Source organism: Caulobacter sp. AP07, from assembly GCF_000281955.1.
Classification (GTDB): Bacteria; Pseudomonadota; Alphaproteobacteria; order Caulobacterales; family Caulobacteraceae; genus Caulobacter.
Map to the genome: position 1 here is coordinate 1 of NZ_AKKF01000134.1, position 56277 is coordinate 56277.

51 protein-coding genes, 1 pseudogene and 1 riboswitch are annotated in these 56277 nt (G+C 69.9%); of the genes and pseudogenes, 40 read left to right on the forward strand and 12 right to left on the reverse strand.

Annotated elements, in window-relative coordinates; all coding sequences use genetic code 11:
* The 4 genes from infB to PMI01_RS09420 form a co-directional block, all read left to right on the forward strand.
* Positions 1–2597, forward strand: a 2597-nt coding sequence (gene infB / locus PMI01_RS09405; protein ID WP_007667242.1) for a translation initiation factor IF-2, incomplete at its 5' end; no start/stop codon positions are given.
* A 275-nt stretch (positions 2598–2872) separates the two neighbouring features.
* Entirely contained in the window at positions 2873–3388 is a 516-nt protein-coding gene (locus PMI01_RS09410; RefSeq protein WP_007667245.1) for a DUF2939 domain-containing protein, read from the forward strand.
* Positions 3389–3396: 8 nt separating this feature from the next.
* A complete protein-coding gene (locus PMI01_RS09415; RefSeq protein WP_007667248.1) occupies positions 3397–3945 on the forward strand; it encodes a hypothetical protein in 549 nt (182 codons plus the stop codon).
* Between the two features lie 73 nt (positions 3946–4018).
* Positions 4019–4807 carry a dienelactone hydrolase family protein gene (locus tag PMI01_RS09420; protein ID WP_007667250.1) on the forward strand — a complete coding sequence of 263 codons (789 nt, stop codon included), beginning with the start codon at positions 4019–4021 and terminating at the stop codon, positions 4805–4807.
* Here the strand turns inward: PMI01_RS09420 and PMI01_RS09425 are convergent.
* On the reverse strand, positions 4804–5058 hold the full coding sequence (locus PMI01_RS09425) for a hypothetical protein (protein ID WP_007667253.1): 255 nt from the start codon (positions 5056–5058) through the stop codon (positions 4804–4806). The two genes, PMI01_RS09420 and PMI01_RS09425, sit on opposite strands and share 4 nt — an antisense overlap.
* Positions 5059–5224: 166 nt before the next feature.
* On the opposite strand from PMI01_RS09425, the gene rbfA reads away from it, so the two are divergent.
* The 8 genes from rbfA to PMI01_RS09465 all read left to right on the forward strand — a co-directional run bounded on the left by rbfA (position 5225) and on the right by PMI01_RS09465 (position 12191).
* Complete coding sequence (rbfA, locus tag PMI01_RS09430) at positions 5225–5758, forward strand: 30S ribosome-binding factor RbfA (protein ID WP_007667256.1); 534 nt, start codon at positions 5225–5227, stop codon at positions 5756–5758.
* Between the two features lie 2 nt (positions 5759–5760).
* A complete protein-coding gene (gene truB / locus PMI01_RS09435; RefSeq protein ID WP_007667260.1) occupies positions 5761–6693 on the forward strand; it encodes a tRNA pseudouridine(55) synthase TruB in 933 nt (310 codons plus the stop codon).
* A gap of 14 nt (positions 6694–6707) precedes the next feature.
* Positions 6708–6977, forward strand: coding sequence for a 30S ribosomal protein S15 (rpsO, locus tag PMI01_RS09440; RefSeq protein ID WP_007667263.1), 270 nt, complete (start codon positions 6708–6710; stop codon positions 6975–6977).
* A gap of 244 nt (positions 6978–7221) precedes the next feature.
* Positions 7222–9372 (forward strand): polyribonucleotide nucleotidyltransferase, encoded by a 2151-nt coding sequence (gene pnp, locus PMI01_RS09445; protein WP_007667266.1) that lies wholly within the window; start codon positions 7222–7224, stop codon positions 9370–9372.
* 151 nt (positions 9373–9523) lie between these two features.
* A complete protein-coding gene (locus tag PMI01_RS09450; RefSeq protein ID WP_051989941.1) occupies positions 9524–9802 on the forward strand; it encodes a hypothetical protein in 279 nt (92 codons plus the stop codon).
* Between the two features lie 300 nt (positions 9803–10102).
* Positions 10103–11041 (forward strand): LysR family transcriptional regulator, encoded by a 939-nt coding sequence (locus tag PMI01_RS09455; RefSeq protein WP_007667270.1) that lies wholly within the window; start codon positions 10103–10105, stop codon positions 11039–11041.
* A 147-nt stretch (positions 11042–11188) separates the two neighbouring features.
* On the forward strand, positions 11189–11899 hold the full coding sequence (locus tag PMI01_RS09460; protein ID WP_007667272.1) for an SDR family NAD(P)-dependent oxidoreductase: 711 nt from the start codon (positions 11189–11191) through the stop codon (positions 11897–11899).
* Positions 11900–11954: 55 nt separating this feature from the next.
* Positions 11955–12191: a tautomerase family protein gene (locus tag PMI01_RS09465; RefSeq protein ID WP_007667274.1), complete on the forward strand. Its 237-nt coding sequence runs from the start codon at positions 11955–11957 to the stop codon at positions 12189–12191.
* Between the two features lie 34 nt (positions 12192–12225).
* On the opposite strand, the gene PMI01_RS09470 is transcribed toward PMI01_RS09465, so the two are convergent.
* Positions 12226–12945 (reverse strand): ribonuclease T2, encoded by a 720-nt coding sequence (locus PMI01_RS09470; protein WP_007667275.1) that lies wholly within the window; start codon positions 12943–12945, stop codon positions 12226–12228.
* Position 12946: 1 nt separating this feature from the next.
* Positions 12947–13579, reverse strand: a complete 633-nt coding sequence (locus tag PMI01_RS09475) for a LysE family translocator (RefSeq protein WP_007667277.1) — start codon at positions 13577–13579, stop codon at positions 12947–12949.
* Positions 13580–13600: 21 nt separating this feature from the next.
* A riboswitch (ZMP/ZTP riboswitch) is annotated at positions 13601–13683 on the reverse strand.
* 232 nt (positions 13684–13915) lie between these two features.
* Between PMI01_RS09475 and PMI01_RS09480 the strand changes: the two genes are divergently transcribed.
* The 4 genes from PMI01_RS09480 (at position 13916) to PMI01_RS09495 (ending at position 21742) form a co-directional block, all read left to right on the forward strand.
* Positions 13916–16288, forward strand: a complete 2373-nt coding sequence (locus PMI01_RS09480) for a TonB-dependent receptor (RefSeq protein WP_007667279.1) — start codon at positions 13916–13918, stop codon at positions 16286–16288.
* Between the two features lie 97 nt (positions 16289–16385).
* On the forward strand, positions 16386–17066 hold the full coding sequence (locus PMI01_RS09485) for a Fe2+-dependent dioxygenase (RefSeq protein WP_007667280.1): 681 nt from the start codon (positions 16386–16388) through the stop codon (positions 17064–17066).
* Positions 17067–17182: 116 nt separating this feature from the next.
* A complete protein-coding gene (locus PMI01_RS09490) occupies positions 17183–19879 on the forward strand; it encodes a PAS domain S-box protein (RefSeq protein ID WP_007667282.1) in 2697 nt (898 codons plus the stop codon).
* A 201-nt stretch (positions 19880–20080) separates the two neighbouring features.
* Positions 20081–21742 carry an MFS transporter gene (locus PMI01_RS09495; protein ID WP_007667284.1) on the forward strand — a complete coding sequence of 554 codons (1662 nt, stop codon included), beginning with the start codon at positions 20081–20083 and terminating at the stop codon, positions 21740–21742.
* Positions 21743–21802: 60 nt separating this feature from the next.
* Here the strand turns inward: PMI01_RS09495 and PMI01_RS09500 are convergent, their stop codons facing one another.
* Positions 21803–22699 carry an NAD(P)-dependent oxidoreductase gene (locus PMI01_RS09500; RefSeq protein WP_007667287.1) on the reverse strand — a complete coding sequence of 299 codons (897 nt, stop codon included), beginning with the start codon at positions 22697–22699 and terminating at the stop codon, positions 21803–21805.
* 144 nt (positions 22700–22843) lie between these two features.
* Here PMI01_RS09500 and PMI01_RS09505 point away from each other — a divergent pair, with 144 nt between their 5' ends.
* The 6 genes from PMI01_RS09505 to PMI01_RS09530 all read left to right on the forward strand — a co-directional run bounded on the left by PMI01_RS09505 (position 22844) and on the right by PMI01_RS09530 (position 27627).
* The gene (locus tag PMI01_RS09505; RefSeq protein WP_007667290.1) at positions 22844–23401 is read left to right on the forward strand and encodes a (2Fe-2S)-binding protein; all 558 of its coding nucleotides are present in this window, start codon (positions 22844–22846) and stop codon (positions 23399–23401) included.
* Positions 23398–25584, forward strand: a complete 2187-nt coding sequence (locus PMI01_RS09510) for a xanthine dehydrogenase family protein molybdopterin-binding subunit (RefSeq protein WP_007667293.1) — start codon at positions 23398–23400, stop codon at positions 25582–25584. The genes PMI01_RS09505 and PMI01_RS09510 overlap by 4 nt, the downstream gene beginning before the upstream one ends.
* 110 nt (positions 25585–25694) lie before the next feature.
* Complete coding sequence (locus PMI01_RS27050) at positions 25695–26399, forward strand: response regulator transcription factor (RefSeq protein WP_157223723.1); 705 nt, start codon at positions 25695–25697, stop codon at positions 26397–26399.
* A 73-nt stretch (positions 26400–26472) separates the two neighbouring features.
* Complete coding sequence (locus tag PMI01_RS09520; protein ID WP_007667303.1) at positions 26473–26820, forward strand: hypothetical protein; 348 nt, start codon at positions 26473–26475, stop codon at positions 26818–26820.
* Positions 26817–27035: a hypothetical protein gene (locus PMI01_RS09525; RefSeq protein WP_007667305.1), complete on the forward strand. Its 219-nt coding sequence runs from the start codon at positions 26817–26819 to the stop codon at positions 27033–27035. Before PMI01_RS09520 ends, PMI01_RS09525 begins: the two co-directional genes overlap by 4 nt.
* A gap of 160 nt (positions 27036–27195) precedes the next feature.
* Positions 27196–27627 carry a hypothetical protein gene (locus tag PMI01_RS09530; RefSeq protein ID WP_007667307.1) on the forward strand — a complete coding sequence of 144 codons (432 nt, stop codon included), beginning with the start codon at positions 27196–27198 and terminating at the stop codon, positions 27625–27627.
* A gap of 26 nt (positions 27628–27653) precedes the next feature.
* On the opposite strand, the gene PMI01_RS09535 is transcribed toward PMI01_RS09530, so the two are convergent.
* On the reverse strand, positions 27654–28259 hold the full coding sequence (locus PMI01_RS09535) for a nucleotidyltransferase family protein (RefSeq protein ID WP_007667321.1): 606 nt from the start codon (positions 28257–28259) through the stop codon (positions 27654–27656).
* 28 nt (positions 28260–28287) lie between these two features.
* Here PMI01_RS09535 and moaA point away from each other — a divergent pair, with 28 nt between their 5' ends.
* Genes moaA through moaC form a run of 5 tightly spaced genes read left to right on the forward strand, consistent with a single transcriptional unit; the run spans position 28288 to position 31073 of the window.
* Positions 28288–29334 carry a GTP 3',8-cyclase MoaA gene (moaA, locus tag PMI01_RS09540; RefSeq protein WP_007667323.1) on the forward strand — a complete coding sequence of 349 codons (1047 nt, stop codon included), beginning with the start codon at positions 28288–28290 and terminating at the stop codon, positions 29332–29334.
* A gap of 15 nt (positions 29335–29349) precedes the next feature.
* Complete coding sequence (locus tag PMI01_RS09545; RefSeq protein WP_007667336.1) at positions 29350–29589, forward strand: MoaD/ThiS family protein; 240 nt, start codon at positions 29350–29352, stop codon at positions 29587–29589.
* Positions 29586–30041 carry a molybdenum cofactor biosynthesis protein MoaE gene (locus PMI01_RS09550; RefSeq protein WP_007667337.1) on the forward strand — a complete coding sequence of 152 codons (456 nt, stop codon included), beginning with the start codon at positions 29586–29588 and terminating at the stop codon, positions 30039–30041. The genes PMI01_RS09545 and PMI01_RS09550 overlap by 4 nt, the downstream gene beginning before the upstream one ends.
* A gap of 10 nt (positions 30042–30051) precedes the next feature.
* Positions 30052–30606: a molybdenum cofactor biosynthesis protein B gene (moaB, locus tag PMI01_RS09555; RefSeq protein ID WP_007667339.1), complete on the forward strand. Its 555-nt coding sequence runs from the start codon at positions 30052–30054 to the stop codon at positions 30604–30606.
* Complete coding sequence (moaC, locus tag PMI01_RS09560) at positions 30603–31073, forward strand: cyclic pyranopterin monophosphate synthase MoaC (RefSeq protein ID WP_007667340.1); 471 nt, start codon at positions 30603–30605, stop codon at positions 31071–31073. The genes moaB and moaC overlap by 4 nt, the downstream gene beginning before the upstream one ends.
* Before the next feature lie 84 nt (positions 31074–31157).
* On the opposite strand, the gene PMI01_RS09565 is transcribed toward moaC, so the two are convergent.
* Positions 31158–32159, reverse strand: coding sequence for an XdhC family protein (locus PMI01_RS09565; protein ID WP_007667342.1), 1002 nt, complete (start codon positions 32157–32159; stop codon positions 31158–31160).
* 100 nt (positions 32160–32259) lie between these two features.
* Here PMI01_RS09565 and PMI01_RS09570 point away from each other — a divergent pair, with 100 nt between their 5' ends.
* Together PMI01_RS09570 and PMI01_RS09575 are read left to right on the forward strand one after the other, a co-directional pair.
* Positions 32260–33135, forward strand: coding sequence for a bifunctional regulator KidO (locus PMI01_RS09570; RefSeq protein WP_007667344.1), 876 nt, complete (start codon positions 32260–32262; stop codon positions 33133–33135).
* Between the two features lie 53 nt (positions 33136–33188).
* Complete coding sequence (locus tag PMI01_RS09575) at positions 33189–33893, forward strand: glycosyltransferase family protein (RefSeq protein ID WP_007667346.1); 705 nt, start codon at positions 33189–33191, stop codon at positions 33891–33893.
* 37 nt (positions 33894–33930) lie between these two features.
* Here PMI01_RS09575 and ald read toward each other — a convergent pair whose 3' ends face one another.
* On the reverse strand, positions 33931–35043 hold the full coding sequence (gene ald / locus PMI01_RS09580) for an alanine dehydrogenase (protein WP_007667348.1): 1113 nt from the start codon (positions 35041–35043) through the stop codon (positions 33931–33933).
* A gap of 120 nt (positions 35044–35163) precedes the next feature.
* Between ald and PMI01_RS09585 the strand changes: the two genes are divergently transcribed.
* From PMI01_RS09585 to PMI01_RS09605, 6 genes and pseudogenes are all read left to right on the forward strand, one after another.
* Complete coding sequence (locus tag PMI01_RS09585; RefSeq protein WP_007667354.1) at positions 35164–35637, forward strand: Lrp/AsnC family transcriptional regulator; 474 nt, start codon at positions 35164–35166, stop codon at positions 35635–35637.
* Positions 35638–35760: 123 nt separating this feature from the next.
* Positions 35761–35925: pseudogene (locus PMI01_RS26425) on the forward strand (carbonic anhydrase); the annotation flags it as partial.
* A 118-nt stretch (positions 35926–36043) separates the two neighbouring features.
* Positions 36044–41080 (forward strand): alpha-2-macroglobulin family protein, encoded by a 5037-nt coding sequence (locus PMI01_RS09590; RefSeq protein WP_007667364.1) that lies wholly within the window; start codon positions 36044–36046, stop codon positions 41078–41080.
* A 154-nt stretch (positions 41081–41234) separates the two neighbouring features.
* Positions 41235–43301, forward strand: a complete 2067-nt coding sequence (gene pbpC / locus PMI01_RS09595; protein WP_007667365.1) for a penicillin-binding protein 1C — start codon at positions 41235–41237, stop codon at positions 43299–43301.
* Positions 43302–43589: 288 nt separating this feature from the next.
* Entirely contained in the window at positions 43590–44003 is a 414-nt protein-coding gene (locus PMI01_RS09600; RefSeq protein WP_007667368.1) for an MbcA/ParS/Xre antitoxin family protein, read from the forward strand.
* Complete coding sequence (locus PMI01_RS09605) at positions 44000–44719, forward strand: RES family NAD+ phosphorylase (RefSeq protein ID WP_007667370.1); 720 nt, start codon at positions 44000–44002, stop codon at positions 44717–44719. The genes PMI01_RS09600 and PMI01_RS09605 overlap by 4 nt, the downstream gene beginning before the upstream one ends.
* Positions 44720–44732: 13 nt before the next feature.
* Here PMI01_RS09605 and PMI01_RS09610 read toward each other — a convergent pair whose 3' ends face one another.
* Genes PMI01_RS09610 through PMI01_RS09625 form a run of 4 tightly spaced genes read right to left on the reverse strand, consistent with a single transcriptional unit; the run spans position 44733 to position 47109 of the window.
* Positions 44733–45137: a hypothetical protein gene (locus PMI01_RS09610; RefSeq protein ID WP_007667371.1), complete on the reverse strand. Its 405-nt coding sequence runs from the start codon at positions 45135–45137 to the stop codon at positions 44733–44735.
* Positions 45138–45151: 14 nt separating this feature from the next.
* Positions 45152–45778, reverse strand: a complete 627-nt coding sequence (locus PMI01_RS09615) for a carbonic anhydrase (RefSeq protein ID WP_007667372.1) — start codon at positions 45776–45778, stop codon at positions 45152–45154.
* A complete protein-coding gene (maiA, locus tag PMI01_RS09620; RefSeq protein WP_007667375.1) occupies positions 45771–46412 on the reverse strand; it encodes a maleylacetoacetate isomerase in 642 nt (213 codons plus the stop codon). Before maiA ends, PMI01_RS09615 begins: the two co-directional genes overlap by 8 nt.
* A 10-nt stretch (positions 46413–46422) precedes the next feature.
* Positions 46423–47109: a fumarylacetoacetate hydrolase family protein gene (locus PMI01_RS09625; protein ID WP_007667377.1), complete on the reverse strand. Its 687-nt coding sequence runs from the start codon at positions 47107–47109 to the stop codon at positions 46423–46425.
* A gap of 205 nt (positions 47110–47314) precedes the next feature.
* Here PMI01_RS09625 and PMI01_RS09630 point away from each other — a divergent pair, with 205 nt between their 5' ends.
* Genes PMI01_RS09630 through PMI01_RS09645 form a run of 4 tightly spaced genes read left to right on the forward strand, consistent with a single transcriptional unit; the run spans position 47315 to position 53484 of the window.
* The gene (locus PMI01_RS09630) at positions 47315–48193 is read left to right on the forward strand and encodes an ABC transporter ATP-binding protein (protein ID WP_007667379.1); all 879 of its coding nucleotides are present in this window, start codon (positions 47315–47317) and stop codon (positions 48191–48193) included.
* Between the two features lie 11 nt (positions 48194–48204).
* Positions 48205–51828 carry an ABC transporter permease/M1 family aminopeptidase gene (locus PMI01_RS09635; protein ID WP_007667381.1) on the forward strand — a complete coding sequence of 1208 codons (3624 nt, stop codon included), beginning with the start codon at positions 48205–48207 and terminating at the stop codon, positions 51826–51828.
* A complete protein-coding gene (locus PMI01_RS09640) occupies positions 51825–52250 on the forward strand; it encodes a PaaI family thioesterase (protein WP_007667383.1) in 426 nt (141 codons plus the stop codon). Before PMI01_RS09635 ends, PMI01_RS09640 begins: the two co-directional genes overlap by 4 nt.
* Before the next feature lie 37 nt (positions 52251–52287).
* Positions 52288–53484: a CaiB/BaiF CoA transferase family protein gene (locus PMI01_RS09645; protein WP_007667385.1), complete on the forward strand. Its 1197-nt coding sequence runs from the start codon at positions 52288–52290 to the stop codon at positions 53482–53484.
* 245 nt (positions 53485–53729) lie between these two features.
* On the opposite strand, the gene PMI01_RS09650 is transcribed toward PMI01_RS09645, so the two are convergent.
* The gene (locus tag PMI01_RS09650; protein WP_007667387.1) at positions 53730–55646 is read right to left on the reverse strand and encodes an HWE histidine kinase domain-containing protein; all 1917 of its coding nucleotides are present in this window, start codon (positions 55644–55646) and stop codon (positions 53730–53732) included.
* Positions 55647–55832: 186 nt separating this feature from the next.
* Between PMI01_RS09650 and PMI01_RS09655 the strand changes: the two genes are divergently transcribed.
* Positions 55833–56219, forward strand: coding sequence for a hypothetical protein (locus tag PMI01_RS09655; RefSeq protein WP_007667388.1), 387 nt, complete (start codon positions 55833–55835; stop codon positions 56217–56219).
* Positions 56220–56277: the final 58 nt, after the last annotated feature.

The following is a 56277-nucleotide window of genomic DNA, read 5'->3' on the forward strand; positions in this document are numbered from 1 at the left end:
CGGTCGCGCCGACCCAGGCCGCCGCTCCGGCTCCGGTTTCGGCTCCCGCCGCGCCGCGCGCCGAGGCTCCGCGCCCCGCCGCCCCGGTTCGCGCCGACGCGCCGCGTCCGGCCGCTCCGTCGGCTGGCCAGACCCGCACCTACGAGCCCAGCCGCGACCGTCGCGACGACCGCTCGTCGACCACCACCTATCGCCCGGGTCCCGGCGCCCAGCCGCAAGGCGAGCGTCCCCAGGGCGATCGTCCGCAGCCGGACCGCCCGTTCAACCAGCGCGCCCCGCGTCCGGATGGCCCCTACAACCAACGCACGCCGCGGCCCGACGCCGCGCCGCGCGGTCCGCGCCCCGAGGGCGCCGGCGGCTTCCGCAACGACCGCCCGCAAGGTGATCGTCCGCAAGGCGACCGCCCCCAGGGTGACCGTCCGCAGGGCGATCGTCCGACCCAGACCGTCCGCTATTCGGCCCTGGCCCCGCGCCCGGCGCCCGGCGCCCGTCCGGGTCCCGGGGGGCCGCGCGGCGCCCGTCCGGGCGTCCCGGCCTCGGCTCCGGCCACGCCGGAAATCCAGCGCGCCACGCGCTCGGCCCCCCGCCCCGGCGGCGACGTCGGTCGTCGTCCGGAAGAGGAGGACGATCGCCGCAAGGCCGCCGCCCCCGGCAAGGCCGTCAGCCGCGCCAAGGGCGCGCCGATCCGCCGCGAAGGCCGCCTGACCATCCAGACCGTGGCCGGCGACGGAGACTCCGCCGACCGCATGCGCTCGCTGGCCTCGGTTCGCCGGGCCCGTGAACGTGAAAAAGAAAAGCGCCGCGGCGGCCCCGCCGATGTGGTGAAGGTTAGCCGCGAAGTGATCATCCCCGACGTCATCACCGTGCAGGAGCTGTCCAACCGGATGGCCGTGCGTGGTGTCGAGATCATCAAGTTCCTGATGCGTCAGGGCGTGATGCTGAAGATCAACGACGTCATCGACAACGACACCGCCGAACTGGTGGCGACCGAGTTCGGTCACACCGTGCGCCGCGTGTCGGAAGCCGACGTCGAAGAAGGCTTCATCGGCGGCGAGGATGTCGACGATCACCTGGAGCCCCGGCCCCCGGTCGTCACCGTCATGGGTCACGTCGACCACGGCAAGACCAGCCTGCTGGACGCGCTGCGCAAGGCCGACGTGGCCAGCGGCGAGCACGGCGGTATCACCCAGCACATCGGCGCCTACCAGGTGCGTCTGGAAAATGGCCAGAAGGTCACCTTCCTCGACACCCCGGGCCACGCGGCCTTCTCGCAAATGCGGGCCCGCGGCGCCAACATCACCGACCTGGTGATCCTGGTGGTGGCCGGCGACGACGGCGTCATGCCGCAGACCATCGAGGCCATCAAGCACGCCCGCGCCGCGGAAGTGCCGATCATCGTGGCCGTCAACAAGATGGACAAGCCCGGCGCCGACTCCACGCGGGTCGTCAACGAGCTGCTGCAACACGAGATCGTGGTCGAAAGCCTGGGCGGCGACACCCAGATCGTCGAAGTCTCGGCCAAGACCGGCCAGGGCCTGGACGAACTGATCGAGCGCATCCTGCTGCAGGCCGAGGTCCTCGACCTGAAGGCCAACCCCGACCGCACCGCCGACGGCGTGGTGATCGAGGCCAAGCTCGACAAGGGTCGCGGCGCGGTCTCCACCGTGCTGGTCAAGCGCGGCACGCTGAAGCGCGGCGACATCGTCGTGGCCGGCAGCCAGTTCGGCCGGGTTCGCGCCCTGCTGAACGAGCGCAACGAGCAGTTGACGGAAGCGGGTCCCGCCACCCCGGTCGAGATCCTCGGCCTGGACGGCGTGCCCTCGCCCGGCGACCCCTTCGCGGTCGTCGAGAACGAGGCCCGGGCTCGCGAGCTGACCGAGTACCGCATCCGCCTGAAGCGCGAGAAGTCGATGCATCCGGTCGGCGCGGGCGCCACCAGCATGGCCGACATGATGGCCAAGCTGCAGGACAAGAAGTATCGCGAACTGCCGCTGGTCATCAAAGCCGACGTGCAGGGTTCGGCCGAGGCGATCATCGGGTCGCTGGACGCCATGTCGACCGACGAGGTCCGCGCGCGGATCATCCTGTCGGGCGCCGGGGCGATCAGCGAAAGCGACGTCATGCTGGCCAAGGGCGCCGGCGCGCCGCTCATCGGCTTCAACGTCCGGGCCTCGGCCCAGGCGCGGGCGCTGGCCGAGCGCGAAGGGGTCGAGATCCGCTACTACGCGATCATTTACGACCTGCTGGACGACATCAAAGGCGTGCTCTCGGGCATGCTGGCCCCGATCCAGCGCGAAACCTTCCTCGGCAACGCCGAAGTCCTGCAGGCCTTCGACATCTCCAAGGTCGGCAAGATCGCCGGCTGTAAGGTCACCGAGGGCGTGGTCCGCAAGGGCGCCAAGGTCCGGATCATCCGCAACGACATCGTCGTTCTGGAACTGGGCACCCTGGCGACGCTCAAGCGCTTCAAGGACGAGGTCAACGAGGTCCCGTCCGGTCAGGAGTGCGGCATGATGTTCGCCGGCTTCCAGGACATCAAGGTCGGCGACACCATCGAGTGCTTCACCGTCGAAGAGATCAAGCGCCAGCTGGACTAAGGTCCGCCGGAGCTTTGACGAGACAGGGGCGCGGACCGCGAGGTCCGCGCCCTTTTCTATCCTTCTCCCCTTGCGGGAGAAGGTGGCCCGCGCAGCGGGTCGGATGAGGGGTCGAAAACCCTATCCGATTGATCGATACCCCCAGCCGCGCAAACCTTGGAGGAGTCGGCGCGACCCCTCATCCGTCGGCCTTCGGCCGCCACCTTCTCCCGCAAGGGGAGAAGGGAAGCGCCGCCGGACTGGAATTCGCCCGATTTCCGGCCTACCCCTTTGTCATGCGCATTCGAGCCCTTCTGACCCTGACCCTCGCCGCGGCCTCCTTGAGCGCCTGCGCCACCGTCGATCGCTATGACGCGGCCGGCGACGTCCACGCCTTGCTGGTGGCGATCCGCGACAACGACCACGCCGCCTTCGACGCCCGCGTCGATCGCCGGGCCCTGAAGTACCAGATCGAGAGCCGGATGGTCCGCGAGGCCCGCAAGTCGAACGTCGGCAGCGGCTGGCAGGCGGCCGTCGCCGCCCTGGCCGGTCCGGTCGCCGACGTGGCCGGCGCGGCCCTGATCCAGCCGGAGACCTTCCGGGCCGCCGCCAACTATTACGGCTACACCCCCGACCGGCCGATCCCCAGCCGGGTGGCCATCGCCTCGACCCTGCATCCTGTCGGCGACGGCCAGGTCTGCGCCGCCAAGGGCAAGAACGGCCCGTGCCTGCTGATCTTCACCCAGGAAGGCGGGACCTGGCGGCTGTCGGGCTTCGATCCCGAGGCCGTGAACCTGCAATTCCGCCGGTGAGTCCAGCGATGTGGGGGCGCGCCGTCCTGATCGGCCTCGCGGCGACCGCGATGGCGGCCACCGCCGCCCACGCCGAACGCAGGATCTACTCCTACGACCCGATCTCGCCGGACGCCAAGCGGCTGACGGGCGCCGGACTGACGGTGGTCTTCGACAAGAAACTGACTGGAACCCGGGTGCTCAAGGTGCTGGCCACCGGGGTGCCGGTCCAGGGCCGGCTGGTCGACGGCCGCGAGAAGGACCTGGGTCCCGGCGGCCTGAAGGCGATGAACGGCGTCGACGCCGACGCGGCGCTCTACGAGATCGACCCGAAGTTCGAGCAGGGCAAGATCTACATCCGCGCCTTCTGCCCGGGCGCGACCCGGCTGTGGCTGAGCTTCAGCCGCCTGGCGCTGCAGCGCGACCTGCGGGTCCAGGCGTTCGGCGACGATCCCAAGGGCGGGGCGACGCGGGTCTGCGGCACGCTGGACTTCTCGTTCCGCGGCGAGTGGAAGCTGCCCAACGGCCGTCGGCCCGACCCGATGGAAGACTGGGCCCCGGACAACACGCCGGGCTAGGCGGGACACGACGCTTCCAAAGTCCGGCCCGGCCATGCCATCGTCCAACCCAACAGACGGGCAGGGGGCGGCCATGGACGAGACGCTGGCGGGATTCACGCGGTTCGAGTTCGACGACGGGCGCTGGACGCGGCCGGTCTACCGCATCGGAACCGGCCCGGCGGTGATCGTCATCCACGAGATTCCCGGCCTGCACCCCAGCGTTCTGGCCTTCGCCCGCGACGTGGCCGCGCAGGGCATGACGGTGTTCTGCCCCAGCCTCTTCGGCCAGCCCGGCCAGCCGGTGTCGGACCTCTACATCGCCGGCGCGATCGCCCGGCTGCTGTGCATGCGGCAGCAGTTCAACGCCTGGGCCGGCGGCCGCTCCAGCCCGATCGTTGACTGGCTGCGCGCCCTGGCCCGCCAGGCCCATGCCGAGTGCGGCGGCAAGGGCGTCGGGGCGGTGGGCATGTGCTTCACCGGCGGCTTCGCCCTGGCGATGATGACCGAGCCGTCGGTGGTGGCCCCGGTGCTGGCCGAGCCCTCCCTGCCGGTCGGTCGCAAGGGCGCGGCGCGGCTCGACTGCTCGCCGGCCGAGCTGGCCACGGCCAAGGCGCGGATGCAGGCCGAGGACCTGTCGATGCTGGCCCTGCGCTTCGAGGACGACAAGCTGTCGCCCTGCGCCCGGCTCGACACCCTGAAGCGGGAGCTCGGCGAGCGGCTGGAGGTCCACCAGCTGCCCGACGCCTCGGCCAGGCGCGGCACGGGCAAGGCGCCGCATTCGGTGCTGACCATCCACCTGGACCGCGACGACCCGGACGGCCCGACCATGAAGGTCCGCGACCGGGTGCTGGCGTTCTTCAAGGAACGGACGGGGGCTTAGGCGATTTGGCCTGGCTTGGCGGCAAAGCGCGCCAGGTGTCCGCTCACGCTGATCAGGACCACCCCGATCACCACGGAGCTAATTGAAAACACGCCCATCTGCATGGCGCAGGCGCTGAGCATGGCGGCCTGGAGCTTGTAGGCGGCGACGCTCAACAGGATGGAGAGCGCGATCTGGACGCTCCCAGAGATCAGCCAGAACACGCCGAAACCACGACTCAGAGCCTGAACCAGTTCCACGTTCTTCAACATCAATGCACCCCCATCACGCGTTACCAGCAGCGATTCACCTATGGCGATCCTAAGTCAATCCACGCTGTTCGCTGGACTTTTACCCCCCACGAGCCTAGACACCCCGCCTTCCATTTCACCCCGCGACCGGCGTTCGATCCGCCGGCCGGGCGACAAGGCCCGTCCCATGAAGAACAAGACGTTCAAGCCCACCAAGGGCGTCAGCGCCGGTCCGTCGCAGCGCCAGCTGCGGGCCGGGGAGCTGATCCGCCACGCCCTGGTCGACATCCTGCGCGACGAGACCCTGCAGGACTCGGCCCTGGCCAACGTCTCGGTGACCGTCACCGAGGTGCGGATGAGCCCGGACCTGCGCCACGCCATCTGCTTCGTCGAGCCGCTGGGCGCCGGGATCATGAACCTCCACGTGCCCGAGCCATCGTCGCCGTCGCGCACCACCGTGGTGCCCGGCAGCCCCGACGAGGTGGTGGCCGGCCTCAACCGGGTGGCCAAGTTCCTGCGCGGCCGCCTGGGCCACGGCCTGGGCATGCGCTTCACGCCGGACCTGAAGTTCGTCCACGACCAGAGCTTCGACAACGCCAGACGCATGGACGCCCTGTTCGACAACCCGAAGATCCAGGCCGACCTGCGCCTGTCCGACGTGGTCGGCGACGACGATCACGACCAGGAAAACGGGCACGACCAGGAAGACGGGGAAGCCTGAGCATGGCCCGCCGGAAGAAGGGCGACGCCATTTCGGGCTGGGTGTGCCTGGACAAGCCCTACGACCTGACCTCGACCAGCGCCGTCAGCCGCGTGCGCCGGGCGTTCAACGCCCAGAAGGCCGGCCACGCTGGAACCTTGGACCCCCTGGCGACCGGCATCCTGCCGCTGGCGCTGGGCGAGGCGACCAAGACCGTCCCGTTCCTGATGGACGCCGACAAGGCCTACCGCTTCACCATCGCCTGGGGCCGTTCGACCACCACCCTGGACCGCGAGGGCGAGACCACCGACGCCAGCGACGTGCGCCCGACCCGGGAACAGGTCGAGGGCGTGCTGCCCGCCTTCGTCGGCGAGATCGACCAGATCCCGCCCAACTATTCGGCCATCAAGGTCGATGGCGAGCGGGCCTACGACCTGGCCCGCGAGGGCGTCGAATTCGAGCTCAAGACCCGCAAGGTCAAGGTTCATTCGCTGCGCGTCACGGGGGCGCCGGACGCCGACCACATCGAGCTGGAGATGGAATGCGGCAAGGGCACGTATGTCCGCGCCATCGTCCGCGACGTGGCCACGGCGCTCGGCGCCTGTGGACATGTCGACCAGCTACGCCGGACGCGAGTCGGCCGGTTCACCGAGGAAACGGCGATAGGTCTGGAAACCCTGGAGAATTTGGGGTATGAGGCCCGCCTGTCGGAGGCATTGCTTCCGGTCGAGACCGCGCTGGACGACATCCCGGCGCTGGCCGTGACCGATGAAGACGCCTTCCGGCTTGCGCAAGGACGCGCCATCGTTCTGCTCCCAAGGCAGGTGGAATCGCTGAAAGCCGTGCTCACGCCCGGTGATCGCACCGTTTCCGCCATGTCGGGTCAGAGGCTGGTGGCCTTGTGCGAGATGCGCGCCGGATCGCTCAATCCGGTGCGGGTCTTCCAACTCACCTGAGCGGAGACAACCCGATGTCGATCACTGCCGAGCGCAAGACCGCTCTTATCGCCGAACACGCCCGCACCGAGGGTGACACCGGCAGCGCCGAAGTCCAGGTCGCGATCCTGTCCGAACGGATCGCCAACCTGACCGAGCACTTCAAGACCCACAAGAAGGACAACCACAGCCGTCGTGGTCTGTTGATGATGGTTTCCCAGCGTCGCAGCCTCCTCGACCACCTGAAGAAGTCCGATCTGGGCCGTTACACGGCTCTCATCGAGAAGCTGGGTCTGCGCCGCTAGTCTAGGCGCGATTTCGCCGCCCTGCTCGCGCAGGGCGGCGAAATGCATTTCTAGCCGCCGTTTCAAGACAGGCTGAAACGGATGGCCGCTGCGGTTTCGCACTTCGCGAAGCCGGATGTACGCCGGGGATCACGATCTTCGGGAGCCTGTCGAACTGGATGAGGAAACCTCGGGACCGCCATTCGGCCGCCCGCCCCTGTCCGTCCTGAAGGAAATGGGTCCTTCGGAACCGAAAGAAGCAAATATGTTCGAAATCATGCGCAAGACGATCGAGTGGGGCGGCAAGACGCTGGTCCTCGAAACCGGTCGTATCGCCCGTCAGGCCGACGGCGCCGTTCTGGCCACCATGGGCGAAACCGTCGTCCTGGCCACCGCCGTGTTCGCCAAGAAGGCCAAGCCCGGCCAGGACTTCTTCCCCCTGACCGTCAACTACATCGAGAAGACCTACGCCGCGGGCAAGATCCCGGGCGGGTTCTTCAAGCGCGAAGGCCGTCCGTCGGAAAAGGAAACCCTGGTTTCCCGCCTGATCGACCGTCCGATCCGCCCGCTGTTCGTCAAGGGCTTCAAGAACGAAGTCCAGGTCGTCTGCACCGTGCTGCAGCACGACCTCGAGAACGATCCCGACATCGTCGCCATGGTCGCCGCCTCGGCCGCCCTGGTGATCTCCGGCGCGCCGTTCATGGGCCCGATCGGCGGCGCCCGCGTCGGCTACGTCAACGGTGAGTACGTGCTGAACCCGACGCTCGACGAGCTGAAGGAAAGCAAGATGGACCTGGTCGTGGCCGGCACCGCCGACGCCGTGATGATGGTCGAATCCGAAATCCAGGAGCTCTCGGAAGAGATCGTCCTGGGCGGCGTCACCTTCGCCCACAAGGCCATGCAGGCCGTGATCGACGGCATCATCGAGCTGGCCGAACACGCCGCCAAGGAACCCTTCGACTTCCAGCCGGAAGACACCGACGCCCTGAAGGCCGAAGTGAAGAAGGCCGTCGGCAAGGACCTGGCCGAAGCCTACACCATCCGCGCCAAGGGCGACCGCGTCGCGGCGCTCAGCGACGCCAAGGCCAAGGCCGTGGAAAAGTTCGCCAAGAGCGACACCAACCCGGCCGGCATCGATCCGCTGAAGCTGATCTCGGTGTTCAAGGAACTGGAAGCCGACATCGTCCGTCGCTCCATCCTCGACACCGGCATCCGCATCGACGGCCGCACCGTCGACAAGGTTCGCCCGATCCTGGGTGAAGTCGGCATCCTGCCGCGCACCCACGGCTCGGCCCTGTTCACCCGCGGCGAGACCCAAGCCATCGTCGTGGCCACCCTGGGCACCGGCGACGACGAGCAGTTCATCGACGCCCTGGAAGGCACCTACAAGGAGTCCTTCCTGCTGCACTACAACTTCCCTCCCTTCTCGGTCGGCGAGACCGGTCGGATGGGCAGCCCGGGCCGCCGCGAAATCGGCCACGGCAAGCTGGCCTGGCGCGCCCTGCGCCCGATGCTGCCGGCCAAGGAAGACTTCCCCTACACCATCCGCCTGGTCTCCGAGATCACCGAGTCGAACGGCTCGTCCTCGATGGCCACGGTCTGCGGCTCCTCGCTGGCCATGATGGACGCGGGCGTTCCGCTGATCCGTCCGGTCTCGGGCATCGCCATGGGCCTGATCCTGGAAAAGGACGGCTTCGCGGTTCTGTCGGACATCCTGGGTGACGAAGATCACCTGGGCGACATGGACTTCAAGGTCGCCGGCACCAGCCAGGGCCTGACCTCGCTGCAGATGGACATCAAGATCGCCGGCATCACCGAAGAGATCATGAAGCAAGCGCTGGCCCAGGCGAAGGGCGGCCGCGAGCACATCCTCGAGGAGATGAACAAGGCGATGGACGCCCCTCGTGAAGAGGTCGGCGACTACGCTCCGAAGATCGAGACCATCACCATCCCGACCGACAAGATCCGCGAAGTGATCGGCACCGGCGGCAAGGTGATCCGCGAGATCGTCGCCACCACCGGCGCCAAGGTCGACATCAACGACGAAGGCACCGTGAAGGTCTCGGCCTCGGACGGCGCCAAGATCAAGGCCGCGATCGACTGGATCAAGTCGATCACCCAGGAAGCGGAAGTCGGCGCGATCTACGACGGCAAGGTCGTGAAGGTCGTCGATTTCGGCGCCTTCGTGAACTTCTTCGGCGCCAAGGACGGCCTGGTCCACGTCAGCCAGATCAGCAACGAACGGGTGGCCAAGCCCTCGGACGTGCTGAAGGAAGGCCAGATCGTCAAGGTTAAGCTCCTCGGCTTCGACGATCGCGGCAAGACCAAGCTGTCGATGAAGGTCGTCGACCAGGAAACCGGCGAAGACCTGTCCAAGAAGACGGAAGTTTCGCCCGAGGAAGCCGTCAACACCTGAGGGTGAGGACGTCTTTCACGACGTGAGCTAGCGAGCGGGCGGTTCCGAGAGGGGCCGCCCGTTTTGCGTTTGGGGGCACCCTTCGCTCGTCGACGCGTGTCGGCTCCTGCTGTACGCGTGTCGCGTCCGCCACGGTTATCGGTTGAGAGAATTGAAAAAGACGCTTCTCTTTCTCGCTGTCGGAGTGGTGGTGCTCATCCTGGCCTATCCGGCCTACATCGCGCTGGGCGCATTGGCTCGTAGCTACGGCTGGCGAGAGATGGACTGGAACAGTGATGGGCGGACGACCTTGTCGGAGTTCCTCGCATCGGCTGACATCGCCAAACGCTCGATCGAGCGGGGACAGGATGTGTGTTGGGAGTACTACGCGCTGAAGGACGGTCTCCCGGTTCGCACCGACTGCGGATTGCGCGTCTTCATTCGACCCTAAGGCGGGGCCTGTCCGCAGGGGCGGGCGGTCCGGGAAGGGGCGGGGCCGTCCCGACCGAGTTCCGTTCTTCCCTCCCCTTTATGGGGAGGGGGACCAGCGAAGCTGGTGGGTGGGGTTTCACCGCCGCAATAGCGCCCTGCACCGATCCCCCACCCGACCCGCTACGCGGGCCACCCTCCCCGCAAGGGGGAGGGACGGCGTGCTTGTTCCAATCCTCATCACCCAACCCATGGATTGTCACGCCAAGCGGCGGTATGCCTGCCATCCACCGCCCACCCCTCCACAAAGCGGAAGACTGGAATGGATCGTATCGAGGCGATGCGGGTGTTCGTCGCCGCGCTGGACGAGGGCAGCCTGGCCGGCGCCGGGCGCCGGCTGGGACGATCGCCGGCCGCGGTCAGCCGGGCCATCGCGTTCCTGGAACGCCATGTCGGGGCCGAGCTCCTGCACCGCACCACGCGCTCGCTGCGGCTCAGCGAGGCGGGCGAGCGCTACGCCGCCGCCTGTCGACGCGTGCTGGTCGACCTGGAGGAGGCCGACCTGTGCGTGCTGGGCGAGCGCGCCGCGCCGCGCGGCACCCTGACGATCACCGCCCCGCCGATCAGCGGCGAGGAGATCCTCCGCCCGGTGATCGACGCCTATCTCGAGGCCTATCCGGCCGTTTCGGTGAACCTGCTGCTGCTCGACCGCTCCGCCAACCTGGTCGAGGAGGGGGTCGACGTCGCCTTGCGGGTCGGCGAACTGCCCGACTCCGCGATGGTCGCGGTGCGGGTGGGGGGCGACGTCCGGCGGGTGGTCGTCGCCGCGCCGCGCTACCTGGCCGAGCACCCCCGCATCGTCGAACCGGCCGACCTGGCCAAGCACCGCATCGTCACCACAACCCATTTTGGCCACGACACCTGGGTGTTTCCGCCGGCCCCGGGCGGCGCGGTGGCGCGGTCGGTGCACTTCAAGGCCCGCCTGGTGGTCAACAGCGTGCGGGCCGCCCTGGCCTCGGCGGTCGACGGCCACGGGGTGACGCGGCTCTACACCTACCACGTGGCCGAGCGGGTGATGGACGGCGCGCTGCGGATCGTGCTGCGCGACGCCGAGCCGCCGCCCCTGCCGGTGCACCTGGTCACTCCCCAGGGGCGGACCGCCACGCCGAAGGTTCGCGCCTTCCTGGATTTCGCCGCCCCCAGGCTGCGGGCCGCCTTCGCCAGGCTGTCGGCGGAAGCCGATGCCCTGGCCTCGCAATAGGGTGACATTCCCTCGCTTAGCGGAAGGGTCCCTGCCGAACGGCGGGCATTCAGTCGTTTCCTGGATGGTCTCACATTGACGCTCACCGGTCCGACCAGGATCGCCGGCCGCGATCTTCGCGCCGGAGGACGTCATTGGAGGCAAGTCATGAGCAACCAGCAGAAGGTCGTCGTCATCACCGGCGCGTCGCAAGGCATCGGCGCCAGCCTGGTGAAGGCCTATCGCGACCGCGACTATCGGGTCGTGGCGACGTCGCGCTCGATCAAGCAGGGCGGCGACCCCGACGTCGTCGCGGTGGCCGGCGACATCGGCGATCCGGCCACGGCCGAGCGCGTGGTGGCCGAGGCCGTCGCGCGCTTCGGGCGGATCGACACCCTGGTCAACAACGCCGGGATCTTCATGGCCAAGCCGTTCACGGAATACACCGCCGAGGACTTCGCGGCGAAGGTCTCGACCAACCTGGCGGGCTTCTTCCACATCACCCAGCGGGTCGCCGCCGAGATGCTGAAGCAGGGCTCCGGCCACATCGTCAGCATCACCACCAGCCTGACCGACCACGCGATCGCCGACGTGCCCGCCGCCCTGGCCAACCTCACCAAGGGCGGGATCAATTCCGCGACCAAGGCCCTGGCTATTGAGTTCGCCGGCCGAGGCGTGCGGGTGAACGCCGTCTCGCCCGGGGTCATCAAGACCCCGATGCACGCGCCGGAAACCCACGCCTTCCTGGCCGGGCTGCACCCGGTCAAGCGCCTGGGCGAGACCCGCGACGTCGTCGAGGCCGTGCTCTACCTCGAGACCGCCGGCTTCGTGACGGGCGAGATCCTGCACGTCGACGGCGGCCAGAGCGCCGGTCACTAGAAGTCTTTGTTTTAACGCATTTTCTTCACGCGAAAATGCTCTGGGAGAGATCGCCATGCCCATGGTCAACATCCAGGTCACCCGGGAAGGCTCCGGTCCGGGCCGCGATTCCGTCACGGCGGAGGAGAAGGCCGCGCTGATCGCCGGCGTCAGCCAGTTGCTGCTCGACGTGCTCCACAAGCCGCTGGAATCGACCTTCGTCGTCATCGACGAGGTCGAAACCGAGAACTGGGGCTGGGGCGGCCTGCCGGCCCTCGAATACCGCCGGCGACGCGCCGCCGGCCAAGCCTAACGGCCGGGGCCGCCCCTCGTGGCGGCCCCTTCGCCTAGCGTCTCGGTGTGACCCGGATCGTCACCGGATCGGGAGTTCCGGTCCCGCCGCGACAACGCGCGAACCTGAACTTCAGGTCGTAGCAGACCCGGACCTCGGTCAGCCGGTTGCCCGTGCTGACCCGGATGTCGAGCCCGTCGCGGGTCATGCCGCGATTGCGCGCCAGGAAGGCGTCGCGCAGCTGGCCGGCAGTCAGGACGCCGCCATGGATCGTCATGGGATCGGGCACGTCGAGCGCGGTGCGCAGGGCGCGGGCCTTGGCGAAATAGGCGCCGGCGTTGTCCCAGGCGCAGGTCCCGTGCGCCGCCCATTCGTGTTGCAGCAGCGACGGCGAGGGCGTCATGCACAGATTGGCCTTCAGGGTGGCCAGGTTGAGCGGCGGGGCGTCGCGGCAGTAGCGGGGATGGTCCCTGGCGGCGCCGTTCGGCCACAGGCCGTGGACGATGAAGCCGAAGCGGTTGGCGCCGCACTGCAGGGCGCTGTCGGCCGCCTCGCCCCGCGCGCGGCAGAACTCCGGCGACCAGCTCAGGGCCAGCAGGTAGGCGGCGACCCCGACGTCGCGGCGGACCTCGCCGGGCGGCGGGGTTTCGGCCGGGGCCGGGGTCACGTCGCGGGGGATCGCGCAGGCCCCGGGCGCCGCCGCCTGGGCCGCGCCGGCCAGGATCAGGGCCAGTAGGACGGGGCCCAGGCTCCGGATGATCGCCGACCCCGACATGCTAGCGCCGGGCCTCGGTGGCCATGCGCACGGCCAAGCCGCCCAGCACAGAGGCCATCAGCCAGCGCTGCATCAGCGCGAAGCTGGGCCGCTGGGCCAGGAAGCCGGCGATGGTTCCGGCGGCCAGGCAGATGACGCCGTTGACGGTCAGGCTGATCAGGATCTGGCTGCCGCCCAGGGCCAGGGACTGGCTCAGCACCGCGCCGTGATGCGGGTCGATGAACTGCGGCAGCAGCGACAGGTAGAGCATCGCCGCCTTGGGGTTCAGCAGGTTGGTCAGGAAGCCCATGCTGATCAGCTTGGCCGGGCTGTCCTTGGGCAGCTCGCGCACCTGGAACGGCGAGGCGCCGCCCGGCCGGATCGCCTGCCAGGCCAGCCAGGCCAGGTACAGGGCCCCACCGAACCGCAGGATGTCGTAGGCGATCGGCGCGGCCATCAGCAGGGCGGTGATGCCCAGCGCCGCGCAGACCAGATAGACCACGAAGCCGGCGGCGGTGCCGATCAGCGACACGATCCCGGCCCAGCGGCCCTGGGAGATCGAGCGGCTGACCAGGTAGAGCATGTTGGGCCCGGGGGTCAGCGCCATGCCCAGGCAGACGAGACAGAAGGCGATCCAGGTCTTGGCTTCGGGCATGGGCGGTCTCCGCAGTTCAAGGATGGGCGCCCAGGCGAACGGCTGTCGATGCGGTCCGCGCTCCCCGAGGGTGATCCCTCTCATCGCCAGTCACGCGGACGGGGCTGTGTACACCGGTTCGTGGTGAAGGTTTAGGGGCCTCTTCCCCCTCTGGGGGAGGCGGGCCAAAGGCCCGGAGGGGGCAAGTGCGCCGCCGATCATGGTCCGACCGTTTCGCGACCGCACAACAATCTGAGAATGATTATCATTGCACTGCGGTAGCGCCGCAGCTAAGAACGCGTCGCAATTACGACAAGGGCCGCGTTCTCCCGACGGCCTGCTGGGGTTTCCTGACGCATGCAAAAGCCTTCCAAGCCCGCCGTCGCCGGCGTCCGCAGCCAAGCCCGCCGCGCCCTGGGCGCCGCCGCCGTCGCCGGCGTGGCCGGTCTGGCCCTGGCGCCCGTCGCTTTCGCGGCCGCGCCCGACGCCGAGGCGCCGGTCGCCACGGCCGACAACAGCACCGAGGTGGCGGGCGTCCAGGTCGACAGCAAGAAGAGGACCGCCGAGGTCCAGTCGCTGAAGTTCACCGCCCCGCTGGTCGACACGCCCAAGGCGATCACCGTGATCCCGCAGAAGATCATCAGCCAGACCGCCGCCACCTCGTTGCAGGACATCCTGCGCAACTCGCCCGGCATCACCTTCGGGGCGGGCGAGGGCGGCCAGCCCCTGGCCGACCGGCCGTTCATCCGCGGCCAGGCCTCGGGCAACAACGTGTTCGTCGACGGCGTACGCGACAGCGGCGGCCAGTCGCGCGAAGTGTTCAACCTCGAACAGGTGGAAGTCATCAAGGGGCCGGACTCGGCCTATAGCGGCCGCGGCTCGGGCGGCGGCAGCATCAACCTGACCTCCAAGAGCCCCAAGGCCGACGATTTCGCCAACGCCTCGCTGGCCGTCGGCACCGACGAATATGTCCGCGCCACCGCCGACCTGAACCATCAGATCAACGACAGCGTCGCCGTCCGCCTGAACCTGCTGGGCACCAAGGGCAACATCCCGGGCCGCAAGGCCGTGGACTTCGACCGCTGGGGGATCGCGCCGTCGATCGCCTTCGGCCTGAACGGCCCGACCCAGCTGGTGGTCAGCTACTACCACCTCGACGGCAACAACATGCCCGACTACGGCATCCCGCTGTTCACCAAGGCGCCGGCCCAGCCGCGTGACGCCTCGGGCATCCTCAAGGTCGACCGCGACACCTTCTACGGCCTGAAGGCGCGCGACTACCAGAAGACCAAGGCCGACATCGCCACGATCGCCTTCGACCACCAGATCAACGAGAACCTCGGCGTCCGCCAGGTGCTGCGCTATTCCAAGACCCTGAACGACTACATCGTCACCAACCCCGGCGACGCGGGCCCGGCCCAGCTGATCAACGGCGTCTACTGGATGAAGCGCGGGACCAAGACCCGCTGGAACCCGACCACCACCATCGCCTCGGTCACCGACCTGCACGGCAAGTTCGCCACCGGCGGGATCGAGCACAGCTTCGACGTCGGGCTGGAACTGAGCCGCGAGAAGAACCTCAACGCCACCTACACGACGTTCACCACCGGCGGCGCGCCCTGTCCGACGGGCTATGCTTGGCTCGCGAACTTCAAGACCAACCTCGGCGAGGGCGACTGCACCAACGTCTTCGCGCCCAACGCCGCCGATCCGTGGACCGGCGTCGTCAACCGCAGCCCGGCCAACTACAACGTCAGCAAGACCGCCGCCGTTTACGCCTTCGACACCCTCAAGTTCGGCGACCGGTGGCTGCTGAACCTCGGCGTCCGCCACGACAACTACCAGAGCTTCGGCTACGACTACACCTTGAGCCAGGCTCAGGGCGTCTACACCATCACCGCCGTCGCCACCCGCGACGCGGAGTGGAGCTTCACCAATTACCAGGCCGGCCTGGTCTTCAAGCCAACCGAGGACTCCAGCCTCTACGTCTCCTACGGCACCGCCTCGACCCCGCCCGGCATCTCGGCCGGCGACCAGAACACCAACGGCGGCGTCGGTTCGGGCAACCTGTCCACCCAGATCCTGGAGCCCGAGGACAGCGAGAGCTTCGAGCTGGGCGCCAAGGTCAACGTCTTCGACGACAAGCTGGCCCTGTCGGCGGCGGCCTTCAAGACCACCCGCAAGAACGCCCAGGTGCTGACCGGCGTCGACACCTACGCCCAGGTCGGCGAGGTCGAGGTCAAGGGGATCGAGCTGGGCGTCTCCGGCAACATCACGTCCAAGTGGCAGGCCTTCGGCGGCTACACCTACATGGACAGCGAGCTGGTCAAGGGCGCGGTGACGATCCCGACCACCGGCCCGAACGCCGGCGCGCCGGTCATCAACATCAATACAGGCGACCCGCTGGCCAACACGCCGAAGAACACCTTCAGCCTGTTCACAACCTACCGCGTGGTGCGCGGCCTGTCGCTGGGCGGCGGCGCCTACTATTCGTCCAAGGCCTACGGCGGCAACCAGGGCGGGGCCGGCGGCGGGGCCAACAAGGTCTACCTGCCGTCCTACTGGCGCTACGACGCCTTCGCCAGCTACGTGGTCAACGACAAGGTCGACCTGCAGCTCAACGTCCAGAACCTGACCGACGAGCGCTATTTCACCAAGACCAACGGCGTCCACCACGCCGACCCGGCCCCAGGCCGCCAGGCGATCCTGACCTTGAACGTCAAGTACTGATCCTCTCTCTCCCCGGAGTTGATCGTCTGACGTCCAGGTGCGTCGTCCGGGAGCGGCCCCTCCCGGACGACGCCATGTTTCTGATAGGAGTGGGGCCATGATCCAGATCCCCGACGTCCTGACGCCCGACGAAGTCGCCCACTGCCGCGCCGTCCTCGACGCCGCCGACTGGATCGACGGCAACGCCACCTCCGGCTTCCAGGCCGCGATGGCCAAGAACAACCGGCAGCTGCCGCAGGACGGGGCGGCGGCCCGCGAGGTCGGGGCGATCATCGCCCAGGCCCTGCAGGCCAACCCGCTGTTCGTCTCGGCCGCGCTGCCGCGGACCATCCTGCCGCCGCTGTTCAACCGCTATGGCGTGGGCATGGGGTTCGGCGACCACGTCGACAACGCCATCCGCCGCGACCCCACGACCGGCCTGCCGCTGCGCACCGACCTGTCGGCCACGCTCTTTCTGTCTGATCCGGACGACTACGACGGCGGCGAACTGGTGGTCGAGGACGCCTTCGGCAGCCACATCGTCAAGCTGCCGGCCGGCGGGCTGATCCTCTATCCGGCCTCCAGCCTGCACCACGTCACGGAGGTGACGCGCGGCGTGCGGACGGCCAGCTTCTTCTGGATCCAGAGCCTGGTGCGCGACGACGCCCGGCGGGCGCTGCTGCTCGACATGGACGTGGCCATCCAACGTTTGTCGGGCGCGGTGGGGGCCGTCAACCCGTCGGTGCTGTCGCTGACCGGGACCTACCACAACCTCCTGCGGATGTGGGCCGAGGTCTGACGATCCCATGGCTGATGGTTTGGGCCTGAAGCAAAGACGCGACTAAAGGTCGCAAACGCCAACCATAAGTTTACTCTTCAGCTTCACCATTCCGGCGTCGTTTCCCCGGAGCCGCGATGTCCCCGCCACCCGCCGACCGCGCCAACGCGCCCGCCCGGCTCAGCGACGTCGAAAGCGCGCAGTGGTTCCTCGACCATTCGCACGACCTGTTCGCCGTGGTCGACAAGGGCCTGTTCGCGGTCGTCAACGCCGCCTGGACGCGGGTGACCGGCTGGACCCGCCAGGAGCTGATCGGCCAGCCCGCCCTGCGCTTCGTGCATCCGGACTCGCAACAGGACTTCATCGAGACCGCCAACCTGATCCGCGCCACCGGCGAGGCCCGCAACCGCCTGAAGGTGACCTGCAAGGCCGGCGGCTGGGTGTGGCTGGAGAACCAGTCGCGCCTGGGCCCGAACGGCGAGATGGTCGGCGCCCTGCGTGACGTCACCGCCGACGTGGTCCGCGACGCCGAACTGGCCACCGCCCACCACACCCGCGAGCTGCTGTCGACGGCCGCCGGCATCGGCGTCTGGAGCTACGAGCCGCATGGCGCGCACATCGAGTGGTCGCCCGACATCCTCAAGACCACGGGGCTGACGGCCGAGGACGTGTCGCGGCCGGAGCTGTTCTTCGCCCGCCTGGACCCGGTCGAGGGTCAGGCCCTGCGGCTGGCGTTCGACACGGCGGTGCGCACCGGCCGGGGCGGCACGATCGAGCACCGGCTGCGCGGGGCCGGCGACCAATGGTTCACCTACCGCGCCACCTTTCGCACCGAGCCGCGCGCCGAGGGGCTGTTCGCGCTCAAGGGCATTTCGCAGAACGTCACCGACGTGGCCCGGACCCGCGATGCGGCGGTCTGGGGCGAGCGCCAGGCCCGCCGCCTGGTCGAGGAGGCCCCGTTCGCGGTGGCGCTCTACGACCGCGAGCTGCGCCTGCGCGTGGTCAGCCCCCGGTTCCTGGAGATCTTCCAGTCCACCGAGGCCCAGGTGATCGGCCGCACCCTGCACGACCTGACCTATGGCGCGCGCCGGCGCTTCGTGTCTGCGGTGGAACGGGCCCTGGTCGGCGAGACCGTGGTGCGGCGCGAGGACCAGCTGCGCGACGGCCTGGGACGGGTCCACACCCTGCGCTGGGAGGCCCGGCCCTGGCGCGACGCCGACGGCCAGATCGCCGGGGTCATCACCTATATGGACGACGTCACCGCCCTGTCCGGGGCGCGGCGCGAGGCCCGGGCCAACGCCCGGCGGCTGCGGGTGGCCCTGGGCGCGGCCCAGGCCGGGGTCTACGAGATCGACCACGTGGGCAAGGCGTTCTGGGGCTCGCCCGAGTTCCATCGCATCCTGGGCCGCCGGATCACCTACGAGGACGTGCGCAGCGCCGTCTGGCCGATGATCCACCGCGACGACGTCGCCGAGGTCTATGACGCGGCCGGCAAGTGGCGCGAGACCGACGGCCGGGCCGGCCGATCCTTCGACGCCCGGGTGGTCACCGCCGCCGGCGAGGAGCGCTGGATGCGCATCTTCCACGAGGTTCGCCGCGACGCGGCCGGCCGGGTGCGCAAGGCGTTCGGCCTGATCCTCGACATCGACGAAAAGAAGCGGTCCGAGCTGGCCCTGGTCGAGGCCGAGCGCGCCGCCCAGGCCGCCAGCGAGGCCAAGGCCCAGTTCCTGGCCAATATGAGCCACGAGATCCGCACGCCGATGAACGGGGTGCTGGGGGTGATGCATCTGTTGCGGCGCGAGAAGCTGCCGGGCGACGCCGACCAGCTGCTGGGCGAGGCCCTGGCCTGCGGCCGGATGCTGTCGACCCTGCTGGACGACGTCATCGACTTCTCGCGCATCGAGGCCGGACGGCTGGACGTGACCCGCGAGGCGGTCGATCCCAGCGCCCTGGCGACGAGCGTGGCGCGGCTGCTGCGCGCTCAGGCCGAGAACAAGGGACTGGCGCTGCATGTGGAGGCCCCGGACCTGGGCCTGATCCTCACCGACCCCAGCCGCCTGCGCCAGGCGCTGTTCAACCTGGTCGGCAACGCCGTGAAGTTCACCCTGTACGGGGCCGTCACCCTGCGGGTGCGTCGGGTCGAAGGGCTTGGCGAGCCGCGGATCGCCTTCGAGGTGGTCGACACCGGGGTCGGCATCGCCGCCGAGGCGCAAGGCCGCCTGTTCGAGCGCTTCCAGCAGGCCGACGCCAGCACCACCCGCCGGTTCGGCGGCTCGGGCCTGGGCCTGGCCATCACCCGGCGGCTGGCCGAAATGATGGGCGGCGAGGTCGGCTTCACCTCCCGCGAGGGCGCCGGCTCGACCTTCGTGCTGACCATCGCCGCGCCGCCGGCCCAGGCGCGGGTCGCCGACCCGGCGATGGAGGACGACCTGCTGGCCGGCCTGCGGATCCTGGTGGTCGAGGACAACGCCACCAACCGGATGGTCGCCCGCCGCATTCTCGAGCAACTGGGCGCGGCGGTCGAGACGGCCGACGACGGCCTCGCCGGGGTGGCCGCGGCGCGCCGGGGCGCCTTCGACCTGATCCTGATGGACGTGCAGATGCCGGGCATCGACGGGTTGGAGGCCGCCCGCCGGATCCGCGCCCTGCCGGGTCCCGCCGCCCGCGTCCCGATCATCGCCCTGACCGCCAACGTCATGTCGCATCAGCGGACCTCGTACCTGGCGGCCGGCATGGACGGCGTCGCCGCCAAGCCGATCGCCCCGGCGGCGCTGATCGGCGAGATCATGCGGCTGGCGGGCGAAGAGGCGGGCGGCGAAGCGGCGGTGGCTTAGAGCCATAGGTCCTCCCCCTGTGGGGGAGGCGATCGCGAAGCGATCGGTGGGGGGATGTTCGGCGAGGTGGGATTACTCCCCCCTCCGGCCCATTCGGGCCGCCTCCCCCTGTGGGGGAGGACCTTCTTGGGTCGACTTCACCTTCCCTCGCCACCAAAAACCGCTAATGCTCCTCGCAAGAACTCCGGGGGAAATCGCAACATGACGGCCCAGGCCAAGGTGGAGGACCGCGCCTCGATGCGCACGGTGGTGGCGGCCTCGTCCGCCGGCACGGCCTTCGAATGGTACGACTTCTTCATCTTCGGCAGCCTGGCCCAGGTGATCTCCAAGACCTTCTTCACGGGACTGTCCGAGACGGCGGGCTATGTGGCCGCCCTGGCCCTGTTCGGCGTGGGCTTCGCCTTCCGGCCGCTGGGCGCGCTGGTGTTCGGCAAGATCGGCGACCAGGCCGGGCGCAAGGGGGCGTTCCTGGCCACGGTGCTGCTGATGGGCGGCGCGACCTTCGCCATCGCCTTCCTGCCCACCTACCAGCAGGCGGGGATCGTCTCGCCGATCCTGCTGATCCTGCTGCGCTGCGTGCAGGGCTTCGCGCTCGGGGGCGAATATGGCGGGGCGGCGATCTATGTCGCCGAGCATTCGCCGCCCAAGGAGCGCGGCTGGTCGACCTCGTGGGTGCAGACCTCGGCGGCGTTCGGCCTGTTCGGCGCCCTGCTGGTCATCCTGCTGACCCGCTGGGCGCTGGGCGTCCATGTCGGGCCCGAGGCTTTCGACGCCTGGGGCTGGCGCATCCCGTTCGCCGTGTCGATCGGCCTGCTGGGCATCTCGGTCTGGATGCGCCTGAAGCTCAGCGAAAGCCCGGCCTTCGCCAAGATGAAGGAAGACGGCGAGGCGTCGAAGGCGCCCTATGCCGAGGCCTTCGGCCAGTGGAAGAACCTCAAGCTGGTCTTGCTGGCCTTCTTCGCCATGATGTCGGCCCAGGGGGCGGTCTGGTACACCAGCTTCTTCTACGTCCAGACCTTCATGGAGAAGTTCCTGAAGGTCGCCCCGGCCACCATCAACGGCCTGATGATGGCCGCCACGGCGGTCAGCGCCATCTTCTACGTGCTGTTCGGCTGGCTGTCGGACAAGGTCGGCCGCAAGCCGGTGATGCTGGGCGGCATGACCCTGGCCCTGGTGTTCTACTTCCCCGGCTTTCACCTGCTGGAACGGGCCGCCAACCCGGCCCTGGCCGAGGCCACGGCCCGCGCGCCGGTCAGCGTCACCGCCGACCCCAAGGACTGCGCCCTGCAGTTCGATCCGGTCGGCAAGGCCGCCTTCGTCTCGTCCTGCGACATCGCCAAGAGCGCCCTGGCCAACGCCGGGATCTCCTACGCCAACCACCAGGGTCCGGCCGGCCAGCCGGCGGTGGTCCAGGTCGGCGAGGCCAAGATCGTCTCCCAGAGCGCCAAGGGCCTGCCGGCCAAAGAGGCCAAGGCGGCGAAGGCCGCCGGCGAGGCGGCGATCAAGGCCGCCCTGGCGCGGGCCGGCTATCCGGCCAAGGCCGACCCGGCCCGGATGAACCTGCTGGGCATGTTCGGCGTGTTGTTCGTGTTCGTGATCGCCGCCACCGCCCTGTTCGGGCCGCTGGCCGCCTGCCTGGTCGAGCTGTTCCCGACCCGGGTGCGCTACACCGCCCTGTCGCTGCCCTACCACATCGGAACGGGGTGGATCGGCGGCTTCGTGCCGTTCTCGGCCTTCGCCATCGTGGCGGCGGTGGGCAACATCTATGCCGGGCTCTGGTACCCGGTGGCGTTCACCTTGATCAGCGTGCTGACCACGCTGTTCCTGCTGCCGGAGACCAAGGACCGGTCGCTGGATCAATGACCCACTAGGCCCGTCATCCCCCGCATAAAGCGGGGGATGACGGGCTTTTGTGTGCGAATCTCAAGTGCTCGGCGCCGCCATCAGCACCTCGACGGCCACCGAGGCCGCGGCCAGGGCCTGGATCACCGCCGGATCGACCGGGGCGACGATCAGCCGGACGATCTGCCGGCCCTCTCCGGCCAGGGCGACCAGCCTTTCCGCTCCGGCCTCGCCGGGGCTCAGCCGCTGGACGTCGCGGCGGGCCATCGCCAGCACCTGCGGATCGGCGCCGTCGTCGGCGACCAGCACGTCGGCCGCGCCCAGGGCCCGGACGGCGCGCAGGGTCAGCAGGTCGGACGGACCCTTGCCGGCGATGAACGCCACCTTGCCCTCGCGGCCGACGCCCTTGGCCAGGGCCTTGCGGAACAGCTCGCCGGCCTTGTCCATGTCGCCGGCCATCGCCGCCTGGGCGGCCTCGCCGACCACGGCGTCGCGCAGGAAGGCCCGGCGCTCGTGCAGGGCGGGCAGGGCGCCGCGCACCTCGTCCTGGAACCTGCGCAGCAGGGCGGCGACCCGGCCGGTGCCCTCGGGCACCTGGGCCTCGATGTCGTTGCGCAGCTTGGTGGCCAGGGTCGGCGACGCCCCGCCGGTGCCGATGGCCATCACCACCTCGCCGCGGTCGATCACCGCCGGGGTGTTGAAGTCGCTCATCGCCGGACGGTCGACGACATTGACCAGCACTCGCGCGGCCCGCGCCGCGCTGGCGGCGGCCTGCAGGAACACCTCGTCGTCGCCGGCCACGAAGGCCAGGATCGCGCCAGCGTAGGTTCCGGGCAGGAAGGCGGCGTGGCCGTCGACCCGCACCAGGGTGGCCGGAGAGCCTTCGAACAGCCGGGCCTTGTTGTCGGCGGCCTCGCCGCTGCCGGCGATCACGACCCTGCGGCCGTCCAGGGAGAAGTAGGCGGGGAAGGAATCCAAGGCGCGTGTCCTGACCGGGTAACCAATGCCGGACCACGCTAGCCCGACTGAACCAAGATTTCACTGGCGGGTTTGGGTCTGAGCAGTGTTAGAATCTCGATAGCCGGGTCCGCGGGCCCGCTTTTCGTTGGGAGGCGAGAGCTCATGGCGGCGACCCTGGACGTCAACGGCAAGACCATCAGCGTCAAGGCCGATCCTGAAACCCCCCTGCTGTGGGTGCTGCGCGATGAGCTGGGCCTGACCGGCACCAAGTTCGGCTGCGGCCTGGCCCAGTGCGGGGCCTGCACCGTCCACGTCAACGGCGACCCGGTGCGCTCCTGCGTGACGCCGATCGCCGCCCTGGCGGGCGCCAAGATCACCACCATCGAGAGCCTGGGCGGGGCCCACCCGCTGCAACAGGCCTGGGTCAAGCACGACGTGCCCCAGTGCGGCTACTGCCAGTCGGGCCAGATCATGTCGGCCGCCGCCCTGCTGTCGCAGAACAAGGCGCCCAGCGACGAGGACATCGACAACGCCATGAGCGGCAACATCTGTCGCTGCGGCACCTACCAGCGCATCCGCGCCGCCATCAAGGACGCCGCCGGCATGGCGTCGGCCCCGGTGGCCGCCGCGCCGGTCGTCACCAAGCCGGTGGCCATGAACGACATCGACGACGACATCGCCGCCGCTTCGGGGTCCACCGGTCGGGGAGCAGGCCAATGAACGCGCCCTTCAACAAGCTCGCGCCGCAGGATGGCGTCAGCCGCCGGGAACTGGTGGTGGTCGGCGCGGTCCTGGTCGGCGGCGCCCTGGTGGTCGGCTGCTCGCCCGCCGACCTGATGAGCGCCGGCTCCAAGGTCGAGGTGGGGGCCTTCGGACCGTTCATCCGCTTCGATCCCGACGGCGCGGTGACCCTGCTGTCCAAGCACATCGAATTTGGCCAGGGCAACCACGCGGGCCTGGCGGCCATCGTCGCCGAGGAGCTGGACGCCGACTGGAACCGCGTGAAGGTCGTGCACGCCCCGGCCAACGCCAAGCTCTATTCCAACAGCGTGGCCGGCGTTCAGCTGACCGGCGGCTCGTCGGCGATCTCCAACTCCTGGGACCAGCTGCGCAAGGCCGGGGCCGGGGCGCGGGCGATGTTCGTGCAGGCCGCGGCCGCCAAGTGGAACGTTCCGGCCAGCGAGATCACCGTCAAGGACAGCGTCGTTAGCCACAAGAGCGGCAAGAGCGCCGGCTTCGGCCAGCTGATCGTCGACGCCGCCAAGGTCGCGCCGCCCGCAAGCCCGGTCCTGAAGGACCCCAAGACCTTCACCCTGATCGGCACCGACCGGGTGCGCCGCAAGGACAGCCAGGCCAAGAGCGACGGCACGGCCCGCTACACCCAGGACGTCCAGCTGCCCAACATGCTGGTGGCGGTGGTCGCCCACGCCCCGCGCTTCGGCGGCGTGGTCAAGAGCTTCAACGCCGACGACGCCAAGAAGGTGGCCGGGGTGGTCGACGTCCACCAGATCCCGACCGGGATCGCGGTGGTCGCCGACACCACCTACGCCGCCCGCATGGGCCGCGAGGCGCTGAAGGTCGAGTGGGACCTGGGCAAGGCCGAGACCCGCGACTCGGCGACGATCGCCGGCCAGTGGCGCGACATCGCCGCCGGCAAGGGCCCATCCGACCTGAAGTGGGAAGCCTTCGACTCCAAGGGCGACGCCGCGGCGGCGGCCGGAGGCAAGGACGCCTTCGAGACCACCTACGACTTCCCCTACCTGGCCCACGCGACCATGGAGCCGATGAACTGCGTGGCCCAGGTCGACGGCAACAAGGTCAAGCTGACCCACGGCTCGCAGGGCCAGACCCTGGACCAGATGGCCGCCGCCAAGATCGTCGGGACCCTGCCGGGTTCGGTCGAGATCGAGACCCTGTTCGCCGGCGGCTCGTTCGGCCGGCGGGCCAACTTCCAGTCCGACTACGTGGCCGAATGCGTGCACATCGCCAAGAAGGTGGGCGGCAACCGGCCGGTGAAGCTGGTCTGGACCCGCGAGGACGACATGCGGGCCGGCTATTTCCGGCCGATCGTCCACCACGCGGTGCGCGTCACCCTCGACAAGGACGGCTATCCGGCCACCTGGCGGCATCGGATCGTCACCCAGTCGATCATGAAGGGCTCGCCGATGCCGGCCAAGGGGCCCGACCAGACGGCGATCGAGGGCACGGCCGGCTCGCCCTATCTGAAGGCCACGCCGATCGTCGACGCCCAGCTGGCCCTGCCCGAGGCGGGCGTGCCGGTGCTGTGGTGGCGTTCGGTGGGCGCGACCCACACCGCCTTCGTGATGGAGCACACCATCGACCAGCTGGCTCGCAAGGCCGGCAAGGATCCGGTCGACTACCGCCGCGCCCTCTACGCCAAGGCCGGAGCCAACCGGCACCTGGCGGCGCTGAACCTGGCGGTCGAGAAGGCCGGACCGACCCCGACCGCCGGCTGGACGCGCGGCGTGGCGGTGCACGAGAGCTTCGGCTCGGTGGTCGCTCAGGTCGCCGAGGTCAAGCTGGTCGACGGCCAGCCGCGCGTCGGCCGGGTGGTCACCGCCATCGACTGCGGCGTCGCGGTTTCGCCCGACCAGGTCGCGGCCCAGATGGAGGGTGGCACCTGCTACGGCCTGTCGGCGGCGCTCTACGGCGAGGTCACCCTGACGGGCGGCGTGGTCGACCAGAGCAATTTCGACACCTACCGCGTGTTGCGGATGAACGAGGCGCCGACCGTCGAGACCCACATCGTGCCGTCGGGCGCGGCGCCCAGCGGCGTGGGCGAGCCGGGCACGCCGGTGATCGGGCCGGCCGTGGCCAACGCCCTGCTGGCGATCTCGAAGACTCCGACCACGCGCCTGCCGTTCGTCCGGTCCCAGGCCTGATGGCGCCTTGGGGCCGATCCGGGCGTTCTTTTTGATCGATCGCGCCCTTGTAGGGCGTGGTTGTGCAACTGTAGCTGGACGGAACGCGAGCAGAGACCCATTTTAGCGTCATGGTGGACTCCGGCGACAACCACGGTTTCGAAAGACTGACCCCGCGTGAGCGGGAGATTCTGCGCCTGATCGCCCAGCACCGGCAGGGCAAGGAAATCGCCCGCCTGCTGCAGCTGTCGCCCAAGACGGTCGAGATGCACGTGCTCAGCGCGCGGCGCCGCGTGGGCGGCCTGGGCCGTCGCGACGCGGCCCTGGCCTTCATCGCCTGGGAAACCGACCCCGGTAATGACTACCGTAAGCAATCGGCCGAGCTAGCCACGGCCGCCCCCCGGGTCTTCTCTCGTTCCAACAGCGAGAGCAGCCATGACGAAACCTTCCACGCCGACACAGCCGCCAGCCTTCTTCATAGCGAGCTGGCAATCGCTGGAAGAAGGCCTGACCCTGATGGCCGGGACGCCCGAGCGTGGCCGCCTGGTGCCGGAGACGGTGTCGGCTTTGCGCAAGGCCCAGCAGGCGGGCGATCCGCCCAGCAAGCTGCTCCTCCGAGTCTTGGCGGCCACGGCCTTCCTGGCCGACGACTCGCCTCTGCGGAACAAGGAAGGAGTTGGCGCGATGACCTGACTCCCATGCAATGGCTGGGCTTGATCCTCGCCGTGGCCGCGCTGGGCGGTGTCCTGCTCGGGATGGTGACGATGGGCGCCCATGAATTCCTCTTCGCCCTTCAGCGGTTTCGCGAGGGCTGGAGCCCACCTCCGGCGCACTGACGCCGATCTTCCACTGAACAATTCATCGACTTGAACGTGCGGGGGGGACCCGTGCGACCGGGAGAGTCATGCCATGAAACGTACCGAAGCCGCCCGCGCTGGGGCCGAGAAGCTGAAGCGCGCCGAAGCCGCGATCGACGCCGCCCTGCGCGAGACCGCCGAACTGATGGGCCTGCTGCCCTCGTTGCGTCTGGAAGCCAAGCTGTCGGCCGTGCTCGGCCAGGACGCCGTCGCCAACCTCGGCGAAACCCTGACCCACATCGTTTCGGCCCGCCGGACCATCATCGAGGCGCACGGCGCCCTCTTCACCGTGCGCGCCCAGATGGGCTGCGGCGCCCTGGCGATGGGCGACACCGACAAGACGGGCGATCAGCCCCGGACCTCGGGCCTGCACGCCGTGTCGGGGGGGCGCGCCGCATGAGCACCATCCAGACCGCCCCGCATGACGCCATGCACGACGAACTCAACGAGTTCCGGCGCCACCTGCGAATCCTCGGGCCCGTGCAGCGCCGGATTCTGTCGGTGCTGATGCCGCAGCTCATCGCCCTGGAAGAAGCCGGCGACGCCGACGGCGCCCTGAGCATCATCGAAGAGGTGAAGTCGATCCTGTGGGAAGGCCGTCGAACCCGGCACTGACCGCCAAGAGCTTCCGGATCGGAAGCTCTTGTTCCCTGCTCCAACGTATTTTCTTCACGCGAGCCGCGATTCACTTCGCCCGAGAATGCTCCAGGTTGCTTCTCGAACGGTCACGCTTGCGGCATGGTGACGCTCGAATTCCAGTCGAGCGTCACCACCCGTGCAACTTCACACCCTCATCTCCCTGGGCGTCGCGGTCGCGGTCGCCGGCGCGGCGGTCAAGTTCGGCGACTACAGCGCCCGGCGGATCGGCGCGGCGGTTCTCGTCGCCTGGCTGGGGTCGCAACTGCTCGACAGCAGCAACGCCTACAAGACCGACCTGGCGATGCTGGCGCTCGACGCGGCGACCCTGGTCTATTTCATCTGGATCTCGATCCGATCCCGACGCTTGTGGACCGTCATCGCCTCGGCCTTCATGGCGATCATCGTCGCCTCGCACGTGGCCACGGCGATCGACCTGCGGGTGACCATCGACACCTTCAAGGTCAGCATGGCGATCTGGAGCTACGGCATCCTGCTGTGCCTGGTCTTCGGAACCTGGGCCGGCTGGCGTGAGCGCCGGCGCGCGGCGGCGTCCCAGGACCGGCCCTGACGGGTCAGGCCCCGATCAGGCTCCGATCAGGCCAGGTCCTCGGGCCGATCGACGTCGAACAGCACGCCGAGGTCGGCGGTGTCGACCAGCTTCAGCCGGGGGCCGGCCTGCGTCAGCACCCGCTGCGCGCCGGCGTCGCCGGACAGGGCCCGCAAGGCCTCGAAATGCGCCCGTCCGAACAGCACCGGGTGGCCGCGCCGATCGCCGACCCGGGGCGCGGCCAGGTCGAAGCCCTGCCGCAGCGCCTGGACCAGGGCGCGCGGAACCTCCGGCGGGATACGCGGCATGTCGCCCAGGAAGACGAAGGCCCCGTCGGCGTCGGCGGGCAGGGCCAGGGCCGCCGTCCGCAGCGACGCCCCCATGCCCTCGGCCGCCTCGGCCACCATGACGATCGTCAGGTCAGCCTCGCGCCCGAGCCCGCGCGCGTGGTCCTGGGCGATCGCCGCCAGGTCCGGATCACCGTCGGTGGCCAGGATCACGCCGCGCGCCGGGGCGGCGAAGGCGGCGTCCAGGGCTCCGGCGATCAGCGGTCGGCCCGCGAAGATCGCGGTCAGCTTGCGCCCGCCGAACCGCCGTCCGGCCCCGGCCGCCAGGACGATGGCCTCCAGTCGCGTGCTTTCACTTCCCGCCATGCCGTCCCGCGCCTATCTTAGGAGGGACATGACGCCCTATGACGCCAGCCCCGCGCAAGCGGTCTCTCGAATCCCGCGGCCGCCCGCCCGCCTGATCGACGGTTTCGGCCGCGCGGTGACCTATCTGCGCGTCTCGGTCACCGACCGCTGCGACCTGCGCTGCACCTACTGCATGGCCGAGCACATGACCTTCCTGCCCAAGGCGGAGGTGCTGTCGCTGGAGGAGCTGGACCGCCTGGCTTCGGCCTTCGTCGAACTGGGCGTGCGCAAGCTGCGGCTGACCGGCGGCGAGCCCCTGGTGCGCAAGGGGATCATGACCCTGGTCGAGAACCTGTCGCGCCATCTGCGCACCGGCGCCCTGGACGAACTGACCCTGACCACCAACGGCACCCAGCTGGCCCAGCATGCCGAGGGCCTCGCGCGGCTGGGCGTCAAGCGGATCAACGTCTCGCTCGACACCCTCAAGCCCGAGCTGTTCCGCAAGCTGACCCGCGGCGGCGACCTTTCGAAGGTGCTGGCCGGGATCGACGCGGCCCTGGCGGTCGGCATCCAGGTCAAGGTCAACGCCGTGGCCCTGAAGAACGACAACGCCGCCGAGCTGCCGGCCCTGATCCAATGGGCCCACGGCCTGGGCGCGGACATGACCCTGATCGAGACCATGCCGCTGGGCGAGATCGAGGAAGACCGCACCGACCAGTACCTGTCGCTGGCGGACGTGCGCCGCGACCTGTCGTCGTTCTGGACCCTGACCGACCTGGCCTACGCCACCGGCGGCCCGGCCCGCTATGTGCGGGTCGAGGAGACCGGCGGACGCCTGGGCCTGATCACCCCGCTGAGCCACAATTTCTGCGAGGCCTGCAATCGCGTGCGGCTGACCTGCACCGGCACCCTGCACACCTGCCTGGGCCGCGACGACGCCAGCGACCTGCGGGCGGTGATCCGGGCCGGGGCCGACGACGCGGCGCTGGACCGGGCGATCTTCGCGGCCATCGGCGCCAAGCCCGAGGGCCACGACTTCCACATCGACGCCGCCCGGCCGGCGGTGGCCCGCCACATGTCGACGACCGGTGGTTAGGGAGGGCGGCTGAGCATGGCGCGGGTGCTGCTGTTCGGACGGCTGGCGGACCTCGCCGGCTGGCGCGACCGGGCGGTCGAGGCCGTGTCGCTGCGCGGCCTGCGCGAGGTTCTGGCGGGCGCCGACCCGGCGCTCGGCGAGGCCCTGGCCGGCCCCGGCGTGCAGGTGGCGGTCGATAAGGCCATCGTTCGCGGCGAGGCGGTGCTGGCGTTCGGGTCCGAGGTCGCCTTCCTGCCGCCGATGAGCGGCGGATGACCACCCCCTTCAGGATCACCCTCACGGACCAGGCCTTCGAGCCGGGCGCGCTGCTGACCGCCTTCTGCGCCGGCCGCGACGAGACCGGCGCCGTGGCCAGTTTCACCGGCCTGGCCCGGGCCGAGAAGGGCGCGGCCGTGGCCCTGGAGCTGGAGGCCTATCCCGGCTTCACCGACACGGCGATCGCCGCCTTCGCCGACGACGCCCAGGCTCGCTTCGGCCTGCAGGACTACGCCATCGTCCACCGCGTCGGCCGGATCGCGCCGGGCGAGGCGATCGTCTTCGTGGCCACCGCCGCCGTCCACCGCCGCGCCGCCTTCGAGGCCTGCGACTTCCTGATGGACTATCTCAAGAGCCGGGCTCCCTTCTGGAAGAAGGAGCACGGTCCGGACGGCGGTCGCTGGATCGAACCGACGGCTCAGGATAGGACCGACGCGCAGCGCTGGGATTAGGAGACAACAGATGTCGGCAGCCGGTCTCACCCCGGGCGGCGGTATCAAGCCGGACCTTCCGTTCACGCCGGTGCGCGTGGCGATCCTGACCATTTCCGACACCCGTGACGAGGACAGCGACACCTCCGGCCAGGTGCTGGTCGACCGGGTCAAGGCGGCGGGCCATGCGCTGGCCGGCCGGGCGGTGGTCCGCGACGACATCGAGCGGATCCGCCAGACGGTGCGCGACTGGATCGCCTCGGGCCAGGTCGACGCCATCGTCACCACCGGCGGCACCGGCCTGACCGGCCGCGACGTGACGGTCGAGGCCCTGGAGCCGCTGTTCGACAAGAGGATCGACGGTTTCTCGGTGGTGTTCCACATGGTCAGCTACCAGTCGGTGGGCCTCTCGACCCTGCAGTCGCGGGCGACGGCCGGGCTGATCGACGGGGTGTTCGTGTTCTGCCTGCCGGGCAGCAACGGCGCGGTGCGCGACGGCTGGGACAAGGTCATCGCCGCCCAGCTCGACAGCCGCCACAAGCCCTGCAACATGGTCGAGCTGATGCCGAGGCTGCTGGAAAAATGACCCGCCTCACCCACATCGACGACCAGGGCCGGGCCCGGATGGTCGACGTCTCCGACAAGGCCGCGACGGCCCGCGAGGCGATCGCCGTGGGCTTCGTGCGGATGCGTCCCGAGACCCTGGCCCTGGCCATTTCCGGGACCGGCCGCAAGGGCGACGTCCGCGCCGTGGCCGAGATCGCCGGGGTGATGGCCGCCAAGCAGACCTCGAACCTGATCCCGCTGTGCCACCCGCTGGCCCTGTCCAAGGTCGAGGTCTCGGTCGAGCCGGCCGAAGGCGGGCTGGCGGTGATGGCCCGGGTCAAGCTGACGGGCCAGACCGGCGTCGAGATGGAGGCCCTGACCGCCGTGTCGGTGGCCTGCCTGACGATCTACGACATGCTCAAGGCCGCCGAGAAGGGCATGGTCATCGAGGCCGTGCGCCTGGTCGAGAAGACCGGCGGCAAGTCCGGGAACTGGCGGGCGGAGTAGGGCGGCGGGCGAGGAGGGGACACACACTCACTCCTCGCGCCTCATCCAGAGGGCGCACGCCATGGGGTGAGTGTGTGTCCCCGGTCAGGCTCCGACCGTCCGCCGCGCCAGCGCCGGCTGGCCGTGCCGGGTCGCCATGATCTCGCCGATCACCGCCACGGCCACCTCGAACGGCGCCTTGCCGCCCAGGTCCAGGCCGATCGGGGCGCGCAGCTTGGCCAGGTCGCGTTCGCTCAATCCCGCCGCCCGCAACCGGTCCAGCCGTTCGCCCAGCCGCCGCCGCGCGCCCAGCAGGCCGACATAGGGGGCGGGCGAGGGCAGGGCGGCCGCCAGGGCCGCGTGGTCGATCTCCAGGTCGTGGCCGCAGATCGCCACCGCCGTCCAGGCGTCCAGGCCGATGGCGTCCAGGGCCGTGGCGACGGCGTCGCGGCGATAGGCCACACCCGGCAACGGTGGCGGGGCGAGGGGGCCCTTGGGGCGCACCAGGGTGGTCTCGAAGCCCGACTGCACGCCCAGGCTGGCCACGGCCAGGGCCGTCGGGTCGCCGCCCAGCACCACCAGGCGCGGGGTCGGGTCGAAGCGGCGGGAAAAGGCGCCGGCCCAGGCCGCGCCGGGGTCGGGCGCGCAGACCCGCCGCCGGCCGTCGCTGATCCAGGTCGCCGCGACCCGCGCCTGGGCGTGAGCCAAAAGGTCGCGCGCCGCCGCGTCGTCGGGATCCAGCCGCTCGACCAGAATCTCGATCCGCGCGCCGCACAGCAGGCGGATGTCGGGCCAGGGGCTGCCCTCGCCATAGACCAGCCGCCGGGGCTGGCCGTCGGCCAGGCAGGCGCGGGCATGGTCCTCGACATCGGCCTCGATGCAGCCGCCGGACAGGAACCCCGCCCGCGAATCCGTTCCTGACGGGGTTTGGCCGAACACCATCTGCGTGCCGACCGGACGCGGTCCGCCCTCGCCCAGGGCGACGATGGTGGCCAGGGCCGCCGGACCTCGCGCCAGGGCCTGGGCCAGGGCGGGGCGCATGTCGTCGGCCATGCCGTGCAGGGGCCAGTCGGGGTCCATGGCGGCGGCGGGATCGAGGAGCTGCATCGCCGCCGATGTTAACCCCTCGGCAAGTTTCCAGAAACGCCTTCTTCAAACCTTGGCGCGTAACCTCCGGCTCACTGGTGTTCAGTCCGCACGGATTTCCATGTCGCTCACCGTTTCAAAACTCGGTCTTGCCGCCGCCCAGTTCGGACTGGACGGCATGAGCGCGTCGCCGCGCGCCCGCTCGCCCGAGACCGAAGCGCGCGACATCCTGAACATCGCCGCCCGGGCCCAGCTGTCGGTCCTGGACGTCTCGGGCAACTACGGCCGGGCCGAATCCGTGCTCGGCGACCTGATCCCGCGTCCCGTGCCGTTCCGCGTCACCCTGTCGGCGGCCCGCGCCGACCGTGGCCCCGATTTCGTCGAGGCCGAGGCTCGCGCCAGCTTGCGCCGCCTGGGGCTGGAGCGGGCCGACGCCATCATCGTTTCCTCGCCCTCCGAACTGTTCGGCCCGCACGGCGCCGCGGTCTGGGACCGCCTGGCCCGGCTGCGCGACGAAGGCCTGTTCGCCAAGGTCGGCGTCGCGGCCCATGCCAGCGACGACCCGGTCGGCGTCGCCCGCCGCTTCAAGCCCGACATTCTCCAGGCCCCGGCCTCCCTGCTTGACCAGCGCCTGCTGGCCGACGGCTCGCTGGCCCGCATCGCCGGCCTGGGGATCGAGGTGCAGCTGCGCTCGATCTTCCTCAACGGCCTGCTGTTCCTGCCGCCCGACCGCGTCCCCGCCCAGCTGAAGGGGGCCTCGGGCCGCCTGTCGAAGGTGCGGCGGATGATCGCCGAGGGCCGTTCCGATCCGCTGCAGGCCGCCCTGGGCTTCGCCCTGTCGCGCGTCGAGGCCAGCGCCGTCCTGGTGGGCGTGACCTCGGCCGCCGAATTGTCGGCCGTGGTCGCCGCCGCCTCCAGCCCGCCGCCCGACCTGGATTGGGACGACATGGCCATCGACGACCCGGTGGCCCTGGACCCGCGACGTTGGGTCGCCTGACCAAACCGCGAATCGAAGCTCAGCCTTAGAAAAAGGCATCCGGAGCAACGCTAATGATCCTCGCCGTCGTCCAGGCCCGCATGGGCTCCAAGCGTCTGCCCGGCAAGGCCGTGGCGACCCTGCAAGGCGAACCGATGATCCTGCGCCAGCTCGAGCGGCTGCGCGGCGCCCGGCGCCTGACCAAGATCATCGTCGCCACCAGCAGCGACGCCGCCGACGACGGCCTGGCCGGCCTGGTGGTGTCGCGCGGCTATGCCGTGCATCGCGGCGCGGGCAGCGACATCCTCGACCGCATCGCCCGCTGCGCCGAAGCCGCCGGCCCGGTCAGTCACGTGGTGCGGATCAAGGGCGACGCGCCGTTCGTCGACGCCGGAGTGATCGACGAGGCCGTCCATCTGGCCCAGACCAGCGGCGCCGACTACACCTCCAACCGCGTGCGGCGCACCTATCCGGCTGGGCTGGAGGTCGAGGTGATCACCGCCGCCGCCCTGCGCCTCGCCGCCGCCGAGGTCCGCGACCCGCAGGCCCTGATCTCGCCGACCGCCGCCATCCGCCAGCGCCCCGACCGCTTCAGCCAGGCCCACCTGACGGCCCGCCGCGACTGGTCGCACCTTGACTGGCGGGTGAAGACCCCGGCCGACCTGGCCTTCGCGCGCTCGGTCTATGACGCGCTGTACCCGGCCGATCCGGGGTTCTCGATGGGCGACGTGCTGGACCTGGTGGAGAGCCACCAGGATATCGGACGGTTCGCGGCCTAAAGAAAAACCCTCTCCCAGAGGGAGAGGGTTCAGAACGCTACTTCCAAGCCCCATAGGGATCCACCGACGTCTTGCCCAGCGCCTCGGCCACGGCCGGGTGGGTCAGCTGGCCGTTCAGGACGTTGAGGCCCCGCGCCAGGTGGACGTTGGTCTTCAGCGCGTCCAGGCCGTGGTCGGCCAGGGCCAGGCCGAAGGGCAGGGTGGCGTTGCCCAGGGCTTCCGACGAGGTGCGCGGCGCCGCGCCCGGCATGTTGGCCACGCAGTAGTGGACCACGCCGTCGACCGTGTAGGTCGGGTCGGCGTGGGTGGTCGGGTGGCTGGTCTCGAAGCAGCCGCCCTGGTCGATCGACACGTCGACCAGCACCGAGCCCGGCTTCATCTGCTTGAGGTGCTCGCGACGCACCAGCTTGGGCGCGGCGGCCCCGGCGGTCAGCACCGCGCCGATGATTACGTCGGCCTTGAGGATCTCGTCCTCGACCGCCGCCAGGGTCGAATAGCGCGTGAGAATGCGGCCCTGATAGAGGTCGTCCAGCTCGCGCATGCGCGGGATCGAGCGTTCCAGCACCACCACCTCGGCGCCGAGGCCGGCGGCCATGCGGGCGGCGTTGGAGCCGACCACGCCGCCGCCCAGCACCACCACGCGGGCCGGGGGCACGCCGGGCACGCCGCAGAGCAGCAGGCCCATGCCGCCATTGTGCTTAAGCAGGGTCTCGGCGGCGCTGAACACCGCGATGCGCCCGGCCACTTCCGACATCGGGGCCAGCAGCGGCAGGCCGCCGCGCGGGTCGGTGACGGTCTCGTAGGCGATGGCCGCCGCGCCCGAGGCCAGCAGGCCCTCGGTCTGGGCGGGATCGGGCGCCAGGTGGAGATAGGTGAACAGGATGTGGCGGGGCGTCAGGCGCTCCCACTCGACCTTCTGCGGTTCCTTGACCTTGATGATCAGTTCCGCGCCGGCGAACACCGCGTCAGCGTCCGGGGCGATGGTCGCGCCGGCCTTCACATAGACGTCGTCGCTGTAGCCGGCGCCGAGACCGGCTCCGGTCTGGACCAGCACCGAGTGACCGTGACCCACATATTCGCGAACCGCCGTGGGGGTCAGGCCGACCCGGTGTTCGCCCGGCTTGATCTCGGAAGGCACTCCAACGCGCATGATCATCTCCTCCAAATGGTGTTTGACGCTGGTTTACGCCCGGGACCTTGCAGGTTCCCGGGGCATTTCATGTGTCCAGAACCGTGGTATGCAGGAATCCAGCGCCACGGAGCCTTCACGGTGAAAAAAGCTGCGGTCCTTCTCGACGCCTTCGATCGCAAGCTGCTGACCTTGCTCCAGCGTCGGGGCCGGTCCAGCTATGTGGAAATGGCCGAGGCGGTGAATCTTTCCGAATCCGCCTGTCTTCGTCGCGTGCGGGCGCTGGAAGAAGCCGGGGTGATCGGCCGCTACGCGGCGGTGATCGACGAGCGCGCGGTAGGCCTGCCGCTCAGCGTTTTCGTCACCGTCACCCTGTCGTCCCAGGCCGAGGCGACGCTCAGCGCCTTCGAGAAAGCGATCTCCCATGTCCGCGAGGTGGCCGAGTGCTACCTGATGACCGGCGGCTCGGACTATCTGCTGCGGCTGGTGGTGCGCGACGTCGACGACCTGGAGCGGGTCCACGCCCAGGAACTGACCCGCATTCCCGGCGTGGTCCGGGTCAGCTCGTCCATCGCCCTGCGCACGGTGGTCAAACGGGTCGAATTGCCGCTTTGAGATGACTGGAGCATCGTGCGGAAAAGTGGAGGCCGGTTTTCCGCAAAAACGATGCGAAAACAAAAACCGAGAGTAGGCCGCGCGATTCCTACTATCGCGGGGCCTACTCCCGGCCGTTGCCCTCCGGCCGACCTCCAGGACGCCGCGATCCGCCAGAACGTCCGCGACACCGCCGCCCGGCTCAAGGTCGCCGACGGCGTGCTGGCCGAAAAGATCGCCGAGGGGCGACTGAAGATCGTCTCGGCGACCTACGACCTCTCCACGGCCCAGGTGGCGTTCGACGCCTAGGCGCGGTCGGGGACAGGCGCATGCGCCTGTCCCCAGCCCCTCCCCAGTCAAGTCCCGTTGACCCTCCCCCCGGCTTAGGTTCAAGTCCCCCCAACACGCTAAGGTTGGGAGAGCTGGGATGTCGACGGACGAGACGCCGCCGGAAGGTGGTCACGAGCCCAAGACTTCCCGCTGGGACGCTTTCAAGGCCCGCATCCCGTCCGGCCTGAAGTCGCCGCTGGTCGCGGTGGGCGCGATCGCCCTGGCGGTCGGTTTCGGCGGCGGTTTCGCGGCCAGCAAGGTCTCCGAGCTCGGCTGGTTCGGCGGCAAGTCCGAGGTCACGGCCACGGCGTCGAAGGGCCAGGCCTGGTCGCTGTTCGGCAAGCCGCGGGCGGCCGGCGCCCCGCGTCGCGGTATCCCCAAGCCCGAGGGCTTCGCCGTCTGGCAGAGCCGCATCGACAGCACCGGCGCCGCGCCGATGGCCTGTATCCGGATGAGCAAGGCGCTGGATCCGTCCAAGCCCTATGCCGACTTCGTGCTGCTCTCGCCCGACATCGGCCGCCAGCCGGCCGTGCGGGTCAAGGACGACGAGCTGTGCGTCGGCGGCGTCGGCTTCACCGACCACCGCGTCACCCTGCTCAAGGGGCTGCCGGGCAAGAACGGCGAGACCCTGGGGGCCAATGCCGACATCGACTTCACCTTCGGCGAGAAGCCGCCCTATGTCGGCTTCGCCGGCGACGGGGTGATCCTGCCGCGCGAGGAATCCGACGGTGTGGCCCTGGAGACCATGAACGTCTCCAAGCTGGCCATCGAGGTCTGGCGGGTGTCGGACCGCAACCTGGTGCGCAAGTCGATCAGCGCGCCCGATCCGGTCGGCGAGGGCGACTACGCCAGCGACTATGGCGACGACAGCCCCGACGACGAGGGCCGCCAGGTGTGGAAGGGCGTGATCAATGTGGACGGCGCGGCCGGCCAGAAGGCGACCACCGTCTTCCCGCTCGGCGCGGTGCTCAAGGAGATGAAGCCCGGCGGCTATGTGATCAAGGCGCGCGACGCCTCGGGCGGCCGCGATCCGGACGGCGAGGGCGACCCGACCCCGGCCCAGGCTCGCCGCTGGATCATGTTCACCGACATGGCGTTGATCGCCTATGACGGCAGCGAATCCCTCGACGTGGTGGTCCGCTCGCTGAAGACCGCCAAGACCCTGGCCGGGGTGCGCGTCACCCTGGTGGCCAAGGATGGCGAGGACCTGGCCCAGGCCAAGAGCGACGCCGACGGCCGGGTGCGCTTCGCCCGCGCCCTGCTGGACGGCGAGGGCGCGTCGCACGCCAAGATGGTCATGGCCTATGGCGCCGAGGGTGACCTGGCGGTGCTGGACCTCGACCGCTCGCCGGTCGACCTGTCCAAGCAGGGGGTTGGCGGCCGCACCGAGTCGGACGGCGGCCGGGCGGTGGCCAGCGACATCGACGGCTTCCTCTATGCCGACCGCGGCATCTATCGCCCAGGCGAGACGGTGCACCTGACGGCCATGGTCCGCGACCGGCTGGCCAAGGCGGTCAACGACCGCAAGGGCTACATCCTGGTCAAGCGGCCGTCGGGGGTCGAGTTCAAGCGCTATCCGTTCAGCCGCGCCGACGCCGGTGCGGTGCTGGCCGACATCGCCTTGCCGCGCAGCGCGCCGCGCGGCCGCTGGACCGCCGTGCTGATGATGGAGGGCGTCGAGGCCCAGGCCGGCGCCTTCAGCTTCAGCGTCGAGGACTTCGCGCCGCAACGCCTGGCGGTCACCGCCACGGGCCAGGAGTCCGTCCCGGTCGCGGCCGGCCAGGAGCGCAAGATCGACGTCTCGGCCCGCTTCCTCTACGGCGCGCCGGGCGCCGGCCTGCAGACCCAGGGCGAGGCGCGGCTGCGGATCGACAGCGATCCCTTCCCGCAGTTCAAGGGCTACGAATGGGGCGACGACCTGTCGCCGTTCGAGGAGAAGTTCATCGAGCTGGGCACGACCGTCACCGACGGTGACGGCCACGCCATCCTCAACCTCGGGACCGGCGACGCCGCCGACACCGCCCAGCCGCTGGTGGCGGCGGTGACCGCTTCGGTGTTCGAGCCCGGCGGCCGTCCGGTCCGCGAGGGGCTGGAGCTGAAGGTGCGGGGCAAGAGCGTCTATTACGGCGTCAAGGTCGAGCAGGGCGACGCCGGCAAGGGCGATCCGCCGGTCAGCCTGGAGATGATCGCGGTCAACGCCGCCGGCGCCCGCGTCGCCTCGACGGCGACCTACACCCTGATCAGCGAGAACTGGAACTATGACTGGTTCCAGCAGGACGGCCGCTGGCAGTGGCGGCGCACCAGCCGCGACGCGGTGGTGGCCAAGGCCACGGTCAATATCGGGGCCGGCCAGCCGGCGCGCTTCAACCGCCGCCTGGGCTGGGGCGACTACCGCCTGGTGGTCGAGGGGCCGGACGGCGCCAAGACCGTCACCAAGTTCTCCTCGGGCTGGGGCTCGCCGGCCAAGGAGGGCGAGGCGCCCGACTTCGTGCGGGTCAGCGCCGGGACCAAGGCCTATGCGCAGGGCGACACGGTGGAGATCGCCCTGAAGTCGCCCTATGCCGGCCAGGTCCAGGTGGCGGTGGCCACCGACCGGCTGATCGACTTCAAGACCCTCAGCGTCGGCGAGAACGGGACGACGGTGAAGTTGAAGACCTCGGCCGCCTGGGGCGGCGGGGCCTATGTGATGGTCACGGTGATCCAGCCGCGCGACCCGGTCAGCTCGCCCAAGCCCAAGCGGGCCCTGGGGCTGATCTATGTGCCGCTCGACCCCAAGGGCCGCAAGCTGACGGTCGACATCGGCACGCCGGCCAAGCTCGACTCCAAGGTCCCCGTCGAGGTGCCGATCAAGGTCCAGGGCCTGGGCTTCGGCCAGAAGGCCAAGGTCACCATCGCCGCCGTCGACGAGGGCATCCTGCGCCTGACGCGCCAGGACAGCCCCGACCCGGCCAAGTGGTACTTCGGCAAGCGGGCCCTGACCCTCAACTACCGTGACGACTACGGCCGCCTGCTCGACCCCAACATGGGCGCGCCGGCCAACGTCAATTTCGGGGCCGACGAGCTGGGCGGCGAAGGGCTGACGGTGACGCCGATCAAGACCGTGGCCCTGTGGTCCGGGATCGTCGAGACAGGGATGGACGGCAAGGCGGTGGTCAAGCTGCCGGCCGCCGACTTCAACGGCGAGCTGCGGATCATGGCCGTGGCCTGGACCGACAATGCGGTCGGCTCGGGCTCCAAGGCCCTGACCGTGCGCCAGCCGGTGGTCGCCGACCTCAACCTGCCGCGCTTCCTGGCCCCCGGTGACAAGCCGATGGCGACGCTGGAACTGCACAATGTCGAGGGCAAGGCTGGGGCCTATACCGTCGAGGCCAACTCGTCGGGCGGCATCGGGGTGGCCTTCAAGAAGGTCATCACCCTGATCCTCGGCCAGCGGATCGCCGAGAAGATCCCCTTCCTGGCGCCCACGGTGACGGGCGTCGGCAAGATCGGCTTCAAGGTCACGGGACCGGGCTTCGACACCTTCAAGGACTACCCGATCCAGACCCGCCTGGGCTGGGGCGACGTGGTGCGCACCACCACCGAGCTGCAGCAGCCGGGGGCGACCTACACGCCCAACGCCCAGCTGCTGGCGGGCCTGGCGGCCGGCGACATCACGCTGCAGGTCAGCTATTCGCCGATCAAGGGCTTCGACCCGGCGGCGATCGCGGTGGCCCTGCAGCGCTATCCCTACGGCTGCACCGAGCAACTGGTCTCGACCGCCTATCCGCTGCTCTACGCCCAGAGCGTCTCCAGCGATCCCAAGCTGAAGCGCACCCCGGCGGTGCTGGCCGGGGCGGTGGGCAAGCTGCTGGACCGCCAGACCCTGGACGGGGCCTTCGGGCTCTGGCGGGTCGGCGACGGCGAGGCCGACGCCTGGCTGGGCGCCTACGCCACCGACTTCCTGGTGGAGGCCAAGGCCCAGGGCGTGGCGGTGCCGGACGAGGCGATGGACAAGGCCCTGAACGCCATGCGCCAGATCAGCCGTCCCGACGGTTGGAGCTCGGTGTCCTACCGCCTGGAATATCCCGGCTGGTGGATGTCGAACGAGGAGGCCTCGAAGAAGGCCACCGAACGCATGCGCCGCCGGGCCTCGGCCTACGCCCTCTACGTGCTGGCCAAGGCCGGGCGCGGCGACCTGGCGCGACTGCGCTGGTGGCACGACGTGCAGATGAAGGACGAGGACCAGCCCCTGGCCAAGGCCCAGGTGGCGGCGGGCCTGGCCCTGATGGGCGACCAGGCGCGAGCCCGCTCGGCCATGCGCCAGGCGGTCAAGTCGCTGGGCTGGCGTGATGAGGCCGACTGGTACCAGAGCCCGCTGCGCGACGTCGCCGCGGTCACCGCCCTGGCCGCCCAGGCCGGCCAGATGGACGTGGCGCGCCAGCTGCAAGGCCGGCTGGAGAACGTGGTCAAGGATCCGGACGCCCTCAACACCCAGGAGCAGGCGGCGCTGCTGTTCGCGGCCAGCCAGTTGCTGAAGGCGGCCGGGCCGATGACCATCGACGCCCAGGGCGTCACCGGCCTGCCCCCGGCCGGCGGTTCGCCGCGCTGGGCGGTGGGCAAGCTGGCCGACGCCCGCTTCACCAACCAGGGCAAGGGCGCCCTGTGGCGGACGGTCAGCGTGCGCGGCACGCCGATCATGGCGCCGGGGGCCGAGAGCAACGGGCTGTCGGTGAGCAAGCGATTGTTCTCGATGAGCGGCGGGGCGATCGATCCGGCGGCGATCCACCAGGGCGACCGGGTGATCGTGCTGGTCTCGGGCTCCTCGCAGCAGGCCCGCTCGATGGCCCTGGTCGTCGACGACGCCCTGCCGGCCGGGTTCGAGATCGAGACCACGCTGGGGGCCGACGACGCCCAGAACGGGCCGTTCAAGTTCCTCGGGACCCTGACCAACCCCGACGTCCAGGAAAGCCGCGACGACCGCTACATCGCCGCGCTGGACCTGGAGGGCAACAAGTCCTTCGCCATGGCCTATGTGGCGCGGGCGGTGACGCCGGGCGAGTTCTTCCTGCCCGGGGCGATCGCCAAGGACATGTACCGGCCGAGCCTGAACGCGCGGTCGGACGCGGGGCGGATCAACGTGGCGCCGGGGCAGTAGCTCAAAAGGTCGTCATCCCCCGACTTGTTCGGGGGACCCAAGCAGGGTCGCCGAGGGATATCGGTTGGCTCGGCTTGGGTCCCCCGCATAAAGCGGGGGATGACGACGGTGGGGGCGTGGTGAAGGCCTAGATCGGCCAGAGCGATATGAATTGATGATCACCACCCCCCGCCTCACCCGCGCCCTCGTCGCCTTCGTCGCCGCCCAGGCCGCGCTGTTCCTGCTGAGCGCCGCCTTTCCGCCCGACATGGCCCGCGCCAAGCGTTCCTCGCCGGTGGTGCTCGACCATCGCGGCGCCTGGCTGCGCGCCCTGCCGGTCGAGGACGGCCGCTGGCGGGTGCGGGCCGATCTCCAACGCACCGACAAGACCTTCCAGAAGCGGCTGATCGCGGTGGAAGACGCGCGGTTCTACGGCCACCTCGGCGTCGACCCCCTGGCCCTGGTCCGGGCCGCCGGCTCGGCGTTGATCCACGGCCGCGTCAGCTCCGGGGCCTCGACCCTGACCATGCAGACGGCCCGCCTGCTGGAGCCTCGGCCGCGCAATCTCGGCTCCAAGCTGATCGAGATGGTCCGCGCCGCCCAGCTGGAGTCGCGGCTGACCAAGCATGAGACCCTGGCCCTCTACCTGACCCTGGCCCCCTATGGCGGCAACCTCGAGGGGGTGCGCGCCGCCAGCCTGGCCTATTTCGGCCACGAGCCGACCAGCCTGACCGACGGCGAACAGGCGCTGCTGATCGCCCTGCCGCAGTCGCCCGAGGCCCGCCGCCCCGACCGCCGCCCCGAGGCCGCCCGCGCCGCCCGCCGCGCCGTGCTCGACAAGATGGTGCGGGCGCACGTGCTGACCGAGGTCGCCGCGGCCGAGGCCGACGCTGAACCCCTGCCCAAGCGCGGCCCGTTCCCCACCTTGGCCTGGCACCTGGCCGGCGAACTGGCCGCCGCCGCGCCGCTCGACCAGCCCAGCGTGGTCTCCACCATCGACGCCGACCTGCAGACCCGGCTGGAGCCGATGGCCGCCGCCGTCGCCGCCGCCCAGGGACCCGACGTCACCGCCGCCATCCTGGTGGTCGAGATCAAGGGCCGGGCGGTGCGGGCCCTGGTCGGCTCGGCCGGGCGCGAGCGGCCCGGCGGCTGGATCGACCTGACCCGCGCCGTGCGCTCGCCGGGCTCGGCCCTGAAGCCGTTCATCTACGCTTTCGCCTTCGACGACGGGACCCTGGCCCCCGACACCCAGATCGACGACGCCGCCACCCGCTTCGCCGACTACCAGCCCGAGAACTTCGACCACGTGTTCCACGACAAGGTCACGGCCCGCGAGGCCCTGGCCTATTCGCTGAACGTCCCGGCCGTCGCCACCCTGGAAAAGGTCGGTCCCGACGTGTTCGCGGCCCGGCTGGAGAACGCCGGGGTGCGGCTGGTGCGGCCGAAGACGGCGATCAAGGCTTCCGGGCTGGCCTTGGCCCTGGGCGGGGCGGGGATCACGCCGCGCGACATGGCCGTGCTCTACGCGGCGCTGGGCGACGGTGGCGTGGCCAAGCCGCTGGCCTTCACCGAGGCGCAGGCCAAGGCGCGCGAGCGTTCGGGCGGCAGCCGCATCGTCCGGCCCGAGGCCGTGGCCCAGGTGCTGGACATCCTGCGCGAAGCCCCGGCCCCGCGCGGCCGCGCCCCTTCGGCCCTGACCCGGGGCGGGCCGGCCATGGCCTTCAAGACCGGCACCTCCTACGGCTTTCGCGACGCGGTGGCGGCCGGGGTGGTCGGCGGCCACGTGATCATCGTCTGGACCGGCCGGGCCGACGGCGGCGCGCGCGGCGGCCTGACCGGCCGCGACGCCGCCCTGCCGCTGCTGTTCGACGTCGCCGACGTGGTCGGGGCCCCGACCATCGCGCCGCGCCCGATCGCCCCGAAGGCCGCGCCCGGCGCGTTGCAGCGGCTGAACCAGGCCTCCGATGGTCCGCGCCTGATCTTTCCGCCGGACGGCGCCACCGTGCAGGTCGACGCGGTCGGGCCGGGGTCTCGCGGCCTGGCGATGGCGGCCGGCGGTGAGAACCTGACCTGGTACGTGGCCGGCCAGCGCCTGGCCGCCGAGCCGGTCAGCGGCAAGGTGATCTGGAAACCGGCCGCGCCCGGCTTCTACCGGCTGCGGGTGGTCGACGACCAGGGTCGGGCGGTCTCGGCGCGGGTGCGGATCAAGGGTTCGATGTCGGACGGGGGGCTGAAGCCATGAAAATCCCGCATGGGGTCCTGCTCGTGGCCTGTCTCTGTCTGGCGTCCTGCGCGTCCAAGGCCGAGAATTGTCGTTTCGGGGAGCGGCGGGTGATCACGGGGACGTGGCACGAAACCTCGGCCGAAGGGGTGGACGCCCTGATGGAGTCCTCGGGATGCCGACCCGTTGGGGCGGGTCGCAAGAAGGACGCGGATCCCCAGCGCTCCACCGCGGCCAGCCCTGGCTAGCGCCGCGAGAATTGCCATTTGGCAGCAAATATCCTATATTCGGCCATATAGGAGTTCAGCCGTGACCCTCGCCACCCTGATCGACACCCAGCCGAAAGCGTTCATCGCCGAGCCGGTCTCCGACAAGGAAGCCGCCGCGATGTTCCGGGCGACGGTGAACCTGCTGCGCCTGTGGGGCGCCACCGATGAGGAGGCCGCGACCCTGCTCGACCTGCCGGTCCGTTCCTACCGGCGCTGGAAGACCGGGCAGATCGGCCGCATCGACCGCGACGGCAAGGCGCGGCTGTCCAACCTGATGGGCGTCCACAAGGCCCTGCGGCTGATCTTCCAGGAGCCGCAGCGCGGCTATGCCTGGGTCAAGGCGCCCAACACCGCGTTCGGCGGCCGCTCGGCCTTGCAGGTGATGCTGGGCGGCGACCTGACCGACCTGATGCGGGTGCGCCGCTATCTCGACGCCGAGCGCGGGGCCTGGTGATCGACCTCGCCGCGATCCCGCGGGCCGACATCGCCTGGCGCGGGGCGGTCCGGATCATCCGCAGCGCCTGGCCGCCGATCGACCTGTTCGAGGACATCGCCGACCCCGCTGACTGGCCGCTGCTGATCGCCGCCGAGCAGAAGACCAATCCGCGGCTGATGGAGACCATCGGCAATCTCGACCTGCTGCCCCAGGACCGCTGGGTGGCCGGGGCGGGGGCCAGCTACCTGATGGCGCCCTTCACCCATGTCAGCCCCGATCGCCCCAGCCGGTTCAGCGCCGGGGCGTACGGCGTGCTCTATTTGGGCGACAGCTTCGAGGTGGCGCTGGCCGAGACCATCCACCACCACCAGCGCTTCATGGCGGCAACCGCCGAGCCGCCGGGCTGGACCTCGCAGTTCCGCGAGATCGTCCTGAACGTCGCTGCGTCGCTGCACGACCTGCGCGGCGGCTCGGCCGACCTTGCCGCGACGCTTTCGCCCGACGACTACGCCGCCAGCCAGTCCCTGGGCGCCCAGCTGCGCGCCAGTGGCTCGGAGGGGGTGGTCTTTCCCAGCGTGCGTCACGCGGGCGGAACCTGCGTCGGGCTATTCTACCCTGATTTGGCGTCAGGCCCCGTGCAGGGTCGGCACCTCGACTATCACTGGGACGGAAGCCGCGTGGACCTGTTCAGGGTCCCGGCGACCGGCGAGGTCTTTCGGATCGAGGACCGGTAGGCAGCCGATCCGGCTATTCGAACATGTCCAGGATGTCCTCGAACAGTTCGCGGCGCCAATCCTCGATATCGACCTTGGAGAGGGCCATGGTTGTCGAGGCCAGGGCCCGCTCGGCGTCGTCGCCCTCCACCGTTTCGATCAAGTCGATGATCTGAAACGCCTCGTGCGCGACCTCCCAGCCACCGTCGATGACGAGATCGACCAGAAAATTCAGGTGATCCGAGCAATCGTAGTGGCCAAGGGCATGGACCAGGGTTCCGCGATCGTTGCGCAGGTCCGGGCGACCGATCATGCGGATCAGCACCTCGGCCAAGCGGGGCGTCTTGCTCTCGGCTAGACGCAGGGCGAGCGCGTTGCGGGCCTTGCCGTCGGATAGCGTCTCCAGCGTTTCCAGGTCCGCAGCGTTTGGGGAGACCATGGTCGAGCTACCCCTCACCCCGCCCCGCTGGCCACCCGTTCGTAGTCGTCCAGGCTCGAAATCCCGACGTTCAGGTCGGTGACCAGGCCGTTGGCCAGCGAATAGACCCAGCCGTGCACCGACAGGCTCTGGCCCCGCGCCCAGGCGTCCTGGACGAAGACGTCGGAGGCCACGTTGCGGACCTGGCGGATGACGTTCAGCTCGCACAGGCGGTTGAGGCGGGCCTTCTCGTCGGGCAGGGCGTCGAGCTCGTGCCGGTGCTCGGCGTGGACCTCGCGGATCGGGTGCAGCCAGTGGTCGACCAGGCCGCGCCGCTTGCCGTCGATGGCCGCCGCCACGCCGCCGCAGCCGTAGTGGCCGACGACCATCACGTGCTTGACCTTGATCACGTCGACCGCGAACTGCAGCACGCTGAGGTAGTTGGCGTCCTGCGGCGGAGCCAGGTTGGCGACGTTGCGGTGGACGAACAGCTCGCCGGGATCGAGGCCGACGATCTCGTTGGCCGGCACCCGGCTGTCGCTGCAGCCGATCCACAGATATTCCGGGCTCTGTTGGCCTTCCAGGCGCTTGAAGAACTGCGGGTCGGCTTCGGTCTTGCGCAGCGACCAGGCCAGGTTGTTGCTCTTGAGGTCTTCAAGCATGGATCGCATCCGGCTGGAGGTCGGGGTGGGCGGCGGCGAAGGCCGGGTGTTCGGCGGCCCGCGCGGCGGCGGCGCGCAGGGCTGGGAACGGGGCCAGGTCCACCTTGAACCGCTCGGCGTTGTAGACCTGGGGGACCAGGCAGCAGTCGGCCAGGCCGGGCGCGTCGCCGAACGCGAAGCCCCGGCCGTGGCGGGCGATCAGCGGCTCCAGGGCCGTGAAGCCGTCGGTGATCCAGCGATGCACCCAAGCGTCGCGGGCCGGCTCGTCGACGCCGAGCTTGGCCAGGGCCCGCAGGATGCGCAGGTTGTTCACCGGGTGGATGTCGCAGGCGACGATCTCGGCCATGGCCCGCACCACAGCCCGGTCGAACGGGTCGGCCGGCAGCAGGGCCGGGGCGGGGACGGTCTCGTCCAGCCATTCCAGGATCGCCAGGCTCTGGGTCAGCGTCCTGCCGTCCACTTCAAGAGTCGGCAAAAGCCGCTGGGGGTTGAGCGCGGCATAGGCCGGCTCATGGTGCTGGCTGGTGACCAGATTGACCGGCGCGTAGTCGTAGGCCAGGCCCTTGAGGTTCAGCCCGATCCGCACCCGATAGGGCGCGCTGGCTCGCCAGGTGCTGTGCAGGGTGAGCTTCATCGGGACCGCCTCAGACGATGGTGAAGTCGAGCTGGCCGACGCCCTCGACCGCGCCCTCGACCCGGTCGCCGCGCCCGATGGCGGCGACGCCCTCGGGGGTGCCGGTGAAGATCAGGTCGCCTGCCGCCAGGGTCCAGAGCTTGGAGGCCTCGGCGATGATCTCGGGGATCGTCCAGATCATGTCCGCGATCTGGCCGACCTGACGCTCCTGGCCGTTGACCGACAGGCGGATGGCGCCGTCGACGCTGGCCTTGTCGACCGGGCGGATGGCCGAGATCGGGGCGCTGGCGTCGAAGCCCTTGGCGGCGTCCCACGGCTGGCCCTTGGCCTTGGCGGCGGCCTGCAGGTCGCGGCGGGTCAGGTCGACGCCCACGGCGTAGCCGAACACATGGTCCATCGCCGCCTCGACGGCGATGCCGGCGCCGCCCGACTTCAGGGCCACCACCAGTTCGATCTCGTGGTGCAGGTCGTGGGTCGCGGACGGGTAGGGGACGTTGCCCGGGCCCAGCAGCGCCACCACGGCGTCGGCCGGCTTGGCGAAGAAGAACGGCGGGTCGCGCTCGTCGCCGCCCATCTCGCGCCGGTGGGCCGCGTAGTTGCGGCCGACGCAGAGGATGCGGCGCACCGGGAAGACGACGTCGCCCCCCTCAACCGGAACCGTGGACGGGGCGGGCGGGGGAAAGGCGAAGTGCGTCATGCCGCCTGATTAGACCCAAACCCGCGCCGCCAAAAGTCTCCCGCGCGAAAAGGCCTTCGCCGGGCCACGATCTTGAAACATCCAGGGCAAGCAGGCCGCATAAACGTTCTTTCACTTGCCCCGAGACCTGACGACGAGTCATGACGGGTAACCAATTGTGGCGAAAACCCGCCGCGCCGAAATCGAAGGGGGCCTCGGACCGACGATGCTGATCATCGAGAACCTGACCCACGTCTATGCCAATGGCGTGAAAGCCCTCGATGAGGTCAGCCTGACGATCCCGCGCGGCATGTACGGCCTGCTCGGCCCGAACGGCGCCGGCAAGTCGACCCTGATGCGCACCGTCGCCACCCTGCAGGCCCCGACCTCGGGCCATATCCGCTTCGACGACATCGACGTGCTGAAGTCGCCCGACCTGCTGCGGCGCACCCTGGGCTACCTGCCGCAGGACTTCGGCGTCTATCCGCGGGTCAGCGCCTACGACATGCTCGACCATATGGCGGTGCTGAAGGGGATTTCCGGCGCCAAGGAACGCAAGGACGTCGTCGAGAGCCTGCTCCACCAGGTCAACCTGTGGACCGTGCGCAAGAAGGCCATCGCCGGCTTCTCGGGCGGCATGCGCCAGCGGTTCGGCATCGCCCAGGCCCTGATCGGCGACCCGCGCCTGATCATCGTCGACGAGCCGACCGCCGGCCTCGACCCCGAGGAGCGCAACCGCTTCCTCAACCTGCTGGCCGAGATCGGCGAGAACGTGGTGGTCATCCTCTCGACCCACATCGTCGAGGACGTGTCGGACCTCTGTCCGGCCATGGCGATCATCTGCGACGGCCGCATCGTCAAGGAAGGCGCCCCGGCCGCCCTGGTCACCCAGCTCTCGGGGCGCATCTGGCGCAAGACCATCGACAAGGCCGAGCTAGAGGACGCCAAGGCCCGCTACCAGGTGATCTCCACCCGCCTGCTGGGCGGTCGCACGGTGATCCACATCCTGGCCGACCAGGATCCGGGCGACGGCTTCGGCCGGGTCGAGGGCGGGCTGGAGGATGTCTATTTCTCGACCCTCTCCACAACCCGGTGCGCGGCCTAGGACGCGTGGGGATGTTCGGAAAAGTCGCCGCCTTCGAGTTCCGCTACCAGGCGCGCCAGCCGGTCTTCTGGGTCGGGGTGATCATCTTCTTCCTGCTGGCCTTCGCCACGGTCGCCGCGCCGAACATCGTCCAGCTGGGCTCCACGGCCAACGTCCACAAGAACGCCGCGTCGGTGATCGCCAACGCCCACCTGTTCTTCGCCATCGTCTACATGTTCGTCACGGCCGCCTTCGTGGCCAACATCATCGTCCGCGACGAGGACACCGGCTTCCACGGCATCCTGCGGTCTACGCGGCTGTCGAAGTTCGACTACCTGTACGGCCGGTTCACCGGCGCCTTCGCGGCGGCGGCCCTGTCGTTCCTGGCGGTGCCGGTCGGCATGGCCCTGGGCGCGGCCATGTGGTGGGTCGACCCCGACAGCGTCGGCCCCTTCGTCCTCTCCCACTACCTGTTCGGCTATTTCGTCCTGGCCCTACCGTCGCTGCTGCTGACCTCGGCGGTGTTCTTCTCGCTGACCACCCTGACGCGGTCGATGATGTGGACCTATGTCGGCGTCATCGCCTTCATGGTGCTGTCGTCGGTCGGCGCGACCCTGCTGCGCCAGCCGGGGCTGGAAAAGGTCGCCGCCCTCTGGGAGCCCTTCGGCGGCGGGGCCTTCGGCCTGGCGACCCGCTACTGGACGGCCGCCGAGCGCAACGCCCAGCTGCCGCCTCTGGCCGGCTTCCTGCTGGCCAACCGCCTGCTGTGGACCGGCGTCGCCCTGGTCATCATCGCCGCCGCCTACTGGCTGTTCGACCTGCGCAAGGGCGACGGCGCCGCCAGGGTCAAGCGCGACAAGTCCGACGCCGACATCCCGCGCGCCGCGACCGAGGTCGCCCGCGCGACCCCCACCTTCGGAACGGCCACCCACCTGGCCCAGCTGTGGGCCCGGGCCCGGCTCGACGCCCGGCAGGTCTTCCTCAGCCCGGCCTATCTGGTGCTGCTGGGCCTGGCCGGGGTGCTGTCGGTGCTCAATCTCTGGCACGTCGCCGACGACGGCCTCTATGGCGGGGCGATCTATCCGGTGACCCGGGCGATGATCGGCTCGCTGGAAGGCGTCTTCCCGTTCATCAGCCTGATCATCGCCTCGTTCTACGCCGGCGAACTGGTCTGGCGCGAGCAGGAGCGGCGGACCCACGAGCTGATCGACGCCACACCGATCCCCGACTGGGCCTTCGTGGTCCCCAAGACCCTGGCCATCGGCCTGGTCCTGGTCTCGACCTTCGTGATCGCCGCGCTGATGGCCATCACGATCCAGCTGATCAAGGGTTACACCCATCTGGAACTGGTGAACTACCTGTTCTGGTGGGTGCTGCCCCAGGCCGCCGACTGCTTCCTGCTGGCGGTGCTGGCGGTGTTCCTGCAGGTGCTGTCGCCGCACAAGTTCGTCGGCTGGGGCCTGATGGTGCTGTACATCATCGCCACCATCGTCGCGTCCAGCTACGGGCTGGAGCACAACCTCTACATCTATGACGGGACCTCGCCCGTGCCGCGCTCCGACCTCAACGGCCTGGGGCGGTTCTGGATCGGCGCCTGGTGGTTCCGGCTCTACTGGGCGGCCTTCGCGACGGTGCTGCTGGTGCTGTGCCACGTGTTGTGGCGACGCGGGACCGAGACCCGGCTGAGGCCCCGGCTGCTGGCCCTGCCGCGTCGCCTCTCGGGCCGTTCGGGCCTGGTGGCCGGCGCCGCCCTGATGGTGTTCCTCGGCGTCGGAGTGTTCATCTACATGAACACCAACGTCTGGAACCAGTACCGCACGACCCTGAGCAACGAGCGCTGGACCGCCGACTACGAGAAGGCCCTGCTGCCGTTCGAGACCACGCCCCAGCCCAAGATCGTGGCGGTCAAGCTGGACGTCGACATCCGCCCGCACATGCCGCGCATCGACACCAAGGGCGTCTACGAGATCGAGAACCGCACCGGCAAGCCGCTGCGCGAGATCCATGTCCGCTTCGACCGCGACCTCAAGGTGCTGGCCCTGTCGATCCAGGGGGCCCGGCCCAAGCGCACCTTCGAGCGCTTCAACTACCGGATCTTCGCCTTCGACACCCCGATGCAGCCGGGCGAGCGGCGCTCGATGTCGTTCAGCACCGCCCGGGTCGAGTTCGGCTTCCGCAACAGCGGCCCCGACATCAGCATGGTCGACAACGGCACCTTCATCAACGACCAGCAGCTGGCCCCGTCGCTGGGCATGGACCGAAGAGGGCTCCTGAACGACCGCACCAAGCGGCGCAAGTACGGCCTGCCGCCGCAACTGCGGATGGCCAAGCTGGGCGACGCGGCCTCGCGCGAGTTCAACGGCCTGCGCCGCGACAGCGACTGGGTGACCGCCGACATCACCGTCACCACCGACGCCGACCAGACCCCGATCGCGCCGGGCTACAAGGTGTCGGAGAAGGTCTGGTTCGAGCCGGCCAAGAGTGGCGGACCGGTGACCAAGGCCGGCGACCGGCGCACGGCGCGGTTCGTCACCGAAGCGCCGATCCTGCACTTCTTCTCGATCCAGTCGGCCCGCTACGCGGTCAGGACCGAGCCTTACAAGGGCGTGCAGCTGTCGGTCTACTACGACCCGCCGCATGGCTGGAACGTCGACCGGATGCTGGCTTCGATGAAACGGTCGCTGGACTACGACCAGGCCAATTTCAGCCCCTACCAGTTCCGCCAGCTGCGCTACCTGGAGTTCCCGGGCTACGGCGACTTCGCCCAGTCGTTCGCCAACACCATCCCGTGGTCCGAGAACCTCGGCTTCATCTCCAAGTACGACGACCCGAGCAAGATCGACATGGTCACCTATGTCGGGGCCCACGAGATCGCCCACCAGTGGTGGGCCCACCAGCTGATCGGCGCTGACCAGCAGGGCGGCGCGGCGCTGAGCGAGACCCTGGCCCAGTACTCGGCCCTGATGGTGATGAAGAAGACCTATGGCGAGCCGATGATCCGCAAGTTCCTCAAATACGAACTGGACCGCTACCTGCGGGCCCGGGGCGGCGAGGTGATCGAGGAACTGCCGCTGCGCCAGGTCGAGGACCAGCCCTACATCTACTACAACAAGGGCTCGCTGGTGATGTACCGCCTGGCCGAGGAGATCGGCGAGGACAACGTCAACGCCGCCCTGCGCGAGATGCTGGCCGCCTACGCCTTCAAGGGCCCGCCCTATCCCACCACCCTGGAACTGGTCGCCGCCCTGCGTCGCCACGCCCCGGCCGACAAGCAGGCGCTGATCACCGACCTGTTCGAGAAGATCACGCTCTACGACCTGAAGACCCAGTCGGCGCGGGCCAGCATGCGCCCCGACGGCCGCTACGACGTGACCCTGGTGGTCGAGGCCCGCAAGCTCTACGCCCAGGGCCGCGGCCAGGAGAAGGAAGCGCCGATGAGCGAGCCGATGGATGTCGGCCTGTTCTCGCTGGAGCCGGGCAAGAAGGGCTTCGGGGCCGACAAGGTCATCGCCCTGGAGCGCCGGACCATCCGCTCGGGAACCCAGACCCTGACCTTCGTGACCAAGGTCGCGCCGAAGGCGGCCGGGGTGGACCCCTACAACATCGTCATCGACCGCAACGGCGACGACAACGTCATCAAGGTCGAGGCCCAGTGAATCCGCACGAACCGAAGCTGGACGCGGCGGCGCTGAACGCCTTCCTGTCGGGGGCCTTCCCGGAGGCCGACGCCGACCTGATGCCGAAGGTGGTCGAGGTGGCGGCGGGTCGGGTCCTGGTGCGCCAGGCCTTCGCCAGCCGGGCCCTGCGGCCGGGCGGCCTGATCTCGGGACCCACCCAGATGGCGCTGGCCGACATGGCGGCCTACGCCCTGGTGCTGGCCCATATCGGCGAGGTGGCGATGGCGGTGACCACGTCCCTGACCATCCACTTCCTGCGCGGGGCCAAGCCGGGCGACCTCCATGCGGAGGCCAGCCTGCTCAAGCTCGGCCGCCGCATCGCGACGGCCGATATCCTGATCTGGTCGGAATCGCGCCAGCGGGCCGCCGCCAAGGCGACGGTCGCCTACGCGATTCCGTAAGGGGACGCGGTTTCTGAAGGTGTCGGGGGAGAAGAACATGGCCGAAGCGCCGCTGAACGGCCTGCGGGTGATCGAAATGGGCTCGCTGATCGCCGGCCCGTTCTGCGGCCAGGTGCTGGGCGATTTCGGCGCCGAGGTCATCAAGCTGGAGGACCCCAAGGCCGGCGATCCGATGCGCCAGTGGGGCCGCACCAAGCCCAAGGGCCATTCGCCGTGGTGGCCGGTGATCGGCCGCAACAAGAAGTCCGTCACCCTGGACCTGCGCACCCCCGAGGGCCGCGACGTCGCCCGCGCCCTGATCGCCAAGGCCGACGTGGTGGTCGAGAACTTCCGCCCCGGCACGCTCGAAAAATGGGGCATGGGCTATGACGCCCTGGCCGCGACCAATCCTGGCCTGGTGATGGCGCGGGTCTCGGGCTTCGGTCAGACGGGTCCCTATTCGCACCGCGCCGGCTACGCCCTGATCGGCGAGGCGATGGGCGGCCTGCGCCACATCACCGGCGAGCCCGACCGGCCGCCGGCCCGGGCCGGAATCTCGATCGGCGACAGCCTGGCCGGCCTCAACGCCGCGCTGGGGACGATGATGGCGATCCACGCCCGCCACGGCACCGGCCAGGGCCAGGTGGTCGACGCGGCGATCTACGAAAGCGTGCTGACGGTGATGGAGAACCTGATCACCGAATACGACCTGTCGGGCTATGTGCGCGAGCGCTCCGGCGCGATCCTGCCCGGCATCGCGCCGTCCAACGTCTACCCGACCCGGGGCGGCGAGCTGATCCTGATCGGCGCCAACCAGGACACCCTGTTCAAGCGCCTGTGCGAGGTGATGGGCCGGCCTGAACTGGCCCAGGACGCGCGCTATCACGACCACGCGGCGCGCGGCGCCAATCAGGTCCAGCTCGACGCCACGATCGGCGGCTGGACCGTCGAGCACGACATCGAGACCTTGCTGCCCCTGCTGGAAGACGCCGGCCTGGCCGTCGGCCGGGTCTATCGCGCGCCGGACATGCTCAAGGACCCGCAGTTCATCGCCCGCGAGTCGATCGTCGAGGTGGCCCACCCGGTGTTCGGGACCGTGAAGATGCAGAACGCCTTCCCGCGGCTATCGGACACGCCGGGCGGCGTGCGCTGGCCGGGCCCGGGCCTGGGCGAGCACACCGACGCGGTGCTGCGCGAGGTGGCGGGGCTGTCGGACGAGGCGATCGCCGGGTTGCGGGAACGCGGAGTGGTTTGATCCTGGACTCTCTCCCTCCCCCCTGCGGGGAGGGTGGCCTCCGAAGGAGGTCGGGTGGGGGTCCGGTGCAGGGTGTTTGAGCGCCTTGGGGCGGCGAAGCCCACCCACCAGCTTCGCTGGTCCCCCCTTCAAAACCCGATAGCTCAGCGGTGAACCGCGTGAGGCCGCCAAGCCGCGCCCACGGCTCGGGACATGCCCATGGGCATGTCCCCGACGGTTCTCCTCCCCCTGTGGGGGAGGGCCTGTCACCCCCGTCCCGTCACCGAGGCCAGGGCCCGGGCGATCTGGTGGACGTTGTAGGGCTTGCGGACGATCGGGGCGTCGAAGCCCATGGGGGCGGCCTTGTCGGCATAGCCGGTGGCGAACACGAACGGCCGGCCTTCGCGGCGCAGCACCTCGGCGACCGGGGCCACCGACTGGCCGTTGAGGTCGGCGTCCAGCACCGCGGCGTCGAACGACAGCTCCAGCATCTGCAGGGCCTCGGACAGTTCGGCCGCGCAGCCGACCACCTCGACCCCGGAATCCTCCAGCCCCGCCTCCAGCTCCATGGCCAGCAGCAGCGAATCCTCGACGATCAGCACCCGCAAGCCCGCGATGTCGCCGGCCCTGAAGGTGTCGGCGCCGCCGCCCAGGGTCTCGACGATGCGCTCGCTCTCCGGGGCGGCCGGTTCGGGCTCGGGCGTGTCGACCAGGGCGTCGGCCGCCGCGTGGATCATCGCCGTGACGCCGCTGCGCCGGTATTCGATCGTCGCCCGGCCCTTCAGTTCGCGACCGACCACGTCCTCGATCAGGGTGGCGCCGAAGCCGCGCTTGTCGGGCGGCGAGGTCATCGGACCGCCGGTCTCCAGCCATTCGAGGTTGAAGCCGCCGTCGGGCGCCGCGCGCCAGACCACCTCGACCCGGCCGCTCTCGGCCGACAGCGACCCGAACTTCACGGCGTTGACCGCCAGTTCGTGCAGGGCCAGCGACAGGGCGGCGGCGGCGCGGGGCGTCAGGAACAGTTCGGGCCCGTCCCAGCGGGTCTGGTTGGGGGCCAGGCCGCCCAACTCGGCGGCGGCGATCCGCGCCAGGGTGGCGCCGCGCCAGCGGGCGGCGCTGAGCAGGTCATGGGCCGAACTCATCGACTTCAGCCGCGCGGCGAAGGTCTTGAGGAACCCGTCCAGCGACGAGGCCTTGCGGGCCGACTGCCCGGCCACCGCCTGCACGGCGGCCAGGATGTTCTTGATCCGATGGTCCAGCTCGGTGAGCAGGTTTTCGCGCTGGTCATCGGCGTCGCGGCGGGCGGTGATGTCCTGCACCACGCCGATATGCCGGATGGGCTTGCGGTCGCCGTCGAACACCAGGACCCCGGCCGCGCGGATCCACACCGTCCGGTCGGGATTGGCCGACAGGGGCCGGAACTCGACCTCGTAGCGCCCGCCCTCCGCAAGCTGGGCCTCGACGCTGGCGCGGGTCTCGGCGCGGTCGTCGAGATGGATGAAGTCGTAGAGCGCCTGGCTGGTCGCGGCGGGGTGGTCGCCGGCCGGGGCGTCCATGATCTTGGCCATGCGCGGGCTGATCCGCATCAGGTGGGCCGTCATGTCCCACTCGAACTCGCCCAGTTCGGCGGCGGCGAGGGCCAGGGCGATGCGTTCGCTGTCCAGCGACCGTTCGGCGGCGTTGCGCGCGGTTTCGGCGTCGTGCAGCAGCTCTTCCATGGCCAGGGCCGCCAGGTCGGCCAGGGCCCGTGTCAGGTCGCCGTCGATCGCCGGGCGGGGCTTGTCGTCCTCGACCGTCAGCAGGCCGATGATCTGGCCGTCGGGATCCTTGAGCGGGGCGCAGGCGAAGAAGCGGGTGTCGGCGGCGAACGGCCGGATCGCCGGGGCGGGATCGGCGGCGAGATCGAGATTGGTGACGACCCCGCAATCGCGCAGGCGCGCCTCGAGCCCGGCCGGCCGGGGTTCCTCGACCTGGTCGAAGCCCACCTTGGCCTTCAGCCAGATCCGGTCTTCGCCGATCAGGCGAATGGCCGCTCTCGGCGCGTTGAACAGGCGCGAGGCGATGCGGACGATTCGGTCGAAACGCGGGTCGGCCGGGTCGCCGTTCAGGGCGCGAAGGGCGGTGAGGGCGCGCAGCCGGCGCGCCTCTTGATCATCCGCCAGCGTTCCGCCCGCATCGTCCATGAACGGACCATAGACCGGGTTCGCGCGGCGCGCGAGATCGATAAAGTCCAGGCGGCGATCATCCCCTGTGGTGAAGCTCCAACCTTGGCGCTACAATGGAACTCGTGGCCTTGGCTTCGCGTTGAGCGGGCGCAGCTTCGCAGCTGTCCGCCCCCCAGAAGCTTGAGCCGCGAACCGGAGATTCCCATGCCCGACAACGCCCTGAACCCCGCCCTCAAGGAGGCCAGCAAGGCCTCCGCGAACGCCGGCGCCGCCCTGGATCACGCCGAACGCAGCTTCGGCGAAGCGGCCTCGGCCGCCAAGGCCAATTTCAACGACGCCGCCGCCGCCGCCAAGGTCAACCTGGCCGACGCCGCCAAGCGCATCGAGCACTCGCTCACCCAGGGCCTCGAAACCCTGCGCGCCCAGACCCGCACCTATACCGACACCGCCGGCCAACAGGTCGACGAAGCCCAGCGCTATGTCGCAGAGCGCGTTCGCGAGCGGCCGATCACCGCCACCCTGGCCGGCCTCGGCGTCGGCGTCCTGCTGGGCCTGCTGCTGGCCGGAAACCGCGGCGGCCGCGACAAGTGATCTTTGAAAAGACCCTGACGACCCTGGCGGCGGCCGCGGCGATCGCCGCGGCCGCCGC

Coding starts and splice junctions, on each gene's coding strand:
- moaB (WP_007667339.1), top strand. CDS start 30,052: ATGTCGGCAGCCGGTCTCACCCCGGGCGGCGGTATCAAGCCGGACCTT.
- PMI01_RS09550 (WP_007667337.1), top strand. CDS start 29,586: ATGACCACCCCCTTCAGGATCACCCTCACGGACCAGGCCTTCGAGCCG.
- PMI01_RS09485 (WP_007667280.1), top strand. CDS start 16,386: ATGATCCAGATCCCCGACGTCCTGACGCCCGACGAAGTCGCCCACTGC.
- PMI01_RS09625 (WP_007667377.1), bottom strand. CDS start 47,109: ATGACGCACTTCGCCTTTCCCCCGCCCGCCCCGTCCACGGTTCCGGTT.
- PMI01_RS09480 (WP_007667279.1), top strand. CDS start 13,916: ATGCAAAAGCCTTCCAAGCCCGCCGTCGCCGGCGTCCGCAGCCAAGCC.
- pbpC (WP_007667365.1), top strand. CDS start 41,235: ATGATCACCACCCCCCGCCTCACCCGCGCCCTCGTCGCCTTCGTCGCC.
- PMI01_RS09565 (WP_007667342.1), bottom strand. CDS start 32,159: ATGCAGCTCCTCGATCCCGCCGCCGCCATGGACCCCGACTGGCCCCTG.
- PMI01_RS09635 (WP_007667381.1), top strand. CDS start 48,205: ATGTTCGGAAAAGTCGCCGCCTTCGAGTTCCGCTACCAGGCGCGCCAG.
- rpsO (WP_007667263.1), top strand. CDS start 6,708: ATGTCGATCACTGCCGAGCGCAAGACCGCTCTTATCGCCGAACACGCC.
- PMI01_RS09420 (WP_007667250.1), top strand. CDS start 4,019: ATGGACGAGACGCTGGCGGGATTCACGCGGTTCGAGTTCGACGACGGG.
- PMI01_RS09575 (WP_007667346.1), top strand. CDS start 33,189: ATGATCCTCGCCGTCGTCCAGGCCCGCATGGGCTCCAAGCGTCTGCCC.
- PMI01_RS09465 (WP_007667274.1), top strand. CDS start 11,955: ATGCCCATGGTCAACATCCAGGTCACCCGGGAAGGCTCCGGTCCGGGC.
- PMI01_RS27050 (WP_157223723.1), top strand. CDS start 25,695: ATGGTGGACTCCGGCGACAACCACGGTTTCGAAAGACTGACCCCGCGT.
- PMI01_RS09520 (WP_007667303.1), top strand. CDS start 26,473: ATGAAACGTACCGAAGCCGCCCGCGCTGGGGCCGAGAAGCTGAAGCGC.
- PMI01_RS09630 (WP_007667379.1), top strand. CDS start 47,315: ATGCTGATCATCGAGAACCTGACCCACGTCTATGCCAATGGCGTGAAA.
- truB (WP_007667260.1), top strand. CDS start 5,761: ATGGCCCGCCGGAAGAAGGGCGACGCCATTTCGGGCTGGGTGTGCCTG.
- PMI01_RS09410 (WP_007667245.1), top strand. CDS start 2,873: ATGCGCATTCGAGCCCTTCTGACCCTGACCCTCGCCGCGGCCTCCTTG.
- PMI01_RS09495 (WP_007667284.1), top strand. CDS start 20,081: ATGACGGCCCAGGCCAAGGTGGAGGACCGCGCCTCGATGCGCACGGTG.
- ald (WP_007667348.1), bottom strand. CDS start 35,043: ATGCGCGTTGGAGTGCCTTCCGAGATCAAGCCGGGCGAACACCGGGTC.
- pnp (WP_007667266.1), top strand. CDS start 7,222: ATGTTCGAAATCATGCGCAAGACGATCGAGTGGGGCGGCAAGACGCTG.
- moaC (WP_007667340.1), top strand. CDS start 30,603: ATGACCCGCCTCACCCACATCGACGACCAGGGCCGGGCCCGGATGGTC.
- PMI01_RS09510 (WP_007667293.1), top strand. CDS start 23,398: ATGAACGCGCCCTTCAACAAGCTCGCGCCGCAGGATGGCGTCAGCCGC.
- PMI01_RS09545 (WP_007667336.1), top strand. CDS start 29,350: ATGGCGCGGGTGCTGCTGTTCGGACGGCTGGCGGACCTCGCCGGCTGG.
- maiA (WP_007667375.1), bottom strand. CDS start 46,412: ATGAAGCTCACCCTGCACAGCACCTGGCGAGCCAGCGCGCCCTATCGG.
- PMI01_RS09460 (WP_007667272.1), top strand. CDS start 11,189: ATGAGCAACCAGCAGAAGGTCGTCGTCATCACCGGCGCGTCGCAAGGC.
- PMI01_RS09455 (WP_007667270.1), top strand. CDS start 10,103: ATGGATCGTATCGAGGCGATGCGGGTGTTCGTCGCCGCGCTGGACGAG.
- PMI01_RS09655 (WP_007667388.1), top strand. CDS start 55,833: ATGCCCGACAACGCCCTGAACCCCGCCCTCAAGGAGGCCAGCAAGGCC.
- moaA (WP_007667323.1), top strand. CDS start 28,288: ATGACGCCCTATGACGCCAGCCCCGCGCAAGCGGTCTCTCGAATCCCG.
- rbfA (WP_007667256.1), top strand. CDS start 5,225: ATGAAGAACAAGACGTTCAAGCCCACCAAGGGCGTCAGCGCCGGTCCG.
- PMI01_RS09645 (WP_007667385.1), top strand. CDS start 52,288: ATGGCCGAAGCGCCGCTGAACGGCCTGCGGGTGATCGAAATGGGCTCG.
- PMI01_RS09470 (WP_007667275.1), bottom strand. CDS start 12,945: ATGTCGGGGTCGGCGATCATCCGGAGCCTGGGCCCCGTCCTACTGGCC.
- PMI01_RS09475 (WP_007667277.1), bottom strand. CDS start 13,579: ATGCCCGAAGCCAAGACCTGGATCGCCTTCTGTCTCGTCTGCCTGGGC.
- PMI01_RS09505 (WP_007667290.1), top strand. CDS start 22,844: ATGGCGGCGACCCTGGACGTCAACGGCAAGACCATCAGCGTCAAGGCC.
- PMI01_RS09615 (WP_007667372.1), bottom strand. CDS start 45,778: ATGCTTGAAGACCTCAAGAGCAACAACCTGGCCTGGTCGCTGCGCAAG.
- PMI01_RS09415 (WP_007667248.1), top strand. CDS start 3,397: ATGTGGGGGCGCGCCGTCCTGATCGGCCTCGCGGCGACCGCGATGGCG.
- PMI01_RS09525 (WP_007667305.1), top strand. CDS start 26,817: ATGAGCACCATCCAGACCGCCCCGCATGACGCCATGCACGACGAACTC.
- PMI01_RS09490 (WP_007667282.1), top strand. CDS start 17,183: ATGTCCCCGCCACCCGCCGACCGCGCCAACGCGCCCGCCCGGCTCAGC.
- PMI01_RS09610 (WP_007667371.1), bottom strand. CDS start 45,137: ATGGTCTCCCCAAACGCTGCGGACCTGGAAACGCTGGAGACGCTATCC.
- PMI01_RS09570 (WP_007667344.1), top strand. CDS start 32,260: ATGTCGCTCACCGTTTCAAAACTCGGTCTTGCCGCCGCCCAGTTCGGA.
- PMI01_RS09535 (WP_007667321.1), bottom strand. CDS start 28,259: ATGGCGGGAAGTGAAAGCACGCGACTGGAGGCCATCGTCCTGGCGGCC.
- PMI01_RS09590 (WP_007667364.1), top strand. CDS start 36,044: ATGTCGACGGACGAGACGCCGCCGGAAGGTGGTCACGAGCCCAAGACT.
- PMI01_RS09650 (WP_007667387.1), bottom strand. CDS start 55,646: ATGGACGATGCGGGCGGAACGCTGGCGGATGATCAAGAGGCGCGCCGG.
- PMI01_RS09425 (WP_007667253.1), bottom strand. CDS start 5,058: ATGTTGAAGAACGTGGAACTGGTTCAGGCTCTGAGTCGTGGTTTCGGC.